The sequence below is a fragment of the Citrobacter tructae genome, from assembly GCF_004684345.1.
GTDB lineage: Bacteria > Pseudomonadota > Gammaproteobacteria > Enterobacterales > Enterobacteriaceae > Citrobacter > Citrobacter tructae.
Genome location: NZ_CP038469.1, coordinates 4,312,015 through 4,369,685 on the forward strand (window position 1 = coordinate 4,312,015; position 57,671 = coordinate 4,369,685).

General features: G+C 53.2%; 46 protein-coding genes and 3 tRNA genes (1 of these 49 running past the window's edge). 33 read left to right on the forward strand and 16 right to left on the reverse strand.

Going from position 1 to position 57,671, the window contains the following annotated elements; translation table 11 throughout:
- The 11 genes from ptsP to recD form a co-directional block, all read left to right on the forward strand.
- Positions 1–471 carry the end of a phosphoenolpyruvate--protein phosphotransferase gene (gene ptsP, locus E4Z61_RS21320; RefSeq protein WP_135324455.1) on the forward strand. 1,776 nt of this gene lie to the left of the window's left edge, so the window shows 471 of its 2,247 coding nt (coding positions 1,777–2,247); the start codon falls outside the window, past its left edge; it ends in the stop codon at positions 469–471.
- Positions 472–674: 203 nt separating this feature from the next.
- Positions 675–1,550 carry a prolipoprotein diacylglyceryl transferase gene (lgt, locus tag E4Z61_RS21325; RefSeq protein ID WP_115257571.1) on the forward strand — a complete coding sequence of 292 codons (876 nt, stop codon included), beginning with the start codon at positions 675–677 and terminating at the stop codon, positions 1,548–1,550.
- Between the two features lie 6 nt (positions 1,551–1,556).
- Entirely contained in the window at positions 1,557–2,351 is a 795-nt protein-coding gene (gene thyA / locus E4Z61_RS21330) for a thymidylate synthase (RefSeq protein WP_135324456.1), read from the forward strand.
- A gap of 184 nt (positions 2,352–2,535) precedes the next feature.
- Positions 2,536–3,006, forward strand: a complete 471-nt coding sequence (locus tag E4Z61_RS21335; RefSeq protein ID WP_135324457.1) for a prepilin peptidase-dependent protein — start codon at positions 2,536–2,538, stop codon at positions 3,004–3,006.
- Positions 2,997–3,560: a prepilin peptidase-dependent protein gene (locus E4Z61_RS21340; RefSeq protein ID WP_135324458.1), complete on the forward strand. Its 564-nt coding sequence runs from the start codon at positions 2,997–2,999 to the stop codon at positions 3,558–3,560. Before E4Z61_RS21335 ends, E4Z61_RS21340 begins: the two co-directional genes overlap by 10 nt.
- On the forward strand, positions 3,557–3,964 hold the full coding sequence (locus tag E4Z61_RS21345; protein ID WP_135324459.1) for a DUF2509 family protein: 408 nt from the start codon (positions 3,557–3,559) through the stop codon (positions 3,962–3,964). Before E4Z61_RS21340 ends, E4Z61_RS21345 begins: the two co-directional genes overlap by 4 nt.
- A complete protein-coding gene (locus E4Z61_RS21350) occupies positions 3,949–4,272 on the forward strand; it encodes a prepilin-type N-terminal cleavage/methylation domain-containing protein (RefSeq protein ID WP_135324460.1) in 324 nt (107 codons plus the stop codon). The genes E4Z61_RS21345 and E4Z61_RS21350 overlap by 16 nt, the downstream gene beginning before the upstream one ends.
- A 12-nt stretch (positions 4,273–4,284) precedes the next feature.
- Positions 4,285–7,653 (forward strand): exodeoxyribonuclease V subunit gamma, encoded by a 3,369-nt coding sequence (gene recC / locus E4Z61_RS21355; protein WP_135324461.1) that lies wholly within the window; start codon positions 4,285–4,287, stop codon positions 7,651–7,653.
- A gap of 177 nt (positions 7,654–7,830) precedes the next feature.
- Positions 7,831–10,719 carry a pitrilysin gene (gene ptrA / locus E4Z61_RS21360; protein ID WP_135324462.1) on the forward strand — a complete coding sequence of 963 codons (2,889 nt, stop codon included), beginning with the start codon at positions 7,831–7,833 and terminating at the stop codon, positions 10,717–10,719.
- The gene (recB, locus tag E4Z61_RS21365; protein WP_135324463.1) at positions 10,712–14,254 is read left to right on the forward strand and encodes an exodeoxyribonuclease V subunit beta; all 3,543 of its coding nucleotides are present in this window, start codon (positions 10,712–10,714) and stop codon (positions 14,252–14,254) included. Before ptrA ends, recB begins: the two co-directional genes overlap by 8 nt.
- On the forward strand, positions 14,254–16,083 hold the full coding sequence (recD, locus tag E4Z61_RS21370; protein ID WP_135324464.1) for an exodeoxyribonuclease V subunit alpha: 1,830 nt from the start codon (positions 14,254–14,256) through the stop codon (positions 16,081–16,083). The genes recB and recD overlap by 1 nt, the downstream gene beginning before the upstream one ends.
- A 47-nt stretch (positions 16,084–16,130) precedes the next feature.
- On the opposite strand, the gene argA is transcribed toward recD, so the two are convergent.
- Positions 16,131–17,462 (reverse strand): amino-acid N-acetyltransferase, encoded by a 1,332-nt coding sequence (gene argA, locus E4Z61_RS21375; RefSeq protein ID WP_135324465.1) that lies wholly within the window; start codon positions 17,460–17,462, stop codon positions 16,131–16,133.
- A gap of 234 nt (positions 17,463–17,696) precedes the next feature.
- Here argA and amiC point away from each other — a divergent pair, with 234 nt between their 5' ends.
- A complete protein-coding gene (amiC, locus tag E4Z61_RS21380) occupies positions 17,697–18,950 on the forward strand; it encodes an N-acetylmuramoyl-L-alanine amidase AmiC (RefSeq protein WP_135324466.1) in 1,254 nt (417 codons plus the stop codon).
- 74 nt (positions 18,951–19,024) lie between these two features.
- On the opposite strand, the gene E4Z61_RS21385 is transcribed toward amiC, so the two are convergent.
- From E4Z61_RS21385 to E4Z61_RS21395, 3 genes are all read right to left on the reverse strand, one after another.
- Positions 19,025–19,101 (reverse strand) — tRNA-Met (locus tag E4Z61_RS21385).
- A gap of 43 nt (positions 19,102–19,144) precedes the next feature.
- Positions 19,145–19,221: transfer RNA gene (locus E4Z61_RS21390), tRNA-Met, on the reverse strand.
- A gap of 155 nt (positions 19,222–19,376) precedes the next feature.
- Positions 19,377–19,453 (reverse strand) — tRNA-Met (locus tag E4Z61_RS21395).
- 204 nt (positions 19,454–19,657) lie between these two features.
- Here E4Z61_RS21395 and mltA point away from each other — a divergent pair.
- Both mltA and tcdA read left to right on the forward strand, forming a co-directional pair.
- Positions 19,658–20,755, forward strand: a complete 1,098-nt coding sequence (gene mltA, locus E4Z61_RS21400) for a murein transglycosylase A (protein ID WP_135324467.1) — start codon at positions 19,658–19,660, stop codon at positions 20,753–20,755.
- Positions 20,756–20,848: 93 nt separating this feature from the next.
- Entirely contained in the window at positions 20,849–21,655 is an 807-nt protein-coding gene (tcdA, locus tag E4Z61_RS21405) for a tRNA cyclic N6-threonylcarbamoyladenosine(37) synthase TcdA (protein ID WP_135324468.1), read from the forward strand.
- Between the two features lie 36 nt (positions 21,656–21,691).
- Here the strand turns inward: tcdA and csdE are convergent, their stop codons facing one another.
- Both csdE and csdA read right to left on the reverse strand, forming a co-directional pair.
- A complete protein-coding gene (gene csdE / locus E4Z61_RS21410) occupies positions 21,692–22,138 on the reverse strand; it encodes a cysteine desulfurase sulfur acceptor subunit CsdE (protein ID WP_135324469.1) in 447 nt (148 codons plus the stop codon).
- Positions 22,138–23,343 (reverse strand): cysteine desulfurase CsdA, encoded by a 1,206-nt coding sequence (gene csdA, locus E4Z61_RS21415; RefSeq protein ID WP_135324470.1) that lies wholly within the window; start codon positions 23,341–23,343, stop codon positions 22,138–22,140. The genes csdE and csdA overlap by 1 nt, the downstream gene beginning before the upstream one ends.
- Before the next feature lie 191 nt (positions 23,344–23,534).
- On the opposite strand from csdA, the gene E4Z61_RS21420 reads away from it, so the two are divergent.
- The 4 genes from E4Z61_RS21420 (at position 23,535) to rlmM (ending at position 26,549) form a co-directional block, all read left to right on the forward strand.
- On the forward strand, positions 23,535–23,762 hold the full coding sequence (locus tag E4Z61_RS21420) for a YgdI/YgdR family lipoprotein (RefSeq protein ID WP_045446955.1): 228 nt from the start codon (positions 23,535–23,537) through the stop codon (positions 23,760–23,762).
- Between the two features lie 362 nt (positions 23,763–24,124).
- Positions 24,125–25,042, forward strand: a complete 918-nt coding sequence (gcvA, locus tag E4Z61_RS21425; RefSeq protein ID WP_005130970.1) for a glycine cleavage system transcriptional regulator GcvA — start codon at positions 24,125–24,127, stop codon at positions 25,040–25,042.
- Between the two features lie 18 nt (positions 25,043–25,060).
- Positions 25,061–25,456 (forward strand): DUF423 domain-containing protein, encoded by a 396-nt coding sequence (locus E4Z61_RS21430; protein ID WP_005130969.1) that lies wholly within the window; start codon positions 25,061–25,063, stop codon positions 25,454–25,456.
- Complete coding sequence (gene rlmM, locus E4Z61_RS21435; RefSeq protein ID WP_135324471.1) at positions 25,449–26,549, forward strand: 23S rRNA (cytidine(2498)-2'-O)-methyltransferase RlmM; 1,101 nt, start codon at positions 25,449–25,451, stop codon at positions 26,547–26,549. The genes E4Z61_RS21430 and rlmM overlap by 8 nt, the downstream gene beginning before the upstream one ends.
- Before the next feature lie 36 nt (positions 26,550–26,585).
- On the opposite strand, the gene fucR is transcribed toward rlmM, so the two are convergent.
- The 4 genes from fucR to fucI all read right to left on the reverse strand — a co-directional run bounded on the left by fucR (position 26,586) and on the right by fucI (position 31,087).
- Entirely contained in the window at positions 26,586–27,311 is a 726-nt protein-coding gene (gene fucR / locus E4Z61_RS21440) for an L-fucose operon activator (RefSeq protein ID WP_135324472.1), read from the reverse strand.
- A 57-nt stretch (positions 27,312–27,368) separates the two neighbouring features.
- The gene (fucU, locus tag E4Z61_RS21445) at positions 27,369–27,791 is read right to left on the reverse strand and encodes an L-fucose mutarotase (protein ID WP_135324473.1); all 423 of its coding nucleotides are present in this window, start codon (positions 27,789–27,791) and stop codon (positions 27,369–27,371) included.
- Between the two features lies 1 nt (position 27,792).
- Positions 27,793–29,211 carry an L-fuculokinase gene (fucK, locus tag E4Z61_RS21450; RefSeq protein WP_135324474.1) on the reverse strand — a complete coding sequence of 473 codons (1,419 nt, stop codon included), beginning with the start codon at positions 29,209–29,211 and terminating at the stop codon, positions 27,793–27,795.
- A gap of 100 nt (positions 29,212–29,311) precedes the next feature.
- Positions 29,312–31,087, reverse strand: coding sequence for an L-fucose isomerase (gene fucI / locus E4Z61_RS21455; RefSeq protein ID WP_135324475.1), 1,776 nt, complete (start codon positions 31,085–31,087; stop codon positions 29,312–29,314).
- Positions 31,088–31,551: 464 nt separating this feature from the next.
- Here fucI and E4Z61_RS21460 point away from each other — a divergent pair, with 464 nt between their 5' ends.
- The 7 genes from E4Z61_RS21460 to fucO all read left to right on the forward strand — a co-directional run bounded on the left by E4Z61_RS21460 (position 31,552) and on the right by fucO (position 39,722).
- Complete coding sequence (locus E4Z61_RS21460; protein ID WP_135324476.1) at positions 31,552–33,051, forward strand: sugar ABC transporter ATP-binding protein; 1,500 nt, start codon at positions 31,552–31,554, stop codon at positions 33,049–33,051.
- Positions 33,052–33,054: 3 nt separating this feature from the next.
- Positions 33,055–34,038 carry an ABC transporter permease gene (locus E4Z61_RS21465; protein ID WP_096755882.1) on the forward strand — a complete coding sequence of 328 codons (984 nt, stop codon included), beginning with the start codon at positions 33,055–33,057 and terminating at the stop codon, positions 34,036–34,038.
- A 73-nt stretch (positions 34,039–34,111) separates the two neighbouring features.
- Entirely contained in the window at positions 34,112–35,062 is a 951-nt protein-coding gene (locus E4Z61_RS21470) for an ABC transporter substrate-binding protein (protein WP_135324477.1), read from the forward strand.
- A gap of 54 nt (positions 35,063–35,116) precedes the next feature.
- Positions 35,117–36,697 carry an FGGY-family carbohydrate kinase gene (locus E4Z61_RS21475; RefSeq protein ID WP_135324478.1) on the forward strand — a complete coding sequence of 527 codons (1,581 nt, stop codon included), beginning with the start codon at positions 35,117–35,119 and terminating at the stop codon, positions 36,695–36,697.
- 64 nt (positions 36,698–36,761) lie between these two features.
- Positions 36,762–37,760 carry a LacI family DNA-binding transcriptional regulator gene (locus E4Z61_RS21480; protein ID WP_135324479.1) on the forward strand — a complete coding sequence of 333 codons (999 nt, stop codon included), beginning with the start codon at positions 36,762–36,764 and terminating at the stop codon, positions 37,758–37,760.
- A gap of 138 nt (positions 37,761–37,898) precedes the next feature.
- A complete protein-coding gene (fucA, locus tag E4Z61_RS21485; protein WP_135324480.1) occupies positions 37,899–38,546 on the forward strand; it encodes an L-fuculose-phosphate aldolase in 648 nt (215 codons plus the stop codon).
- Between the two features lie 27 nt (positions 38,547–38,573).
- Positions 38,574–39,722 carry a lactaldehyde reductase gene (fucO, locus tag E4Z61_RS21490; RefSeq protein ID WP_135324481.1) on the forward strand — a complete coding sequence of 383 codons (1,149 nt, stop codon included), beginning with the start codon at positions 38,574–38,576 and terminating at the stop codon, positions 39,720–39,722.
- A gap of 58 nt (positions 39,723–39,780) precedes the next feature.
- On the opposite strand, the gene xni is transcribed toward fucO, so the two are convergent.
- The 5 genes from xni to queF all read right to left on the reverse strand — a co-directional run bounded on the left by xni (position 39,781) and on the right by queF (position 46,246).
- Positions 39,781–40,536, reverse strand: coding sequence for a flap endonuclease Xni (xni, locus tag E4Z61_RS21495; RefSeq protein WP_135324482.1), 756 nt, complete (start codon positions 40,534–40,536; stop codon positions 39,781–39,783).
- A gap of 111 nt (positions 40,537–40,647) precedes the next feature.
- Positions 40,648–42,015, reverse strand: a complete 1,368-nt coding sequence (locus tag E4Z61_RS21500; protein WP_135324483.1) for an L-serine ammonia-lyase — start codon at positions 42,013–42,015, stop codon at positions 40,648–40,650.
- Positions 42,016–42,067: 52 nt separating this feature from the next.
- Positions 42,068–43,357, reverse strand: a complete 1,290-nt coding sequence (locus tag E4Z61_RS21505) for an HAAAP family serine/threonine permease (protein WP_135324484.1) — start codon at positions 43,355–43,357, stop codon at positions 42,068–42,070.
- A 562-nt stretch (positions 43,358–43,919) separates the two neighbouring features.
- On the reverse strand, positions 43,920–45,284 hold the full coding sequence (ppnN, locus tag E4Z61_RS21510) for a nucleotide 5'-monophosphate nucleosidase PpnN (RefSeq protein WP_135324485.1): 1,365 nt from the start codon (positions 45,282–45,284) through the stop codon (positions 43,920–43,922).
- Positions 45,285–45,397: 113 nt separating this feature from the next.
- Entirely contained in the window at positions 45,398–46,246 is an 849-nt protein-coding gene (gene queF / locus E4Z61_RS21515) for an NADPH-dependent 7-cyano-7-deazaguanine reductase QueF (protein WP_135324486.1), read from the reverse strand.
- 68 nt (positions 46,247–46,314) lie between these two features.
- On the opposite strand from queF, the gene syd reads away from it, so the two are divergent.
- The 8 genes from syd (at position 46,315) to E4Z61_RS21565 (ending at position 54,836) form a co-directional block, all read left to right on the forward strand.
- The gene (syd, locus tag E4Z61_RS21520; protein ID WP_135324487.1) at positions 46,315–46,860 is read left to right on the forward strand and encodes a SecY-interacting protein; all 546 of its coding nucleotides are present in this window, start codon (positions 46,315–46,317) and stop codon (positions 46,858–46,860) included.
- A gap of 632 nt (positions 46,861–47,492) precedes the next feature.
- Positions 47,493–47,822 (forward strand): YqcC family protein, encoded by a 330-nt coding sequence (locus tag E4Z61_RS21530; protein ID WP_135324488.1) that lies wholly within the window; start codon positions 47,493–47,495, stop codon positions 47,820–47,822.
- A complete protein-coding gene (gene truC, locus E4Z61_RS21535) occupies positions 47,822–48,604 on the forward strand; it encodes a tRNA pseudouridine(65) synthase TruC (protein ID WP_135324489.1) in 783 nt (260 codons plus the stop codon). The genes E4Z61_RS21530 and truC overlap by 1 nt, the downstream gene beginning before the upstream one ends.
- 19 nt (positions 48,605–48,623) lie before the next feature.
- Positions 48,624–49,073, forward strand: a complete 450-nt coding sequence (locus E4Z61_RS21540; RefSeq protein ID WP_135324490.1) for a flavodoxin — start codon at positions 48,624–48,626, stop codon at positions 49,071–49,073.
- A 480-nt stretch (positions 49,074–49,553) separates the two neighbouring features.
- Complete coding sequence (gudP, locus tag E4Z61_RS21550; protein WP_135324491.1) at positions 49,554–50,906, forward strand: galactarate/glucarate/glycerate transporter GudP; 1,353 nt, start codon at positions 49,554–49,556, stop codon at positions 50,904–50,906.
- A 2-nt stretch (positions 50,907–50,908) separates the two neighbouring features.
- Positions 50,909–52,249, forward strand: coding sequence for an enolase C-terminal domain-like protein (locus E4Z61_RS21555; RefSeq protein ID WP_135324492.1), 1,341 nt, complete (start codon positions 50,909–50,911; stop codon positions 52,247–52,249).
- A 20-nt stretch (positions 52,250–52,269) separates the two neighbouring features.
- Positions 52,270–53,610 carry a glucarate dehydratase gene (gudD, locus tag E4Z61_RS21560; RefSeq protein WP_135324493.1) on the forward strand — a complete coding sequence of 447 codons (1,341 nt, stop codon included), beginning with the start codon at positions 52,270–52,272 and terminating at the stop codon, positions 53,608–53,610.
- Between the two features lie 83 nt (positions 53,611–53,693).
- Complete coding sequence (locus tag E4Z61_RS21565; protein ID WP_135324494.1) at positions 53,694–54,836, forward strand: glycerate kinase; 1,143 nt, start codon at positions 53,694–53,696, stop codon at positions 54,834–54,836.
- 59 nt (positions 54,837–54,895) lie between these two features.
- Here E4Z61_RS21565 and barA read toward each other — a convergent pair whose 3' ends face one another.
- On the reverse strand, positions 54,896–57,652 hold the full coding sequence (gene barA / locus E4Z61_RS21570) for a two-component sensor histidine kinase BarA (RefSeq protein WP_135324495.1): 2,757 nt from the start codon (positions 57,650–57,652) through the stop codon (positions 54,896–54,898).
- Positions 57,653–57,671 lie beyond the last annotated feature (19 nt).

Consider the following 57,671-nt stretch of genomic DNA (forward strand, 5'->3'; position numbering starts at 1 on the left):
GGCATCATGCTGGAAGTCCCATCGATGGTCTTTATGCTGCCGCATCTGGCGAACAGAGTCGATTTTATCTCGGTCGGGACCAACGACCTGACCCAGTATATTCTGGCGGTCGATCGTAACAACACGCGGGTAGCCAGCATCTATGACAGCTTGCATCCGGGGATGTTACGTGCGCTGGCGATGATTGCACAGGAAGCCGAGAGAAGCGGCATTGATTTGCGCTTGTGCGGTGAAATGGCGGGCGATCCAATGTGTGTGGCTATTTTAATTGGCTTGGGTTTTCGCCACTTGTCGATGAATGGTCGTTCCGTTGCGCGTGTGAAATATCTGCTGCGCCACATCGATTTTGACGAAGCGCAAACGCTGGCACAGCGCAGCCTGGAAGCGCAACTGGCGACAGAAGTGCGCCATCAGGTAGCGGCGTTCATGGAACGACGCGGTATGGGCGGTTTGATTCGCGGGGGATTGTAGGCCTGTATCGGCCTGATGAGCATAGCGTCATCAGGCATGCCTGGTGGTGTCATGGCTTACCTATACAGATCTTTTACATCTTCCCGGCATCCGCTGTGATCCCCTTGTGCTATCATTCGCACCTTCGGAGCGCCTGTATCATACAGGCGCGCTTATCAATTGCTGTCTGACTTCAGCGAAATAACAAGAACTTGTGGTGACAGATGACCAGTAGCTATCTGCATTTTCCGGAATTCGATCCGGTCATTTTCTCAATTGGACCCGTCGCACTTCACTGGTACGGCATGATGTATTTGGTGGGGTTTATTTTCGCGATGTGGTTGGCGACGCGCCGCGCTAATCGGCCAGGAAGTGGCTGGACCAAAAACGAAGTTGAAAACTTACTTTATGCAGGATTCCTCGGGGTGTTCCTTGGGGGACGTATTGGTTACGTACTGTTCTACAACTTCCCACTGTTCCTTGATAATCCGCTGTATCTGTTCCGCGTCTGGGACGGTGGAATGTCCTTCCACGGTGGTCTTATCGGCGTGATTCTGGTGATGATTATCTTCGCCAAACGCACCAAGCGTTCGTTCTTCCAGGTGTCGGACTTTATTGCCCCGCTGATTCCGTTTGGTCTGGGCGCAGGGCGTCTGGGCAACTTTATCAACGGTGAGCTGTGGGGGCGCGTTGACCCAAACTTCTCGTATTCCATGCTGTTTCCGGGCTCCCGTACCGAAGATATCTTACTGCTGCAAACTAACCCGCAATGGCAGTCTATTTTTGATACCTACGGCTCGCTGCCGCGCCACGCCTCACAGCTTTATGAGATGGCGCTGGAAGGTGTTGTGCTGTTTATCATTCTTAACCTTTTCATTCGTAAACCGCGCCCGATGGGATCGGTATCCGGGCTGTTCCTGATAGGCTACGGTGCGTTTCGTATCATCGTTGAATTCTTCCGTCAGCCGGATCAGCAGTTTACCGGCGAATGGGTACAGTACATCAGTATGGGGCAGATCCTGTCTATCCCGATGATTGTCGCCGGTATCATTATGATGGTTTGGGCGTACCGCCGCAGCCCACAGCAACACGCTTCCTGAGGAACCATGAAACAGTATTTAGAACTGATGCAAAAAGTGCTCGATGAAGGCACACAGAAAAACGACCGCACCGGAACCGGAACGCTTTCCATTTTTGGACATCAGATGCGTTTTAATCTGCAGGAAGGGTTCCCGCTGGTTACGACTAAACGCTGTCATTTGCGCTCTATTATTCACGAGCTGCTGTGGTTTTTGCAGGGCGACACTAACGTGGCCTACCTGCACGAAAACAACGTCTCTATCTGGGATGAATGGGCAGATGAAAATGGCAACCTTGGCCCGGTCTACGGTAAACAGTGGCGTGCATGGCCAACGCCAGATGGCCGCCATATTGATCAGATCACCACGGTGCTCAATCAGCTGAAGAATGACCCGGACTCTCGCCGCATCATCGTTTCCGCGTGGAACGTAGGTGAACTGGATAAGATGGCGCTGGCACCGTGCCACGCGTTCTTCCAGTTCTATGTGGCAGACGGCAAGCTCTCTTGTCAGCTGTACCAGCGTTCATGCGATGTGTTCCTCGGCCTGCCGTTCAACATTGCCAGCTACGCCTTGCTGGTGCACATGATGGCGCAGCAGTGCAATCTTGAAGTCGGTGACTTTGTCTGGACCGGCGGCGACACGCACTTGTACAGCAATCATATGGATCAAACGCATCTGCAGCTCAGCCGCGAACCGCGCGCGTTGCCGAAGCTGGTCATCAAGCGTAAACCTGACTCAATCTTCGACTATCGTTTCGACGATTTCGAAATTGAAGGTTACGATCCGCACCCAGGCATTAAAGCGCCGGTTGCTATCTAACCGTACGATACCTTGCCACGACCGACGCCATCGCGCGTCGGTTTTTTTTACCCAAAATTCAGTTCCTCGACGCTGATTCCTGAAATTTTGTAATGCGCTGCAACGGCGGAAATATTCCCCAAAGCTTGCCGAACAACTTGAATTTCCCACTCGTTATTCTTTTCCTCCCCGCCATACTGGTGGCATGAAAAAACAACAAGGCTATACGCTCATTGAAACACTGGTGGCAATGCTCATTGTTGTCGCTCTCAGCGCATCCGGGCTTTACGGCTGGCAACGTTGGCAGCAACAGCAACGGTTGTGGCAAACCGCCATTCAGGTGCGGGACTATTTGCTGCAACTGCGTGAAGATGCCAACTGGCATAATCGCGACCATGTCATCAGCGTCATCAGAGAGGGAACCTCATGGTGTCTGGTTAGCTCTGCCGCTGCTCAGAATACGTGCAAACCCGTTTCGCCGTTGGTGTTAACTCCGCGCTGGGGCGATGTCGAGATGGCAGACATGACGCCATCGTTAGCCTTTTTTGGCCTGCGCAACACCGCATGGGCCGGGCATATTGGCCTGAAAAATGCTGCGGGCGAATGGTGGGTGGTGGTATCAGGCTGGGGGCGAATCCGTCTTTGCGGGCGTGATGAGGCAAATATATGTCGGTAAATGAACGTGGTTTTTCACTGCTGGAGGTGCTGATAGCGATGGCTATAAGCAGCATTTTACTGCTGGGGGCAGCACGCTTTTTACCGGCGCTTCAGCGCGATATTTTGCTTAACACGCGCCAGTTAGCCCTTGAGGATGAACTCTGGCAGCGGGTTTATACGGTGGCGAAACATCTCCAGCGGGCCGGATACTGTCGCGGAAACTGTGGTGGTGAGGGTCTGGTGATATCGGGTCACGGTGATTGCGTGATTGCGCGTTGGGACGCCAACGGTAACGGCGTTTGGGAGACCACCCCGGCAAAAGACGCGGACCAGGTAGGCTTTCGTTTACAAGACAAGGTATTGGAAACCTTACGTGGTGCGACATCCTGCGACGGAAAGGGCTGGGATAAAATGACCGATCCTAACGCCTTACTGATTGAGACATTTCAGGTTGAACGCCAGAACATTAGCGGATTTGCACCCGTCCTGACTCTGCGTTTGCGCGGAGCCAGCAAAATTGAGCCACAAAAAACCATTGATGCGCACTATAGCGTTACGGGATTTAATCTGTGAACCGGGAACGCGGCGTATCTTCCCTGGCGATGGTACTTTTACTTCTGTTGCTCGGCGGTCTGTTGCTCCAGGGACTGAGCCAACAGGACGCCAGTTTTGCTTCCCGTGTTGCCACGGAAAGTCAGTCTTTGCAACGCCAGGCCGTGGTGCAATCCGTCATGGAATGGGGACGTATGCAGCCCTGGTTGTTGCAGCCCACCGTGCAATGTCGGCGTGATTCAACAGTCAATGCTGCCGTTTGCCTGCGATTGCATGACGATAATAACGTGTTGCTTATTGCACACTATGAAGGGATGTCACTATGGCGGCAGGGCGAAGTTATCGATGGCAATATCGTGTTTTCCGCACATGGCTGGAGCGATTTCTGTCCTCTAAGGGAGGCTGCGCTATGTCAGCTACCCTGAACCGGCAACGCGGTTTTAGCCTGCCAGAAGTGATGCTGGCATTGGTACTCATGGTAATGATTGTTACTGCGTTGTCGGGGTATCAACGGGTGTTGATGAACAGTTTTCTTATCAGAAGTCAGTATCAGCAGCTTTGGCGTCATGCGTGGATGCAAACCCAGATGACTGCATTTTCGCCGCCGTTAAACTGGCAGGTAAACCGAATGCAGACAACACGGGCGGGATGTGTCAGCATCAACGTCAAACTTTCTTCACCCCTGGGCAGGCAAGGTCAAATGACGCGTCTGCACTGCCCGAACAGTCAGTAGTCAGGAGTCGCTATGTTAAGGGTCTACCACTCCAATCGCCTGGATGTGCTGGAAGCGTTAATGGAATATATCGTTGAGCGCGAGCGGCTGGACGATCCCTTTGAACCTGAAATGATCCTGGTTCAAAGCACCGGCATGGCGCAGTGGCTACAAATGACCCTGGCACAGAAGTTTGGCATTGCAGCCAATATTGAATTCCCGTTACCCGCGAGTTTTATCTGGGATATGTTCGTCCGCGTACTGCCAGACATCCCGAAAGAGAGTGCGTTCAGCAAGCAAAGTATGAGCTGGAAGCTGATGACGCTATTGCCGCAGTTGCTGGGTAACGAAGAGTTCACGCTGCTGCGCCACTATCTGACCGACGATACCGATAAGCGCAAGCTGTTTCAGCTCTCCTCACGCGCGGCTGACCTGTTTGACCAGTACTTAGTCTACCGCCCTGACTGGTTGACGCAGTGGGAAGCGGGGAAGCAGGTTGAAGGATTGGGTGAGTCTCAGATCTGGCAGGCACCGTTGTGGAAAGCGCTGGTGGAATATACCGCTGAGCTGGGGCAAGAACGCTGGCACCGCGCCAATTTATACCAGCGATTTATTCAAACTCTGGAAAATGCTTCCGAGTGCCCGCAAGGACTGCCTGCACGCGTTTTTATTTGCGGAATTTCCGCGTTGCCGCCCGTGTATCTTCAGGCATTGCAGGCGCTGGGTAAACATATTGAAATTCATCTGTTGTTTACCAATCCATGTCGTTACTACTGGGGTGATATTAAAGACCCCGCGTATCTGGCGAAACTGTTGGCACGCCAGCGTCGGCACAGCTTTGAGGAGCGTCATCTGCCGCTGTTTCGTGATAGCCAGAATGCCGAGAGCTTGTTTAACAGCGATGGCGAGCAGGATGTCAGTAATCCCTTGCTGGCCTCGTGGGGAAAACTGGGGCGTGACTATATTTACCTGCTCTCTGAGCTGGAAAATAGCCAGGAGTTGGATGCGTTTGTGGATATTACGGCAGACAATCTCTTGCATAATATTCAGTCGGATATCCTTGAACTGGAAAGCCGGGCCGTCGCGGGCGTGACGCTGGAAGAGTATTCGCGCAGCGATAATAAACGCTTACTTGAGCCCAATGACGCCAGCGTGACGTTTCATGTCTGCCATAGCCCGCAGCGCGAGGTGGAAATTCTCCATGACCGACTGCTGGCGATGCTTGCGGCGGACCCAACGCTGACGCCGCGCGACATCATCGTCATGGTGGCGGATATCGACAGCTACAGCCCCTTTATTCAAGCTGTTTTTGGCAGTGCGCCGGCCGAACGCTACTTACCGTATGCCATTTCTGACCGTCGTGCACGTCAGTCCCATCCCGTTTTGCAGGCGTTTATTAGTCTGCTATCGCTGCCGGACAGTCGCTTTGTCTCGGAGGATGTGCTGGCATTGCTGGATGTTCCCGTGCTGGCGGCGCGCTTCAACATCAACGAAGAAGGGCTGCGCTATCTCCGCTTGTGGGTGAATGAGTCAGGAATTCGCTGGGGCATCGACGACGACAACGTACGTGAACTGGAACTGCCGCCAACTGGCCAGCACACCTGGCAATTTGGTTTAACGCGCATGCTGTTGGGCTATGCGATGGAAAGCGCGCAGGGGGAGTGGCAATCCGTACTGCCGTATGATGAATCCAGCGGTTTAATCGCCGAACTGGTGGGACATCTGGCTTCGCTGTTGATGAAACTGAATCTCTGGCGTCGGGGTCTGGCGCAAGAACGTCCGCTGGAAGAATGGTTGCCTGTTTGCAGTGACATGCTCAATGATTTCTTCCTGCCGGATGTGGATACCGAAGCGGCAATGACGTTGATTAAAGATCAGTGGCAGGCCATTATCGCTGAAGGGCTGGGGGCAAAATACGGTGAGGCCGTGCCGCTTTCGCTGTTACGCGATGAGCTGGCGCAGCGGCTCGATCAGGAACGCATCAGTCAGCGCTTCCTCGCGGGCCCGGTAAATATCTGTACCCTGATGCCGATGCGTTCTATCCCATTCAAGGTGGTGTGTCTGCTGGGCATGAACGATGGCGTTTATCCGCGCCAGCTTGCACCGTTGGGTTTTGATCTGATGAGCCAAAAACCGATGCGTGGTGACCGAAGCCGCCGCGATGATGACCGCTATCTGTTTCTGGAAGCCTTGATTTCGGCGCAGCAAACGCTCTACATCAGCTACATTGGCCGTTCAATCCAGGATAACAGCGAGCGCTTCCCGTCAGTGCTCGTGCAGGAGTTACTGGACTACATCGGTCAAAGCCACTATTTGCCGGGTGATGAAGCGCTCACCTGTGATGAAAGCGAAGCCAGGGTTATAGCGCATATTACCCGTTTGCATACCCGCATGCCTTTTGACGCACAAAACTATCTGCCGGGTGAACAGCAAAGTTATGCCCGCGAATGGCTGCCTGCGGCGAGCCAGGCAGGAAAAGCGCATGCTGATTTTGTGCAACCACTGCCGTATATCATGCCTGAAACCCTGACGCTGGAAACGCTGCAGCGATTTTGGGCGCACCCGGTGAGGGCTTTTTTCCAGATGCGGCTACAGGTGAACTTCCGCTCTGAAGACAGTGAGATCCCAGAAACGGAACCCTTTATCCTCGAAGGGCTAACCCGCTATCAGCTTAATCAGCAGCTGCTTAACACGCTGGTTGAAGAGAATGACGCAGAGCGTTTGTTCCGCCACTTCCGTGCGGCAGGCTCGCTACCTTATGGGGCATTTGGCGAAATCCTGTGGGATGCCCAGCGCCAGGAGATGCAGTCGCTGGCTGAGCGCATTATCGCCTGCCGTCAGCCGGGTCAGAGCATGGAAATCGATCTAAACTGCAACGGCGTGCAAATCACAGGGTGGTTACCGCAAGTTCAACAGGACGGTTTGTTGCGCTGGCGCCCATCTCTGATAAGCGTTTCGCAGGGCGTGCAACTTTGGCTGGAACATCTTGTCTATTGTGCCAGTGGCGGAACGGGAGAGAGCCGACTGTTTCTGCGTAAAGACGCAGAGTGGCGTTTTCCTCCGCTGGATACTGAGCAGGCAATGTTCTACCTGGCGCAGCTTATTGACGGGTACCGCGAGGGCATGTCATCGCCTTTGCTGGTGCTACCTGAAAGCGGCGGTGCGTGGATAAAAACCTGTTATGACGCCGCAAATGATGCCATGTTAGAGGATGACGATACGCGGCAAAAAGCGCGTAGCAAGTTTTTGCAGGTGTATGAAGGCAACATGATGGTACGCGGTGAGGGCGATGATATCTGGTATCAGCGCCTGTGGCGTCAGCTGGAGCCTGATACACTGGAAACCATTGTTTCGCAGTCTCAGCGCTACCTGTTACCGCTATTTCGCTTTAATCAGTCATGATGATTGTATAAAAATTGCGCAATCTGATAGCTTCCTCTATGATGCGCTTTCTGTCACGGACTGATTCTTACACATAAGATGCTGACACGTTCAGCACAAAGTCTTGCCCTGTTCAGACCGCGCGTTTATGCGTCGTTTGCTGTGAACAGGTGAATACGTTAATGATGAGGTTTGTGAATGCCCCGCAGCACCTGGTTCAGCGCAATACTGTTGTTCGTCGCCCTTTGGGCGCCCGTAAGTCAGGCAGATACCGGTTGGCAGCCCTTAGCTGAAACCATCCGTAAAAGCGATAAAGATACCCGCCAGTATCAGGCCGTGCGTTTGGATAATGGCATGGTCGTCTTGCTGGTATCCGATCCTCAGGCCGTGAAATCTCTTTCCGCACTGGTGGTGCCCGTTGGGTCTCTGGAAGATCCCGACGATCACCAGGGGCTGGCGCATTACCTCGAACACATGTGCCTGATGGGCTCGAAAAAATACCCGCAGCCGGACAGTCTGTCTGAGTTCCTGAAAATGCACGGCGGTAGCCATAATGCCAGCACGGCGCCTTATCGCACGGCTTTCTATCTCGAAGTTGAAAACGACGCGCTTGTTGGTGCGGTGGATCGTCTGGCGGATGCCATTGCCGATCCGTTGCTGGATAAAAAATATGCCGATCGTGAGCGCAACGCCGTTAACTCGGAGCTGACGCTTGCGCGTACTCGTGACGGTATGCGCATGGCGCAGGTGAGCGCAGAAACCATCAACCCGGCGCACCCGGGTTCGCGCTTCTCCGGCGGAAATCTGCAAACACTGAGCGACAAGCCGGGTAATCCGGTGTTGCAGGCTTTACAGACGTTTCATGAAAAGTACTACTCCGCAAATTTGATGAAGGCGGTGATTTACAGCAATAAGCCGCTGCCAGAACTGGCACGGATAGCCGCTGACACCTTTGGGCGGGTGCCGAATAAAAATATCGAAAAACCGGAAATTACCGTCCCGGTCGTCACCGACGCTCAAAAGGGCATCATTATCCATTATGTCCCGGCGATGCCGCGTAAAGTGCTGCGCGTCGAGTTTCGTATTGATAACAACAGCGCACAGTTTCGTAGTAAAACCGATGAACTGGTGACTTACCTGATTGGCAATCGCAGTCCTGGAACCTTGTCTGACTGGCTGCAAAAGCAGGGGCTGGTGGAAGGCATCCGTGCGGACTCTGACCCGGTGGTCAACGGTAACAGCGGCGTATTAGCCATTTCCGCGACCTTGACCGATAAAGGCCTCGCGAATCGCGATGAAGTGGTCGCTGCCATCTTTAGCTATCTCAACCTGTTACGCGAAAAAGGCGTCGATAAACGTTATTTCGACGAACTGGCGCACGTGCTGGATCTCGACTTCCGCTATCCTTCAATTACCCGTGATATGGACTATGTGGAATGGCTGGCTGACACCATGATCCGCGTTCCCGTGGAACATACGCTGGATGCGGTGAATATCGCCGACCAGTACGATGCGAAAGCCGTGCAACAGCGCCTGGCGATGATGACGCCGCAAAATGCGCGTATCTGGTACATCAGCCCGAAAGAGCCGCACAACAAAACAGCTTACTTTGTCGATGCGCCTTACCAGGTCGATAAAATCAGCGAAAAAACCTTCGCCGACTGGCAGCAAAAAGCGCAGGGTATTGCTTTGTCCTTACCTGAACTGAACCCCTATATTCCGGACGATTTCACGCTTATCAAGGCGGATAAAAAATATGCGCGCCCGGATCTGATCATTGATGAGCCGGATTTACGCGTGGTGTATGCACCGAGCCAGTATTTTGCCAGTGAGCCGAAGGCTGACGTCAGCGTGATACTGCGTAACCCGAAGGCGATGGACAGCGCCAAAAACCAGGTGCTATTCGCGCTTAACGATTACCTGGCCGGCATTGCGCTCGACCAGTTAAGCAATCAGGCTGCGGTGGGGGGCATTGGCTTCTCAACCAACGCCAATAACGGCTTGATGCTCAATGCTAACGGCTATACCCAACGTTTACCGCAGCTTTTTCAGGCGCTGTTGAGCGGTTATTTCAGCTATACCTCTACGGAAGAACAGCTGGAACAGGCGAAATCCTGGTACGCGCAGATGATGGACTCCGCGGAGAAAGGCAAAGCCTACGACCAGGCGATTATGCCGGTACAAATGCTTTCTCAGGTGCCGTACTTCTCACGCGATGAACGGCGTAAGCTGCTGCCGGCCATTACCTTAAACGAGGTGATGACCTACCGCGACACGTTAAAAGCCGGGGCGCGCCCTGAATTCCTCGTGATTGGCAATATGAGCGAGACGCAGGCGAAGGCCATGGCGCGGGATATCCAGAAGCAACTGGGTGCCAACGGCTCAGAGTGGTGTCGCAATAAAGATGTTGTCGTAGACAAAAAGCAGTCCGTTATCTTTAAAAAAGCGGGCAGCAGCACGGACTCTGCGCTGGCGGCGGTATTTGTGCCAACCGGTTACGACGAATACACCAGCTCAGCCTACAGCGCCATGTTAGGGCAGATTGTGCAGCCGTGGTTCTACAATCAACTGCGTACTGAAGAGCAGTTGGGCTACGCCGTATTTGCCTTCCCGATCAGCGTAGGCCGCCAGTGGGGGATGGGCTTCCTGCTGCAAAGCAGTGACAAGCAGCCGTCTTATCTGTGGGAACGCTACAAGGCATTCTTCCCCACGGCGGAAGCGAAGCTGCGGGCGATGAAAGCCGATGAGTTTGCGCAAATTCAACAGGCCATCATTGCGCAAATGCTGCAGGCACCGCAAACGCTGGGGGCAGAGGCCTCACAATTAAGCAAAGATTTCGATCGGGGTAATATGCGCTTCGATTCACGTGATAAAATCGTGGCTCAGATTAAACTGCTGACGCCGCAAAAGCTTGCCGATTTCTTCCATCAGGCGGTGGTTGAGCCGCAAGGCATGGCGATACTGTCACAGGTTTCCGGCAGTCAGAACGGGAAAGCAGAATATGTGCGCCCGGAAGGCTGGAAAGTGTGGCAGACCGTCAGCGCGTTGCAGCAAACCTTACCCCTGATGAGTGAAAAGAATGAATGATGCCGCTGAGTCCCTTGATCCTCTCCGCTTGCCCCTGACGGGCGAGCGCCTGATTGAAGCCTCCGCAGGCACCGGTAAAACCTTTACCATCGCCGCCCTGTATTTACGTTTACTGCTTGGACTGGGCGGCTCTGCCGCCTTTCCCCGTCCGCTGACCGTCGAAGAACTGTTAGTAGTCACCTTTACGGAGGCGGCTACTGAAGAGCTGCGCGGTCGTATTCGTAGCAACATCCATGAACTGCGCATTGCCTGCCTGCGCGAAACCACCGATAACCCGCTTTACGCCCGTCTGTTAGATGAAATTGCCGATAAAAAGCAGGCCGCGCAGTGGCTGTTGCTGGCTGAAAGACAGATGGATGAAGCGGCGGTTTTTACCATCCACGGTTTTTGTCAGCGTATGCTCAGTCTCAACGCTTTTGAGTCCGGCATGCTGTTCGAACAACAGCTGATTGAAGATGAATCACTGCTGCGTTATCAGGCCTGCGCAGACTTCTGGCGTCGGCATTGCTACCCGCTGCCCCGTGACATTGCGCAGGTGATTTTTGAAACGTGGAAAGGGCCGCAGGCGCTGCTAAGGGATATCGATCGCTATCTGCAGGGAGAAGCGCCGGTCATTAAATCACCACCGTCGGCAGACGAAACGCTGGCATCCCGGCACGAAAAAATCCTCGCGCGTATCAACCAGATCAAGCAGCAATGGCGTGATTCCGTTGAAGAGCTGGATGGTCTGCTTGAAGTCTCCGGAATCGACCGACGCAAATTTAACCGGGGTAATCAGGGCAAGTGGATCGAAAAGATCAACGCCTGGGCGCAGGAAGAAACACAAAGCTATCAGCTGCCTGATGCGCTGGAGAAATTCTCTCAGCGTTTTTTAGAAGAGCGCACCAAAACAGGCGGCATAACACCGCAGCACCCGCTTTTCGTCGCTATTGATGAACTGCTTGGCGAGCCGTTGACCCTCCGCGATCTGGTGATTACCCGGGCGTTGGCGGAGATCCGCGAGACGGTAGCCGAAGAAAAACGCCGACGCGGTGAACTGGGTTTTGACGATATGCTCAGCCGTCTGGATGCGGCGCTGCGTAGCGAAAGCGGTGACGCGCTGGCGACAGCCATCCGCACCCGTTTTCCGGTGGCAATGATCGATGAGTTCCAGGATACCGACCCGCAACAATATCGCATTTTCCGCCGCATCTGGCAGCATCAGCCGGATACCGCACTGCTGCTGATTGGTGACCCCAAACAGGCGATTTACGCGTTTCGCGGCGCGGATATTTTTACCTATATGAAGGCGCGCAGCGAAGTTAGCGCGCATTATACGCTCGACACTAACTGGCGTTCGGCTCCTGGCATGGTTAATGGTGTGAATACACTGTTCCGTCAGATGAACGACGCCTTTATGTTCCGCGAAATCCCCTTTAGCCCGGTGAAGTCAGCTGAGAAAAACCAGTCGCTGCGCTTTGTCCTGCATGGTGAAACGCAGCCGGCAATCAACATGTGGCTGATGGAAGGGGAAAGTTGCGGTGTAGGTGACTACCAGAGCTACATGGCCCGGGTTTGCGCGACGCAAATTCGTGACTGGCTAAAAGCCGGGCATACAGGTGATGCGCTCCTGATGAGCGCTAACACATCGCGCCCGGTACGCGCTTCGGATATCAGCGTGCTGGTGCGCAGCCGCCAGGAGGCGGCGTTAATCCGCGATGCGCTGACGCAACTGGCGATTCCATCCGTCTATCTTTCCAACCGTGACAGCGTCTTTGATACCCTCGAAGCGCAGGAGCTGCTGTGGGTATTACAGGCGGTGATGACGCCGGAGCGTGAAAACACGCTGCGTAGCGCACTGGCAACCTCCATGATGGGGCTGAATGCGCAGGATATTGAAACGCTCAATAATGATGAGCAAGCATGGGATGCGGTGGTCGAAGAGTTCGACGGTTATCGGCAACTCTGGCACAAGCGCGGCGTAATGCCGATGCTGCGATCGCTAATGTCGGCGCGTCAGATTGCGGAGAACCTGTTGGCAACGGCGGGAGGCGAGCGTCGCCTGACCGATATTTTGCATATCAGCGAGCTGTTACAGGAAGCGGGCTCGCAGCTGGAAAGCGAACATGCGCTGGTTCGCTGGCTATCTCAGCATATCCTGGAGCCAGACAGCAATGCGTCCAGCCAGCAGCTCAGGCTGGAAAGCGATAAGCACCTGGTTAAAATCGTTACCATCCACAAATCGAAAGGGCTGGAATATCCGCTGGTCTGGTTACCTTTCATCACGCATTTTCGTGTTCAAGATCAGGCGTTTTATCACGATCGGCGCTCGTTTGAAGCGGTACTGGATCTCAGCCAGGCCGATGAGAGCGTCGAGCTGGCCGAGGTTGAGCGTCTGGCGGAAGACCTGCGCTTGCTTTACGTCGCATTGACCCGTTCGGTATGGCACTGCAGCCTTGGCGTAGCGCCGCTGGTGCGTCGCCGGGGAGATAAAAAAGGCGACACCGATGTGCATCAAAGCGCGTTGGGCCGTCTGTTGCAAAAAGGCGAGCCGATGGACGCTGCCGGACTGCGCGCCGCAATTGACGCGCTTTGTAGTGACGATATTGCCTGTCGGGTCCCAGAAGAACCGGATACAGAACGCTGGCTTTCTGCCGAAGAGCGCCAGGAAACGTTGAGCGCGCGGACGTTGTCTCGTCTGCCAGGCGACAACTGGCGCGTCACCAGTTATTCCGGTCTGCAACAGCGCGGTCACGGTATTGCGCAGGATCTGATCCCGCGACTGGACATCGATGCAGCAGGCGTCGGTGAAGCCATCGTGGAGTCCGGGCTCACGCCGCACCAGTTCCCGCGCGGGGCGTCGCCGGGAACATTTTTGCATAGCTTGTTTGAAGATCTTGATTTTACCCAGCCGGTAGACCCGCTTTGGGTGCAGGAAAAACTCACACTCGGCGGCTATGACGCGCACTGGGAGCCGATTCTGACCCAGTGGCTGGACGCCATTCTACAGGCACCGCTCAACGAAACCGGCGTCAGCCTGAGCGCACTTTCAGCGCATGAAAAACAGGTGGAGATGGAGTTTTATCTGCCGATTTCGCAGCCGCTGATGGCCAGTCAACTGGATGCGTTGATCCGCCAATATGATCCGCTCTCAGCGGGCTGCCCTCCGCTGGATTTTATGCAGGTGCGCGGCATGCTGAAAGGGTTTATCGACCTGGTGTTCCGTCATCAGGGGCGCTATTACCTGCTCGACTACAAGTCTAACTGGCTGGGCGAAGATAGCGCCGCTTACACCCAGCAGGCGATGGCCGCTGCTATGCAGGCGCATCGCTATGACCTGCAATATCAGCTTTATACCTTGGCGCTGCACCGCTATTTACGTCACCGCATTGCAGACTATGACTATGAACGCCATTTTGGCGGCGTGATTTATCTCTTCCTGCGCGGCGTTGACAGCGAAAATCCGCAGCAGGGAATTTACGTGACCCGTCCGGATGGCGAGCTGGTTGCGCTGATGGACGAGATGTTTGCCGGTGCGGCACTGGAGGAGAAGTAATGACAATCCATACGCGATTACTGGAGGCTGTAGAACAAAAGCAGCTCCGGGCGCTGGATGCCCAGTTTGCGCTGGCGGTGGCTGGCAACGACAACCCCGCCGTCACGCTGGCGGCGGCGCTACTCAGCCGTGAAGCGGGTGAGGGGCATGTCTGTCTACCGCTTTCCCGTTTATCCTTACGCGAAGACGCCCACCCATTGCTGAGCACCTGGCTGAGCGAAGCGGGTGAGCCTGAAGACTGGACCGAATGCTTGCTGGCTTCTGTGGCCGTGAGCCGTGGCGAGCGCCCCACACCGCTGGTACTTTTCGGCGATCGCCTGTACCTGAACCGGATGTGGAATAACGAACGCACGGTAGCCCGCTTTTTCAGCGAAGTGAACCAGGCCATCGACGTTGACGAATCGCGGTTAACCCAGACGCTGGGGGTGCTTTTTCCGCGAACTGAAGAGGGCGTCAACTGGCAAAAAGTGGCGGCGGCGGTGGCGCTGACCCGCCGTATATCGGTCATCTCTGGCGGTCCGGGAACCGGGAAGACCACCACGGTAGCCAGGCTGCTGGCGGCATTGATTCAGATGACTGACGGCGAGCGTTGTCGTATTCGTCTGGCTGCACCGACGGGAAAAGCCGCGGCGCGTCTGACCGCATCGCTGGGTACGGCACTGCGTGAACTGCCGTTGACCGATGAGCAAAAGAAACGCATTCCGGATGATGCCAGTACGTTGCACCGGTTATTGGGCGCTCAGCCCGGCAGCCAGCGTCTGCGGCATCATGCTGGCAACCCCCTGCATCTGGATGTGCTGGTGGTGGATGAAGCTTCGATGATTGATTTACCCATGATGTCACGCCTGATTGATGCGCTACCGCCGCACGGGCGGGTGATTTTTCTTGGCGATCGCGATCAGCTTGCTTCCGTTGAGGCGGGCGCGGTGCTGGGGGATATCTGTGCCTTTGTGAATGCCGGGTTTACACCTGAACGTGCAAAACAGCTGAGCCGACTGACCGGCAGCGTCATTCCGGCGGGCGCGGGAACCCAGGCTGCCTCTTTGCGTGACAGCCTCTGTCTGCTGCAAAAGAGCTACCGTTTTGGCAGTGATTCCGGTATCGGCCAGCTGGCGTCGGCGATTAATCGCGGTGATAAGGCCGCGCTAAAAGCCGTCTTCCAGCAGGGGTTTAACGATATCGAAAAACGCACATTGCACAGCGGTGACGACTATGCCGCCATGCTTGATGAGGCGCTAGGCGGATATGGTCGCTACCTGGATATGCTGCGCGAAGGCGCAGAGCCGGATGCCGTCATTCAGGCATTCAATGAATACCAGCTGCTGTGCGCACTGCGCGAGGGGCCATTCGGCGTAAGCGGACTGAATGAACGTATTGAACAGCTGATGGTACAAAAACGTAAAATTCACCGTTCTGCGCATACCCGCTGGTACGAGGGGCGGCCGGTGATGATTGCGCGTAATGACAGTTCGCTGGGGTTGTTTAACGGTGATATCGGGATTGCGCTCGATCGCGGTCAGGGTCTGCGAGTATGGTTCGCACTGCCGGATGGCTCCATCAAGTCGGTGCAGCCCAGCCGTTTGCCGGAACATGAAACCACTTGGGCGATGACGGTGCACAAATCGCAAGGGTCTGAGTTCGATCATGCAGCGTTGATTTTACCCAACCAGCACTCGCCCGTTGTCACCCGTGAGCTGGTTTACACCGCTATTACCCGCGCGCGCCGCCGTCTGTCGCTGTACGCCGATGAGCGGATATTAAATGCGGCAGTCGCCATCCGCACCGAACGCCGTAGCGGGCTGTCGGCGTTGTTTAATGACGGTCTGTAGGACAATGTGCCGGATAAAGCATTTATGCCGCCATCCGGCAACAGAGATTATCCCAGATCCGCCATCAGCACTTTTGAACGCCGCTGGTAGTTGTACATCTCTTTTTTGCTTTCCGGCAGCAGGTCGATATCGACCGGGGTGAAGCCGCGCTCCTGGAACCAGTGAATACTGCGCGTGGTCAGCACGAACAGCTTGCTAAGCCCCATTTGCCGGGCCTGCACGGCGATCCGCTCCAGCAAAACTTCGCCACGCGATGAGCTACGATAGTCAGGATGTACCGCCACGCAGGCCATTTCGCCAATTCTTTCTTCCGGGAAAGGGTACAGGGCTGCACAGGCGATGGTCAGGTTATCGCGCTGAATTATGGTGAACTTGTCGATTTCCATTTCCAACTGCTCGCGGGAACGGCGAACCAGAATACCTTGCTGCTCCAGCGGGCGGATTAGTTCCAGAATTCCACCGATATCATTGATGGTCGCGCGTCGGATCTGCTCGGCACTCTCCATCACAATTTGTGTCCCGATCCCATCGCGTGAGAACAGTTCCTGCAACAGCGCACCGTCTTCCTGATAGCTAATCAGATGGCAGCGGCGCACTCCACTGCGACAGGCTTTGACCGCACCACGCAGGAAGCGCACGGTGCCGGAGCTGTAATCGCCGATCTCTTCCTGTGCTTCAACGCGCGCCTGGGCCTCGTTGGGGAACAGTTCGGAAATAATATCGCCATCATCGTTGGTGACCCCCTGGGAGGAGCAAAAGCCGATCATCTTTTCCGCTTTCAGTTTGATCGCCAGTTGGGTGGCGACCTCTTCTGAAGTCAGATTAAAGCTCTCGCCGGTCACGGAAACGGCGACCGGTCCCATCAGAACAATAGCACCGCTGTCCAGTTGGCGGTGAATCGCCTCTTCATCAATACGACGAATGCGCCCGCTGTGGCAGTAATCAACGCCGTCATCCACGCCCAACGGTTGGGAAATAATAAAATTACCGCTGACTACGTTGATGTGCGCGCCCTGCAGTGGCGTATTGTTCAGGCTCATGGACAGGCGGGCGGTAATATCGAGCTGGAGCAAACCTGCCGCCTGCTTGACCAGTTCCAGCGTTTTGGCATCGGTAACGCGTGTATTTTTGTGGTACACCGGTTCATGATGATGCGCAGCAAGGTTGGCATCAATCTGTGGCCGTGCGCCATAGACCACGACAAGGCGAATGCCGAGGCTATGAAGGAGCCCAATATCATTGACGATACTGGAAAAGTTTTCATGCTCGATGGCTTCGCCGCCCAGCATAATGACAAACGTTTTTCCCCGATGGGTATTGATATAGGGAACAGAATGGCGGAATCCCTGTACCAGCTCGGTTCTACGCTCCTTCACCACGGCACACCTCTATTGCATGATTATTCGTAATTTGTGTATTTTTATTCTGTTTTTGCGCTTTGCGCAAGCGTAATTTTTATCCCTGTGAAAGATTTTTCTCAGTAATGCCGTGAATATAAAAAGAATGTTTACCCTTTTGTTGATGACAGATTATGCGTCATTCGTTAAAGTTTCCGGTCAATTCGGACGTTTTATGTATTACCTCAATATAGATTTCTTTTGCTCGGGAGAAGCATGTCGGGATCCAATTCAGCAATCAGTCGCCGCCGTTTACTGAAAGGTGCGGGTGCTATGTGGCTTTTGAGCGTTAGCCAGGTCGGTCTGGCCGCCGTCAGTCAGGTCGTTGCGGTGCGTATATGGCCTGCGTCCAGCTATACCCGCGTCACGGTAGAATCCAACCGTCTGCTGAAATACAAACAGTTTGCCCTGAGTAATCCTGAGCGTGTAGTTGTGGATATTGAAGGCGTTAATCTGAACTCGGTGCTCAAGGGTATTGGGACGCAGATTCGCCCTGACGATCCGTACATTAAGTCGGCACGAGTCGGACAGTTTGACCCGCAGACTGTGCGGATGGTGTTTGAGCTGAAGCAAAATGTGAAGCCGCAGCTTTTTGCGCTGGCGCCGGTGGCGGGCTTTAAAGAACGTCTGGTGATGGATCTCTATCCGGCCAATGCCCAGGATGTACAGGATCCTCTGCTGGCGTTGCTTGAAGATTACAACAAGGGCGATTTGGATAAACAGGTGCCGCCTGCGCAAAGTGGTCCGCAACCGGGTAAAGCGGGGCGCGATCGTCCGATTGTCATTATGCTTGACCCTGGGCACGGAGGAGAAGACTCCGGTGCCGTGGGGAAATACAAGACGCGTGAAAAAGATGTGGTGCTACAGATTGCCCGTCGCCTGCGCGCGCTGATTGAGAAAGAAGGCAATATGAAGGTCTTTATGACGCGTAATGAGGATATCTTTATTCCGCTGAAGGTGCGTGTGGCTAAAGCCCAGAAACAGCGCGCCGATCTGTTTGTCTCTATTCACGCCGATGCGTTTACCAGTCGACAGCCCAGCGGTTCGTCGGTATTTGCACTTTCCACCAAAGGCGCGACCAGTACGGCTGCAAAATTTCTGGCACAAACCCAGAACGCCTCAGATTTAATTGGCGGCGTCAGCAAGAGTGGTGACCGCTATGTCGACCACACCATGTTCGATATGGTGCAGTCATTGACTATCGCCGACAGCCTGAAGTTTGGTAAAGCGGTACTGAATAAGCTCGGTAAGGTTAATAATCTGCATAAGAATCAGGTTGAACAGGCTGGGTTTGCGGTGCTGAAAGCACCGGATATTCCGTCTATCCTCGTGGAAACGGCGTTTATCAGTAACGTTGAAGAAGAGCGGAAACTGAAAACGGCGACGTTCCAGCAGGAAGTGGCTGAGTCGATTTTGGCTGGGATCAAAGCGTATTTTGCCGATGGGGCAACGCTGGCAAGAAGGGGATAACAAAAAAGCGCTGAAAAGCGCTTTTTTTACGGACCGTAGAAACAAAAAAACACCCGTCAGGGTGTTCAATGTGTTGGTTGCGGGGGCCGGATTTGAACCGACGACCTTCGGGTTATGAGCCCGACGAGCTACCAGGCTGCTCCACCCCGCGTCCGTCTTTACTCTTCATCGAGTAAACTTGCATCAGATTGTATTGGTTGCGGGGGCCGGATTTGAACCGACGACCTTCGGGTTATGAGCCCGACGAGCTACCAGGCTGCTCCACCCCGCGTCCGTCTTTCTGCTGCGCATTTCAAATCACATGTACGTTGGCTTTCCTCGTTCATCCCAGTCACTTACCGATGTAAGTTCCAAAGAATTCACTGCGTCGCCGCCTTCCTGTGTTTCGAACTGCTTTGCAGAAACGTTACTGCTTCTGATTTTAATTGGTTGCGGGGGCCAGATTTGAACTGACGACCTTCGGGTTATGAGCCCGACGAGCTACCAGGCTGCTCCACCCCGCGTCCGTGGATGCGCACTATACTCCGCTAACGTTTTCATGCAACCTTTTTTTACGTGGATCACTGTTTTAGGATGAAAATGAACAAAAACAACGCATTTCGGTCTATTTTTTGCTCAAAATTTGCCTTGAGGTATGTATTCGCATTTCATTAGGTTCAGGGGTTTGTTATCTTCATCTCGCATTCAGGCAACTTAAGACGAGAATAATGAAAGGACGTTGGGCAAAATATCTTCTGACGGGGGCGGTAGTCGTGATGCTCGCCGCGTGTTCCTCTAAACCCACCGATCGTGGGCAGCAGTATAAAGACGGGAAATTGACCCAGCCTTTCTCACTGGTGAACCAGCCCGATGCGGTTGGCGCACCCATCAATGCCGGTGATTTTGCCGAGCAGATAAACCAGATCCGCAGTTCCTCACCGCGTTTATATGGCAATCAGAGCAACGTCTACAACGCTATCCAGGAGTGGTTACGTGCGGGCGGTGATACGCGCAGTATGCGTCAGTTTGGTATTGATGCCTGGCAAATGGAAGGGGCGGATAACTATGGCAACGTCCAGTTTACCGGCTACTACACGCCAGTCATCCAGGCGCGCCATACGCGCCAGGGGGAATTTCAGTACCCTATCTATCGTATGCCACCAAAACGCGGACGTTTACCTTCCCGCGCGGAAATCTACGCGGGTGCGCTGAGTGACAGCTATATTCTGGCGTACAGCAACTCCCTGATGGATAACTTCATTATGGATGTCCAGGGCAGCGGCTATATCGACTTTGGCGATGGCAGCCCACTTAACTTCTTTAGCTATGCCGGGAAAAACGGTCATGCCTACCGCAGTATAGGTAAAGTATTGATCGATCGTGGCGAAGTGAAGAAAGAAGATATGTCGATGCAGGCGATCCGCCACTGGGGCGAAACGCACAGCGAGGCTGAAGTGCGTGAGTTGCTGGAGCAAAACCCGTCGTTCGTCTTCTTTAAGCCACAATCTTATGCCCCGGTCAAAGGTGCCAGCGCAGTGCCGCTGATTGGCCGCGCATCGGTTGCCTCTGACCGCAGTATTATTCCTGCTGGTACGACGTTACTGGCAGAGGTCCCGCTGCTGGATAATAACGGGAAATTTACCGGTCAGTATGAACTGCGCCTGATGGTGGCATTGGATGTCGGTGGGGCCATCAAAGGACAGCACTTTGATATCTATCAGGGCATTGGTGCCGACGCCGGACATCGCGCTGGCTGGTATAATCACTATGGTCGCGTTTGGGTGCTGAAAAGCGGCTCCAGCGCGGGGAACGTGTTTAGCGGTTAATTGCCTGATGGCGGCTATAAATTATCGAGTAGGCCGGAACAGCCCAGCGGCTTCCGGCACTTACTGCTCTTATTGTTTCTATTCTGAGGTCGTATGTCTGTTGTGATAAGTGATGCCTGGCGTCAGCGTTTTGGCGGTACCGCGCGTCTGTACGGCGAAAATGCGCTGCAGCTGTTTGCGCAATCGCACGTTTGTGTAGTCGGAATTGGCGGCGTGGGGTCGTGGGCGGCGGAAGCGCTGGCGCGTACCGGTATTGGCGCCATTACGCTCATCGATATGGATGATGTGTGCGTCACCAATACCAACCGTCAAATCCATGCTCTGCGAGATACCGTCGGGCAGGCAAAGGCTGACGTGATGGCTGAGCGTATTCGCCAGATTAACCCGGAGTGTCGGGTTAATGTTGTCGACGACTTTATCACGCCGGATAACGTTGCAGAGTATATGAACGCGGGCTTTTCGTATGTCATTGATGCTATCGACAGCGTGCGCCCGAAGGCCGCGCTGATTGCTTACTGTCGGCGCAATAAAATTCCTCTGGTCACCACCGGTGGCGCGGGGGGACAGATTGATCCGACGCAGATTCAGGTGGTTGATTTGGCAAAAACTATCCAGGATCCGCTGGCGGCAAAGCTGCGTGAGAGGCTGAAAAGCGATTTTGGCGTGGTGAAGAACAGCAAAGGCAAGCTGGGCGTGGACTGCGTGTTTTCGACCGAGGCGCTGGTTTACCCGCAGGCAGATGGCTCGGTATGTGCGATGAAAGCGACAGCGGAAGGGCCTAAACGTATGGATTGCGCGTCTGGGTTTGGCGCAGCCACCATGGTGACCGCGACCTTTGGCTTTGTTGCCGTGTCCCACGCGTTGAAGAAGATGATGGCGAAGGCGGCGCGTCAGGGGTAGTTATTTTTTGCCGGATGGCGCTAATCCGGCAAAAAATCATCCATTCTTTCGGGCGGCTTCAAGAATTGCTTCGTTAAGCGCATTCAACCCCTGGCTGCGAGAGGCGCTAAGCTGTGCGCGTAAACCCAATTCATCAAAAAACGCCATTGGTGAACGCGTCTGTAACTCGGCGGCGGTTTTGCCTTCAACGGCGGTGAGTAAAACCGCCAGCAGGCCGCGCACGATACGTCCTTCGCTGTCGCCGAAGAAATGCAGGGTGCCATTTTCATGTCGCGTATACCCCAGCCAGACGCGGTTCTCGCATCCGGCTATTTCTGTTGCCTGCGCCTTCAGCGCATCCGGCAGGGCCGGAAGCTGCTTACCCAGCAATATCAGCTGGCGATATTTATCTTCCCACTGCCTGAGCGGGATAAAGGTATTGCGTAACGTCTCTTCGGTTACGGTTGTGCCAAACGGGTGTTCGGCGAGCAGAGGAGTTGTCATTAATCCACCAATATTTCCAGCGCGCGGTCAACGGCCGTGACCAACGCATCCACATCACTCCGGCTATTATAAGGTGCAAATGAGGCGCGCAGCGTGCCTGATACGCCAAGTTCTGCCAACAGCGGCTGTGCGCAGTGCTGCCCTGCGCGCAAAGCGATGCCATATTCTGCCAGTAGCGTGACCATATCGCTGTGGTGTACCCCGGCGAAGTCAAAGGCTAACAGGCTGGAGTCCTGGCAGCGGAAGGAACGGAATCCCGGGCGCTTCGCCAGCGCATCTTCAGCCAGTGTTGCCAGGCCACGGCTCCAGTTTTCGGCCTGTACGATGTCGATATCCGCCAGCCATTCCAGCGCCGCGCTCAGGCCGATGACTCCAGCCACGTTAGGCGTTCCTGCCTCCAGCTTCCACGGTGCCGCCTGCGTGGTGAATCCTTCAAAACTGACTTCGCTAATCATCTTGCCGCCGCCGAGCCACGGCGACATGGCTTCCAACAGTTCTGGCTTGCCGTATAGCACGCCGATACCGGTTGGGCCGTACAGCTTGTGGCCCGAGAAGGCATAGAAATCAATATCCAACTGCTGCACGTCTGCGGGAAAATGCACCACGCCCTGGGCGCCATCCACCATCACTACCATACCTGCCGTGTGGGCAAGCGCAACGGCGCGCGCTAAATCCGGGCAGCCGCCAGTGACGTTAGACATTTGTCCCAGCGCCAGTATGCGACTGCGTGGGGTGATGAGTTCGGGTAAACGCTTAACGTCAGGAAGTAACTGGGCATTAAGTGGGAGCCTGACGATCTTCGCCCCGGTTTGCTGGGCGACCATCAACCAGGGAACCAGGTTGGCGTGATGTTCTGCCACGCTAACGATAATTTCATCGCCGGGCTGTAAACGCGGGCGCGCGTAGCTTTGGGCCACCATGTTGATCGCCTCTGTTGTGCCGCGGGTCCAGACGATGGTTTTGTCATCCGGCGCGTTGATCAGGCGTGCGGCTTTCTCCCGCGCAGCTTCATAGCGGGCGGTCAGGCGTTGGGCTTGTGCAAACTGGCTGCGATGGACGTTACCGGCGCTCAGGCTATAAAACTGGTGAGTGGCATCAATCACAGCCTGTGGTTTCAACGCTGTTGCGGCGCTATCGAGATAGACGCCAGCATCGCTGAGCGCGGGAAACTGTGCGCGAAACTGCGCGGGGTTAAAAGCGTTCATGGTATTCCTCAGTTCAATAAACCGATCGTGGCGCAAAAAGAGCGCAGACACAAGGGGAGGCTAACTATCAGAATCCTCTGGATATCCTGGTAAAGTCAGAACAGTGGCTTATGCTAAATAGTGTTAGGTGAGTATTTTTGCCTGTTATGAAATTCGTTTTATTTAGCATAAATCGCTTTAAGGAGAAAAATATGAAAAAGACTGCCGCAATTATCTCTGCATGTATGCTGACTTTTGCCCTGAGCGCCTGTTCTGGTTCGAATTACGTGATGCACACCAATGATGGTCGGTCGATCGTGTCTGACGGTAAGCCAAAGACCGATAATGAGACGGGAATGATTTCGTACAAGGACGCTAACGGCAACAAACAGCAGATTAACCGTACCGATGTGAAAGAGATGGTAGAACTGGAGAAATAGCCGGTCGGCCATTGATAAAATGCAGACAAAAAAAAGCACCGCAAGTTGGCGGTGCTACATTAATCACTATGGACAGACAGGGTAAATGTACAGGAAGTGAAAAAGGGTAGCTTTGCTACCATGGTCTGAATCGCAGACCAATTGCAAACACAACAACACAACATCACAACCGTAAGCCAAAAGCTCACCAGAACACGCATTCCGATAAAACTTTTCGTTCCGGCTTCAGGAAGTGCCGCCACTATAGGTATTTGCTGGTAGAACCTCAACGGACAATTTATAATGGCTCAGATTAAAAAAACTAATAGGTTACAGCCTGTTAGATAACTGTTAAATTCATTTAACATCAAAGCCTAAAAGTCATGTCAAAACGATTACCACCCTTAAATGCGTTACGTGTTTTTGATGCCGCAGCGCGTCATTTGAGCTTTACTCGCGCAGCAGAAGAGCTTTTTGTGACGCAGGCCGCAGTAAGTCACCAAATCAAGTCACTCGAGGATTTCCTTGGGCTGAAGCTGTTCCGTCGACGCAATCGATCTCTTCTGTTGACGGAAGAAGGCCAAAGTTACTTCCTCGACATCAAAGAGATTTTTTCGCAATTAACCGATGCGACGCGTAAACTTCAGGCACGCAGTGCAAAAGGTGCGCTTACCGTCAGTTTATTGCCCAGTTTTGCCATTCAATGGCTGGTGCCCAGACTCTCTAGCTTTAACTCAGCTTATCCGGGAATAGATGTCAGGATCCAGGCGGTAGACCGTCAGGAAGATAAACTCGCTGACGATGTTGACGTGGCTATTTTTTATGGTCGTGGCAACTGGCCTGGCCTGCGCGTAGAAAAATTGTACGCAGAATATCTGTTGCCGGTCTGTTCTCCTCTATTACTTACCGGTGATAAACCGCTGAAGACGCCTGAGGATCTGGCAAAACACACGTTATTGCATGATGCTTCACGCCGTGACTGGCAGGCCTATACGCGCCAGCTTGGTCTGAATCATATTAACGTTCAGCAGGGACCTATCTTCAGCCATAGCGCCATGGTGCTACAGGCTGCCATCCATGGACAGGGTGTTGCGCTGGCCAATAACGTTATGGCGCAATCGGAAATTGAAGCGGGCCGTCTGGTCTGCCCTTTTAATGATGTGCTGGTCAGTAAGAACGCGTTTTATCTGGTTTGTCATGACAGTCAGGCAGAACTGGGTAAAATAGCCGCCTTCCGTCAGTGGATTCTGGCGAAAGCGGCCACTGAACAAGAAAAATTCCGCTTTCGTTATGAACAATAATTTACGTAGGGTATTAACATGACCAGCCGTTTTATGCTGATTTTTGCCGCTATAAGTGGCTTTATCTTTGTCGCTCTGGGCGCGTTTGGTGCTCATGTTCTGAGCAAAACTCTTGGCGTTGTTGAAATGGGGTGGATCCAGACCGGTCTTGAGTATCAGGCGTTTCATACGCTGGCTATTTTTGGCCTGGCCGTCGCCATGCAGAGACGCATCAGCATTTGGTTTTACTGGAGTAGCGTGTTCCTGGCATTAGGTACCGTGCTGTTTAGCGGCAGCCTGTATTGCCTCGCGCTGTCTCATTTACGCCTGTGGGCGTTTGTTACCCCTGTCGGCGGTTTCAGCTTCCTGGTAGGTTGGGCGCTGATGTTAGTGGGTGCTATTCGATTGAAACGTAAGGGCGTTAGCCATGAATAAGGTTGTATTGTTGTGTCGCCCGGGATTTGAAAAAGAGTGCGCCGCAGAAATTACGGATAAAGCAACGCGTCGGGAAATTTTTGGTTTTGCCCGCGTGAAAGACAATGCGGGATACGTGACGTATGAGTGCTATCAACAAGGTGATGCTGAAAAGCTGGTAAAAGAGCTGCCGTTCAGTTCACTGATTTTTGCCCGCCAGATGTTTGTTGTCGGCGAGTTGCTGCAATATTTACCGCCGGAAGACCGCATTACGCCGATTGTCGGCATGTTGCAGGGCGTGGTGGAGAAGGGCGGCGATCTGCGCGTAGAAGTGGCCGACACCAATGAAAGCAAAGAGCTGGTGAAGTTTTGCCGCAAATTTACTGTGCCGCTGCGCGCGGCGCTGCGTGAAGCGGGCGTGCTGGCAAAATACGAGACGCCAAAGCGCCCGGTAGTCCATGTCTTCTTTATTGCACCTGGCTGCTGTTACACCGGCTATTCCTGGCCTGATAACAACTCGCCATTTTACATGGGCATTCCGCGTCTGAAGTTCCCGGCTGATGCGCCGAGCCGCTCAACGCTGAAGCTGGAAGAAGCGCTGCATGTATTTATCCCTGCCGATGAATGGGATGAGCGCCTGGCAAACGGCATGTATGCGGTGGATTTAGGCGCATGTCCTGGTGGCTGGACCTATCAGCTGGTCAAACGCAACATGTGGGTTTATTCCGTGGACAATGGTCCGATGGCGCAAAGCCTGATGGATACCGGGCAGGTCACCTGGCTGCGTGAAGATGGATTTAAGTACCGACCGAATCGCAACAACATTTCTTGGATGGTCTGCGATATGGTGGAGAAACCTGCGAAGGTTGCCGCGCTGATGGCGCAGTGGCTGGTCAATGGCTGGTGTCGTGAGACGATTTTCAATCTCAAACTGCCCATGAAGAAGCGCTACGAAGAAGTGTCGCAAAACCTGGCCTATATTCAGGCACAGCTGGACGAACATAACATCAATGCGCAGATTCAGGCGCGTCAGTTGTATCATGATCGCGAAGAAGTCACCGTGCACGTGCGCCGTCTGTGGGCTGCTGTCGGTGGTCGTCGCGACGAGCGATAAGGCATCCAGGCCGGATGGCGTATACGCTTCTCCGGCCTACATTACCGCACCATCAGTCTGTTGTTCACCCGAAATAACATACGTCACTTCCTCCAGATGCCCAATCTGCGCCTCTCCTGAACGATTAATTTTACTCTTATCAATCAACAATAAAGACTGTGATGAACGCTTGAGCAGGATTGATTTGAACTCAGCATTGATGGCACTGGAATCCCAAAGTGTGCCGCTGCTGTCGATCCCGGCACAGGAAAAAATAAACAGGTCGATGTCGAGTGGTTTCAACTGAGAAATGAGCGACGGATTAACGTAGCAACCGTCTTTACGCTCCAGCCTGCCGCCAGAGCAAATGAGTTGAATATGTGCGCGTTTGCCAAGCTCCTGGCAAATGGGCTGACTGTTGGTAAACACCTGAATGTTGATATCCGGTAGCTGTCGGGCCAGGTACCAGCAGGTTGAGCTGGCGTCTAAGGCGATCACCATGCCTTCTTCTATCCATGTCAGCGCTTCCCGGGCGACATCGGCTTTATGCGCATGATGGCTATTCCGTCGAATGTGAAACGGGTCGCCGCTGTTCTGGATTTCCCGCTGAATCACCCTGGCACATCCGTGGTGGCGCAGCACTTTTCCTTGCGTTTGTAGCTCACTGAGATCGCGGCGTATTGTCTCTTTGCTGACGTTAAGCTGCAAAGACAAGGCTTCGGTAGTCAGGCTTTGATGGTGAATGAGCAAGTCTACTATTGCCTGCTGGCGTGCCGCTTTCATAGTCCGATCCTCATCATTGGATGAATGCCCGCACCGGACGGGCATCCCGATCAGAGATTACGGCGTTACGCCTTTTTTCAAAAGAATATTTCCGTACTTTGCTCGCTCTCCGGTGATAACGACAGCGAATGCTTTTTGCGCCCGCTCGTAAAACGCATAGCGATCGATGCGTGTGATATCAGGGCCGCCAGCTTGCAAAGAGAGTGCATCGCGATAACGCGCTTCGACGGTTGGGTCGAGCGAATCCCCTTCAACGGGGGCCATCATCACCAGCGGTGGGGCGTAGCTGTCCAGTTCAAACAACGGAATAATCGCCTGTAGCAGGTCGCTGACCTGCAGACCGTCGGCGCGGATCACCTGTGGCCCCATGCTGTGCGCGGGAAAATGGGCATCAGAAAAGATTATTTCATCACCGTGGCCCATTTCAGCCAGCACTTTCAGCAGGTCGGGAGAAATTAAAGGGGAAATCGTTTTTAGCATGTCACTCGACTCCTGTGAGTTCGGATTCGGTTTGCGGATAGAAGTGGCGGTACTGGTAATGTACCTGCGCGCGCGCCTGCTCCGGTGAGGTAAATTCGCCAATACCTGACCAGGCAAACATCGCTGCACCGGCGACGGTGGTTTCGGCGTCATCCAGCACTTTAATGGGAATACCCAGAACGTTCGATTTAATCTGATTCCACAGCGCGTTGCGACTTCCTCCGCCAACCAGCAGCAGCTCTGTCGCCTGGAAGTGACCGATGGTTTCCAGCGTGTGTAGATTTTGCCGCAGCTGTTGAGTGAGGCCTTCCAGCGCCGCACGATAAAAGTGCCCTCGGGTGCTATTGAGCGTAACGCCTTGCCAGCCCGCGCTTGCACCGCCGAGCAGATCGCACTGCATTTTTACCCCATCAGCCCCTGCCGGAATGGCCTGTGCCTCATCGATAAGCGTTTGCCATGGCGTATCGGCAGTCCACAGTAGCTTGCGTACCCATTCGAGGACGCCGGAAGCCAGCCATTGCATTCCGGGGTTGTACAGCCCGGCCTGACCGTCCAGTTCGCAGGTGGAACCGGAATACTGACTCAGCAGTGGGGTATTCACCTGCGCGCTGCGTACCATTAAAATTTCCCATGTGCCGGAAGAGAGCACCGGTTCGTCCGGCTGCGCACCTGCGCCAAAGAGGGCGAACTGCGTATCGTGCCCGGCGGAAATCACTGGAATGCCCGTCGGCAGTCCGAGTTGTTTTGCTGCGGTGTTTTGCAACGTCCCAACCTGCTCGCCTGCTTCGACGATACGTGGAAACAGGCGGCGTGGTATGCCGGCAGCCTGCAAAATATCGGCGCTGAACTCCCGCTGATGGATATCCAGCAATTGGCTGGTGCCCGCCATGGTGATATCCGTCGTGAATTCGCCGGTTAAGCGGTGGTTGAGAAGTGACGAGATAAACAGCCAGGCGTGCGCCCGTTCCAGTAATTGCGGATGGTTCTCTTTGAGCCATACCAGTTTGTACAGGGTATTGAAGCTGAAAGCGCCGACGCCGGAGATGTCCTGTAACTGCTGTGGCGTCATCAGGCGGCTGATATTGGCCATCACGGCGGCGGTGCGCGGGCATTTCCAGCTGATCACCGGATAAAGCAGCGTGCCGTGTTCATCAACCAGCGCGCCGTCCACGCCAAATGTGGTGACGGTAATTCCACGAATATGGCAGGTGGTCAGTTCAGATGAGAGGCGTTGGCAGCAGTCGGCAAAGCGTTGCAAAATGGCATCCAGCGACCACTGATGCCAGGTACTATTTTCTGCGGCGATATCACTGGCATTGGGCGTTGAGGCGCGGGCAACGATTTTTCCCTGACGATCAACGGCAATCGCCCGTACGTTAGTTGCCCCGCAGTCGAGGACCAGGATTACCTCTTGTTTCATAATCTCTTCCCAAAACGTCGCCTGATGGCGCGGTGCTTATCCGGCCTACAAACTGCACAGTTGCAGGCCAGGTAAGTTTGCGCCACCGGGCAGAGCCGTATTAACGCTTATACAGTGGGCCATAGTTCTGGCAGGCACGGTAATCCTGACCTTCGCTGTCCATACCGTGCGCCGCCCAGGCAGAAGGACGATAGATTTTCTCTTCTTCCACGTTGTGCATACACACCGGAATACGCAGCATGGCGGCGAGGGTAATAAAGTCTGCGCCAACGTGACCAATCGTCAGCACACCGTGGTTCGCACCCCAGTTAGCCATCACCGAATAGACATCGCTGAACGGGCCTTTACCGGTTAAGCGTGGGGCGAACCAGGTGGTCGGCCAGGTCGAGTTGGTGCGTGCATCGAGCTGATCGTGCATATTTTTCGGTAATTCCACGCTCCAGCCTTCGGCTATTTGCAGCACCGGTCCCAGACCTTTGATGATATTGATGCGGGTCATGGTGAATGGCACGCCGCCTTCGGTCAGGAAGCGGGAGGAGTAGCCGCCGCCGCGGAAGTATTCATGAATAGCCGGGCACCATTCGGTTGCTGCCAGGCAATCATCCGCTTCTTGTTGCGAGATTTCCCAATGCGGTTTCATGGTGGGTTTGCCATCGCTGTCGCGTTGCTTACAGGAGCCGTCCAGCGCCGCAGATCCGGAGTTGATCAAGTGGATAATACCGTGCTCAGCAAGGCCGGTCAGCGGTTGTCCCGTGACACGTTGAACCGCTTCTGGCGACCAGTAGGTGCGCACATCGGCAAAGACTTGCGCCGTACCGGTAAGCTGGCGGCCAAACAGCATTGCCACGCCGTTCAGGCTGTCATTTTCGGTGGCGACTACATACGGCGCGCGCACGCCATTCCAGTCAAATGAGCTATTCAACAGGGCTTCGGCGGTGTCACCGTTCGGGTATTGATCGGTCCAGTGACGCTGGCCCTGGAAGCCTGCGGCAATCGCATTGTAGCCCAGCGACTCTTCGACCAGACCTTTTTCAGCCAGCGTCTTGTTACCCTGCATCATGTCGCGGATGCACATCGCCATCAGCAGGCTTTCTTTCAGCACGGCGCGGCTTTGCTCTTCGTTGCGCTTGTACTGCTGCGCATTCTGATCTTCGCCGTAGCGGAAGTTTTTGTCCGCCCACGCCAGCGCAATCTCCAGCTCAGCTTCATCATAGATTTTTTGATCAATACGACGACGCAGTTCGGTCATATCAACCGGCTGAACTTTCATCCCCAGCCAGGATTCAAAGAAGTTATGATCGACGATGGATCCTGCAATACCCATAGAAACACCGCCCACGGACAGATAGCTTTTGCCTTTCATGCTGGCAACGGCTAAGCCCGCACGGCTAAAGCGCAGCAGTTTTTCTTCAACATCGGCAGGGATGGTGGTGTCACCCGCATCCTGCACGTCATGGCCGTAAATCGAGAAGGCAGGAAGCCCTTTTTGGTTATGCGCAGCCAGCGCGGCGGCGAGATAAACGGCGCCAGGACGTTCCGTGCCGTTGAAGCCCCAGATGGCTTTCGGGCGCATGGGGTCCATGTCGATGGTTTCACTGCCGTAGCACCAGCACGGGGTCACGGTGATCGTCACGCCCACGTTCTGGCTACTGAATTTTTCTTCGCAGGCTGCGGATTCAGCCATCCCGGCAATGCAGGTGTCTGCAATCACGCATTCAATCTGCGCGCCGCAGGCATGACGAAGTTTCTCGGTGATAAGTGCGGCAGTGGCTTTCGCCATATTCATGGTTTGTTCTTCAAGCGACTCGCGTACACCCATGCGACGCCCATCAATCACCGGACGAATACCGATTTTCGGTAAACTGATTTTTTTCATTCGAGGTTCCTCATCTCACTTTATGCCGTGCTGCTGAAGCGGATGTAGGACACCACTGCCGCAGTTGGCTGAATTTTTTATTTTTGCTAACTCGAGTTAGCTTAGGTATTAGAGAGTTTTTTGCACAACTTTTTTGTTGTGAAACTGTGAGAGGCCTCACGAGAAGTGGTTAAAATTCGATCTACATCAAATAAATAAATGCGGGGATTTAAGGTAATTTCCTTTTTAATTAATGATATACAATAAATTGTCTGTTCATCGTCACAGTTTTAAACCAAATGATTTGGTTATTTTTTGCAGCTAAAATAGCTTTAAAAGGCAATTGCTAACTCGAGTTAGCGAAAACGATAAAACGTATCTACGATTTTAGGCAGTATTTGCATTAACGGTGACGATGGCTCCCTGGCAACGCTGTTTTCGCCTGATTTACCGACTGTAGTTTCTGTATATTGAGGAAATCAGCAATGTCCGAAACATTTTTACAGATGAGCCATATTACGAAACGTTTTCCCGGCGTATTAGCGTTGAGTAATGTGGATTTTGCTTTACGTAAAGGGGAAGTTCACGCACTGCTTGGCGAAAATGGCGCGGGAAAGTCCACCTTGATGAAAATTTTGTCCGGGGTCTATCAACCGGATGAAGGAAATATTATTTTTGAAGATCAATCAGTTTCATTCGCAAACCCGCTAAGTGCGCAAAAAGCCGGGATTACAATTATTCACCAGGAATTTAATCTGTTTCCTGAGTTAACGGTTGAAGACAATATCTTTATTGGCAGGGAATTTTGCAAAAATAACCGTTGGCGCCTCGACGAGAAACAACAGCGCCAGGCTGCTATCGATATTTTGCAAAAATTGAACCTGAATATTGCGCCAGACACGCTGGTTGCCGATCTTACCGTCGCTCAACAACAAATGGTTGAGATTGCTAAAGCCATATCGGTGAATGCCAAAATTCTTATTATGGATGAACCGACGGCAGCGCTGACGGAAACGGAGATCGACAGTTTATTTCAGGTTACCCGTTTGCTCAAAGAGCAGGGTACCGGCATTGTCTATATCTCGCACCGTCTGGAAGAGTTGGCGTTGATTGCCGATCGCGCTACCGTTATGCGAGATGGCCAGTTTATTGCTACCGTCGATTATGATGCGGTGAAAATTAGTGATCTGATAGCCATGATGGTTGGGCGTGACCTCGGTAATATCTATCCGCGTCGTGAACCCTTGTCTCAGCATAAACCGGTGCTGGAGGTGAGCGGCCTGACGCGTAAAGGGGTACTGAACAACATCGACTTCACCCTGCATCAAGGGGAGATTTTAGGTTTTGCCGGTCTGATGGGGGCAGGACGTACTGAACTGGCGCGTGCTATTTTCGGCGCAGACCCTATCGATAGTGGCACCATTAAGCTTAACGGCAACGTCACGGTGATTAAAGATATCCCTGATGCAATCAAACAAGGGATCAGCTATTTAACTGAGGACAGAAAAAAAGAAGGTCTGGCATTAGGACTGTCCGTCGAGCGCAATATTATGCTGGGGAATTACCCGGAGTATTCCGATCGCTACGGCAATGTTGACAGTAAACGCTGTCAACAAACTAGCCAGGATCAGGTGAAAGCCCTGCGAATTAAAACGCCACACCTTGAGCAGGCCGCGTTGAATTTAAGTGGCGGTAATCAACAGAAAATTATTATTGCCAGATGGGTGTGCAAAGACACCGATATTCTCATCTTTGATGAGCCTACGCGCGGCATTGACGTGGGGGCCAAACTTGAAATTTATGAATTGATGAATCGACTGGTGGCAAAAGGGAAATCAATCATCATGATTTCCTCTGAATTACCGGAAGTGCTGGGTATGTGCGATCGCATTTTAGTTATGCGTAGTGGCCGTATTACCGGTGAGTTAGCTTCTGATGACGCCACACAAGAAAAAATCATGCAATACGCGACGTTAGAGGATTAATTTATGACTATCTCTGTAACCTCTTCAGACAGCAATAATAAGAAAATTAAAATTAACAAAGAACTTTTAATGCGCCTTGCGCCGCTTTTCAGTTTGATTATTCTGGTGATATTTTTTAGCTTTGGATCGCCATTTTTCTTTAATACTGAAAATATTATGACCATTGCCCTGCAAACCTCGGTCATTGGCATCATGGCGATTGGCGTTACCTTCGTCATTATCACCTCAGGGATCGACCTTTCTCTTGGCTCCGTGGTGGCGTTTTCCGGTGTTGCGGTGGGTATCTGCGCCACGCTGGGACTGCCACTGCCGATTTGTATCCTGGCTGGCGTGTTGGCGGGTGGGCTGTGTGGTTATATCAACGGACTGTTGGTCACCAAAATGACCATCCCGCCCTTTATTGCCACGCTGGGCCTGATGATGTCCGTCAGGGGCATCAACATGGTGATGACCGACGGCCGTGCGATTTACTTTGCTGATTATCCTGGTTTCAAAATGCTGGCTCAGGGCCGCTTGTTCGACGTGCTGCCTTATCCGGTCTTTTACCTGGTGGTGGTGGCGCTGATCGCTGCGTACATCCTGAAGAAAACGGTGATTGGTCGCTATGTTTATGCCGTGGGTAGCAATGAAGTTGCGGCACACCTGTCCGGGATTAAAGTCCAGCGCGTTAAAATTTTCGTCTACGCCTTCTGCGGACTGCTGACTGGGATCGCCGGGGTTATTCTGGCTTCACGTCTGAACTCAGGTCAGCCAACGGTCGGTGTGGGATATGAACTGGAAGCGATTGCCGCAGTGGTGATTGGTGGTACGAGCCTGATGGGCGGGATTGGGACCATTGGCGGTACGATTATCGGCGCATTCATTATGAGTGTGTTGAAAAATGGCCTCAACCTGATGGGCGTCTCTCAGTTCTGGCAGATGGTGGCAATGGGTGTGGTGGTCATCGCGGCGGTTTATCTCGACACATTACGCAAAAAAATTCGTTGATTTACGCTCCCGGAAGTCACGGGGCATCATAACCCTGACGTTTAGGGTGACTCACTCAGAACGGAGTACAACAATGAAAACCAGGCATTTTGTCTATGCGTTATCCCTGCTGGCCTGTATGACATCCAGCGCATTGGCTAAAGATATGAACCTTCCCGTTGTCAGTAAAGGTTTCCAGCATGAATTCTGGCAAACCGTAAAAATGGGGACGGAAGCGGCGGCGAAAGAGCTGGGTGATAAAACCAGCTATGTGGGGCCGGCGGATGAAACACAAATTGCTGAGCAGATTCAGTTGGTTGAAAACGCAATGGCGCAAAAACCAAACGGACTGCTGCTGGCGGCGTTAGACGCCAATGCCCTTGCACCGCTGGTGGAAACGGCCAATTCACGGGGTATTAAGGTCGTAACCTTTGACTCTGGCGTAAATTCCGAAATCCCGGTCAGCTTTGTAGCAACCAATAACCGTAAAGCCGGTGCAGAGGCCGCCGATGCGCTCGCCGCTGAAGTGGGCAGCAAAGGGAAAGTCGGCATTATTGCGCACGTGGCCGGTACCTCTTCCGCGATTGAACGTTCAGAAGGGTTTATTGCCCGCATGAAGGAAAAATATCCGGATATTAAGGTGCTGCCTGTTCAGTACAGCGACGGGGATCCACAAAAAGCGATGGATAAAACCATCGATATGATTCAGGCGAACCCTGACATTGCCGGGATCTATGGCACCAACGAAGGCTCAACGCTGGGCGTGGCGAACGCCATTGATAGTCAAAACCTGAAGGGCAAAGTAAAGGTGATTGGTTTTGACAGCACCGAGGCGATTATTGCCTTCCTGAAGTCCGGCGTTATCCAGGGCTTTGTGGTACAGGATGCCTACCAGATTGGTTATCAGGGTATCAAAACGTTGAACGCCGCCGTGTCGGGTCAGGCCGTTCCGAAAGAGATTGATATCCCGGTTAAATTCGTTAACGCGAAGAATATTGATACACCGGAAATCGACAAGTTATTACATCCATTCGGTAAAAAATAAGACCGTGGGGGCGACATCGCTCGCCCCATTTTTAGCCAGCGTCAGGGAGTGGTTATGAGCAGTGGATATTTCCTCGGTGTGGATGTCGGTTCCGCCAGCGTCAGGGCTGGTGTATTTGATGCCAGCGGCACGCGACTGGCCTTTGCGACATTTCCCATCTCGCAGTTTCGGCCCGGCCCGGAGCGGGTTGAACAGTCATCCGCCGAAATCTGGCAGCAGGTTTGTCATGCGGTGAGAGGGGCTGTGTCGTCAGCGGGGGTTCCCGTCGAGGAGATTCGCTCACTGGGATTCGATGCTACCTGTTCTCTGGTTGCCCTCGATGAACAGGGGCAGGGTCTGGCGGTTTCACCTGGCGAATCGCCAGACCATAACATCATCATGTGGATGGATCATCGCGCAGGAGAAGAGACTAAACGCATTAACGCCACGCAAGATCCAGCCCTGCGCTATGTTGGCGGCGAAGTCAGCGTTGAAATGGAACTGCCCAAGGTGCTGTGGCTGAAGAATCATTTTTCCGCAACGTGGCAGCGCGCGCATCGATTCTACGATCTGGCGGACTTTCTGGTCTGGAAGGCGACCGATTGCGATGTGGCGGGCCTGTGTACCCTGACCTGTAAATGGAACTATCTGGCGCATGAGCAACGTTTTAGTCACTCCCTGCTCGATGCCGTTGAATTAACGGATTTACTCATTAAAATCCCGTCGCGCATTCTGCCGCCGGGGGCCGCTGTTGGCACGCTCAGCCCTGGCGCGGCGCAGGCGTTGGGACTGACCACTCGTGTTGTGGTCGCCAGCGGGATGATTGATGCGCACGCGGGTGGTGTGGCTCTTGCTGGTGCTCAGCCCGCAGGAACGCTGGCCTTGATCAGCGGCACGTCAAACTGCCATATGCTGTGCAGCGAACAGGAAATTCATACACCTGGGGTATGGGGGCCGTACTGGTCTGCGATGTTGCCCGGATACTGGCTGACCGAAGGTGGGCAAAGTGCTGCCGGGGCGTTAGTTGACTGGACGCTTCAGGAGTCAGGTGCCAGCGCGGATTTGTTCGGTAAAGCAGAAGCGCGGGACTGTCATCCGATTGTGCTGGTCAATGAATGGGTGGCTGCGCTGGAAGAGCATGAATCCGAGCCGGGGCGCGAGCTGCATGTGTTGGCCGATCATCACGGAAACCGCTCACCACGTGCCCGACCGGATGCTCGTGGCAGCGTATGTGGCTTGACTCTTGAGCGCGGCGAGCGGCAGGTTGCCCGCTTGTATCTGGCAACATTGCAGGCGATTGCCTGCGGAACGCGGCACATTATGGAAGTGATGCGCGAAAATGGACACACCATTTCTCGACTGACGCTGTGCGGAGGGGCTACGCACAATCCGCTGTGGCTACGTGAGTATGCTGATGCGACCGGATGCGATATTCATCTGATGCAGGAAGAAGATGCCGTGACGCTGGGCGCGGCAATTACCGGCGCGGTTGCCAGCGGGGCGTGGGCGAATTTTCCAGCTGCCTGTCAGGCGATGGTGCGGCCTGGGGATGTGATCAAAGCAAACCTTAAGCGTCAGGACTATTATGCCCGTAAATATCAGGTTCATCTGACCATGTGGGGTCAGCAGCAGGTACTCAACCAACTGATGCAGTAAGACAAATGTTTAAAATACTTTTATTATTGTGACTGGACGTTTTGGATGTGAACTGGGGCATAGAATGGCTAAAACAGTAGAACAGATAGCCAGCGATCTGAATTTATCGGTGACGACAGTGCGATTAGTGCTGAATGGGAAAGCTGAGCAATATCGTATCAGTGTTAAAACCCAAACACGCATTAAAGGATACGTTGAGCGTTATGGTTATGTCATAAACCATTCAGCGCGTAGCCTTAAACTGAATAAAACGGATACGCTGGGGCTGATTGTGCCCAATATTTCCAACGTCTTTTTTGCTACGCTCGCTGAAAAACTTGAGCAACGCTGCCGTCGTTCTGGATATCAGTTAACGATTAGCTGTACTTATGATGATGTTGATTACGAGAATAAATTAACCAAAGCGTTAATTGCGCGTAATGTTGATGGACTTTTTATTGTTCCTTCAACACTCGAAAATCAACAACATCATTTACGCCAGGTCAGAAAACCGATGGTATTACTTGACCGTGATTTTAAGTACACCGATAACGCACTGGTAGAAAGTCATAATATTTTAGGCGGTGAAAAGCTCACACAAAGTTTGTTTGATGCCGGAAAATCGCCGATCTGGTTTTTAGTCGGCGATACCGGACTGCCCAGTATTGGCGATCGTTTACAGGGTTATCTTAATACATTGAGTAATAATGGTATTTTTCATCGAGACTGGGTGCGTGAAGGTCCGGATAACACGCCAGACGGCGGCTACCGGTTGATGGAGAAATTGATCGGCGAGCAGGGGTGTCCTCAGGCGTTTATCGCCTCGTCATTACCTGTGCTGGAAGGTGCCGTTGTCGCTATCCGTAATCGTTTTGGCGTTATTCCTCCTGATATTAATATCGGAACATTCGATGAACATCCGATGCTGGGATTCCTCGCCAATAATGTCTGGTCAATGCAGCAGGATGAAAACGTCTGGGCGGATAAAGCATTCGATATGATGATGAGTGCTATTGAAGACCAGCCGATTAAAGAAACGGTAAAAGTTCCGATGAAGTTAATTAAGCGTGTAAGACAACAATAATATCGCTTTAAAAATAAATCAGCCTACTGAACCTGAATAAAAATTCAGTGGCTGCTCATATCTGAAACCTGACCCGTCTTACTCTGCGGCTGCATTTTCGCAATCAAGACGAGGGGAAACTGTACCCGGAGAATCATTATGGAAAGAATGCGTTTATCGCGAGAAATCATTGAAACCTGTCTCGAAATGACCAGCCTGGGGCTGAATCAGGGAACGGCGGGAAATGTGAGTGCACGTTATGAAAATGGAATGCTGATCACACCCAGCGGAATTCCTTACGAAAGACTTACTGAAAATATGATCGTGTATGTAGATAACGACGGTAATTATGATAAAGAACAATTACCTTCCAGCGAATGGCGCTTTCACCTCGCGGCTTACCAGACGCGACCAGAGGCTAATGCGGTGGTCCATAATCATGCAATCCATTGTACCGCGGTATCGATTCTCAACCGTCCTATCCCGGCGATCCACTACATGATTGCGGCGGCGGGCGGAAATTCCATTCCGTGTGCGCCGTATGCGACGTTTGGTACGCGTGAACTGTCAGAGCACGTGATTGTGGCGCTGAAAGACCGTAAAGCAACACTGTTGCAGCATCACGGGCTGATTGCCTGTGAGGCGAACTTGGAAAAAGCACTGTGGCTGGCGCATGAAGTGGAAGTTCTGGCCCGCCTTTATCTGAGCACGCTGGCGATTGTCGATCCTGTTCCGGTGCTGGATGATGAAGAGATCGCCATAGTGCTGGAGAAATTCAAATCCTATGGATTACGTATTGAAGAGTAATTTCGCATAGCGAAAAGGAGAAATACGATGGCGAACAGAATGATTCTGAATGAAACGGCATGGTTTGGCCGGGGAGCTGTTGAGGCGTTAACCGATGAAGTGATTCGTCGGGGGTATCGCAAGGCGCTGATTGTGACCGATGCAAACCTGGTGAAGTGCGGTGTTGTTGATAAGGTGACATCGCGGATGGACGCGGCGGGTCTGGCGTGGGAGATTTTTTCCGGCGTTATCCCCAATCCTACCATTGCGGTAGTACAGGAAGGGCTGAGTGTCTTTGAGCAAAGTGGCGCAGATTATCTGATTGCCATTGGCGGTGGCTCCCCACAGGATACCTGTAAAGCGATTGGCATTATCCACAATAACCCTGAGTTTTCCGATGTGCGCAGCCTTGAGGGTTTATCGCCAACGCGCAGCGCAAGCGTGCCGGTGATGGCTATTCCGACGACCGCAGGGACGGCGGCGGAAGTGACCATTAACTACGTGATCACCGATGAAGAAAATCGACGCAAGTTTGTCTGTGTTGATCCGCATGATATCCCGCAGGTGGCGTTTATTGATGCCGATATGATGGACGGCATGCCAGCGGCGTTAAAGGCGGCTACCGGTGTTGATGCACTGACTCATGCCATCGAAGGCTACATTACCCGCGCGGCGTGGGCGCTGACGGATGCGCTGCACATTAAAGCCATTGAGATCATTGCCGGGTCGTTACGCGGATCTGTCGCAGGTGATAGCCAGGCCGGTGAAGCTATGGCGCTGGGCCAGTATGTTGCCGGAATGGGCTTTTCCAACGTCGGACTGGGGTTGGTGCATGGTATGGCGCATCCGTTGGGAGCGTTTTATAACACACCACACGGCGTCGCCAACGCCATTTTGCTTCCACATGTGATGCAGTACAACGCCGACTATACCGGGGATAAATTCCGCGATATCGCCCGCGCAATGGGCGTTAAGGTGGAAGCGTTGACGCTGGATGAGGCGCGTAAAGCTGCTGTAGATGCAGTGTTTGCGCTTAACCGTGATGTGGGGATCCCGCTGCACTTACGTGATGTTGGCGTGCGTAAAGAGGATATCCCGGCGCTGGCGCAGGCGGCATTCGACGACGTGTGCACTGGTGGTAATCCGCGTGAAGCGAGCCTGGGCGATATCGTTGAGCTGTACCATACCGCCTGGTAAGTTTTAGAGAGATACATTGCCGGATAAGGGTTTTCACCGTTATCCGGCGAAATAGCAATTACCGCGCCAGACGAAGCTGCTGTAAGTTGCCGTCGATGTGCAAGTCCGTTTGCAGCCGGGCAATATCGCGACACAAAAACGCCATCTCTTTGTGTGCCTCGAGTTTCTTGCGCCACTTTTCCGGTACTTCATCGAGCCGGGCGTAAATCCCTTCCAGATGCTGAAACTGAACGAGTAGTTGGGTCGCACTTTTAGGGCCAATGCCCGCGACGCCGGGCACTTTTGAACTGCTTATTCCCGCCAGCCCCCAATAATCTGGCAACTGCTGAGGCTGTACGCCAAATTCTTTCTCGATAAACGGCGCATCCAGCCAGCGCTTCTGGAAATAGTCGCGAATACGCAGGGTAGGAGAGAGCAGCTGGCAGTAGCCTTTATCGGTCGAGACAATGGTGGCCTGATGCCCGGCTTGGGTGACTTTAACCGCCAGCGTGGCGGCTAAATCGTCGGCTTCATTCCCACTGGAAACCCAGCAGCAGACACCGCGCTGTTCGAAGGCCGCGCGTAAGGTTGGCATTTCGTGATGGAGTTCGTCAGGCATCGGCGGGCGACCTGCTTTGTAGTCAGGCAGTCGCTGGTGACGCCATCCGCTGTTACGCGCTTCGTCATCAAATACCGCCACGGCGTGCGTGGGCTGGCTGTGGACAATCAATAAATCGAGCGCATGCTGGCATGTCTCCACGCAGGGCGATCCCTGAACGGCGTGAATACGGCGAATAAGGTTCAGTGCATCGACAATGAGCAGATGGACGGCCACGGTGTTCTCCCTTACAAATCAGACTGTAGGGTAACATTCAAGGTGGGGGGAGGCGAATAGTTGGACGCAAAATGGGAAGAGGCCTCGTAAAATAGGCCCCTTCAGGGATGGTTAATCGCAGGTGACAATCTTCATTGCCAAGCCGCCGCGAGAGGTTTCACGGTACTTGGCATTCATGTCTTTACCGGTCTCGTACATGGTTTCGATAACTTTATCGAGACACACGCGCGGCTCGCTGGTACGGCGCAATGCCATACGTGCCGCGTTAACCGCTTTTACCGAGGCAATGGCGTTACGCTCGATGCACGGGACCTGAACCTGACCCGCAACCGGATCGCATGTCAGACCCAGGTTGTGTTCCATACCGATTTCCGCCGCGATGCACACTTGCATTGGGCTACCACCCAGCAGTTCAGCCAGACCAGCAGCTGCCATTGAGCAGGCCACACCAACTTCACCCTGGCAGCCTACTTCGGCACCCGAGATCGAGGCGTTCATCTTGTACAGTGAACCAATAGCACTCGCGACCAGCATGTAGCGAGCCAGCGAGTTAGCATTCACTTCGCGGATAAATTTGTCATAGTATGCCAGCACCGCAGGAACGATCCCGCACGCGCCGTTGGTCGGGGCGGTAACCACACGTCCACCGGCCGCATTCTCTTCGTTAACTGCCAGCGCGAACATGTTGATCCAGTCCACGACCGCCATCGGATCGGTGGTGGTTTTGTCCTGGCTCACCAGCATACGGCGTAGCGCTGCCGCACGACGTGGTACGCGCAGTTTACCCGGCAATACGCCTTCGGTAGTGATACCGCGTTCAATTCCGCTACGCATCACTTCCCAGACGTTGGCAAAGTGCTGTTCCAGCTCTTCCTTGCTGTGCAGGGCCAGTTCGTTTTGCATCATCAGACCGGAAAGCGACAGACCACTTTCCTGGCAATGTCGTTGCAGATCGGCTGCGGATTTATACGGATATGGCACGTTTACCGGCGAACTGTTCGTCAGGCCGAAATGTTCTTCATCAACGATGAAACCACCGCCAATGGAATAGTAAGTCTGGCTATAAATCGCTTTTTCGCCGGCCAGTGCGGTAATGCGCATGCCGTTTTCATGCAGGGACAGATTGTCCGCATGGAAATTCATGCACTTATCGACCGGAAACTCAACTTCATGCTGACCGTCTGCCAGCAACAAACGTCCGTGAGTATTCACATCCTGGATAAAGGCCGGGATGGCATCGATGTCTACGGTATCCGGTAGGTTACCCGCCAGTCCCATAATAATCGCGATGTCAGTGTGGTGGCCTTTTCCCGTCAGAGACAGAGAGCCGTAAACATCAACCACTACGCGGGTTACGTCAGTGAGTATTCCGCGTGCAATCAGGTCGTCCGTGAATTGTTTGCCTGCTTTCATTGGGCCGACAGTGTGGGAACTGGAGGGGCCAATGCCGATTTTGAAGATATCGAATACGCTAATCATGAGGCGTCCATTGTGTATCTGAGGTGCGCCGCCCGAGGGCGGCGCAGGGGAATTAACTGAACAGAGAGTAGAAAATAGCGGAGATAGCGATCAGGCCCATAATCACAACGAAGACGTTGCTGATATGGCCACTGTACTTACGCATTGCCGGTACTTTCTGAATTGCATACATCGGCATCAGGAACAGAATCATCGCGATGATTGGGCCACCCAGGGTCTCAATCATACCGAGGATGCTCGGGTTCAGCGTTGCCACAATCCAGGTGGTGACCAGCATGAACAGCGCAGTGATTTTGTTCAGTTTGTTGATTTCGATGGATTTGCCTTTGCCACGCAGAGACTTAATTACCATACCGTTGAAACCTTCACGCGCGCCCAGGTAGTGGCCGAGGAAGGATTTGGTGATAGCGATAATCGCGATGATCGGTGCCATCCAGGCAATGATCGGCGCGTTAAAGTGGTTCGCCAGGTAAGACAGGATGGAGATGTTCTGCTCTTTTGCCGCCGCCAGATCCGCCGGGGACAGGCTAAACACGCAGCTGAAGACGAAGAACATAACGGTCAGCACCATCATGATGTGAGCAAATGCCAGAATCTTAGAGCATTTCTTCTCAGCTTCATCACCGTACTCTTCACGCTTCGCCACGGCGAAGGAGGAGATGATTGGTGAGTGGTTGAAGGAAAACACCATTACCGGGATTGCCAGCCACAGGGTCAATAACAGGCCATTGCCGGTGGTTGCGGCAGAGTCAAAGGACAGGGTTTCCAGAATCGCACCGCTCCACTGAGGGATGAGGTACAGCGCCAGCAGCATCAGAGCCGCAACGAACGGGAATACCAGGATGCTCATCGCCTTCACAATCATCTGCTCACCGAAGCGCACGATGGTCATCATGCCGACAATCAGGATCAGAGACAGAATTGCACGCGGTGGTGGCGTAATCGCCAACTGGTGGGTCAGGAAGCTCTCAACGGTATTGGTGATAGCTACGCTGTAAACCAACAGAATCGGGTAGATAGCGAAGAAGTAGAGCAGTGTAATCAGTTTACCTGCGCCAACGCCAAAGTGTTCTTCTACAACTTCGGTAATGTCTTCACCCGGATTTTTACCGGACAACACGAAGCGAGTCAGACCACGGTGTGCAAAGAAGGTCATTGGGAAGGCAAGAATAGCCATGATGATCAGCGGGATCAGACCGCCAACGCCTGCGTTAATTGGCAGGAACAATACGCCCGCGCCAATCGCCGTGCCGTAAAGGCCCAACATCCACATGGTGTCAGTCTTGCGCCATGCGCTGCGGGTCTGGCCCGTGACGATAGTGCTGGTTTGCGTGTTTTCCATCTATTTCTCCTGGAGGAAGCTTAAAAAGTCAGGTTTGGGTTCAATCCAATGAAAAAAGACCTGACTGTAAAACGAATTCCGATTAGCGATTTTTTATATAATTTTTCGCCGTAATAATTTTCGGGCGGAAAGATACATTTTAGTTATGAATGTATCAGTGATCGCGATCCCAAATGCAATAATCCACTTTTTATGTGGATAAATTTGGACCATTAATCTATTAAAAAATAACCAAAGCGGATTTACGGGCGCGAAGGCTAGCATTAACGACATATGGCGTGAAAGACAAAGCGAGAAGATACGAGTGTTGCGCTGCAAAAACTGTCGTTTTCAGTGGATTCTGGCGACAAATGATAATATGTGGAGATAAATCACGGTCGGGTTCGAAAGGTAAACGTTTGCGTATTGGGGCGGTTTTTGGTGAAACATCATTGATGTTTATGTTATTGAATGAGCTATGTGACTGGTATCACTAAAAAAGCCGGCTGGCAGCAGGGCCAAATCCGGCTTGTATATGGACAAATCTGTCACCGTGGTAGCAGCAGCCACCGGGCGTAAAACATCAGGCGCAGATTTCGTAGCAAGGGATGTAGGCAGAACCCGGCAACTTCATGCGGTGCTGTGCGACAAAGCCTTGCAGTAGGTCGTCCATGCGGCGCATCATTTCGCGATCACCGTGGATCTTGTACGGGCCAAACTCTTCAATGGCGCGAATACCGACTTCTTTGACGTTACCCGCGACAATGCCGGAGAACGCGCGACGCAGGTCTGCCGCCAGCACTTCAACCGGTTGGTCGGGATACAGCTTCAGGTTAGCCATGTTTTCATGGGACGGCTCAAATGGCATCTGCAAATCAGGTGCAATACGAATCGACCAGTTAAAACTGTATGCGTCACCGGTGTCGCGGCGGTTCTCTTTCACCAGCGGCATCGCTTTTTTCATCAGGCGGGCAACTTCTGAAGCATCGTCAATGATAATGCGGTAGTGGCGACGCGCCTCTTCTCCCAGCGTGTGTACGATAAACTCATCCAGCACGCGGAAGTAGTCCGCACTCTCTTTGGGCCCGGTCAGAATCAGTGGCAGAACCTGATCTTTGTTCGCCGGATTCATCAGGATCCCCAACAGATACAGTAGCTCTTCTGCCGTCCCCACGCCGCCCGGGAAAATAATAATGCCGTGGGCGATACGCACAAACGCTTCCAGACGTTTTTCAATGTCCGGCATGATGATCAGTTCGTTGACCAGCGGGTTAGGCGGTTCTGCGGCAATGATTGACGGTTCAGTCATGCCAATAAAGCGGCTGTCGCGGTAACGCTGCTGGGCGTGACCCACTGCTGCACCTTTCATTGGCGCTTCCATCGCACCCGGACCGCAGCCGGTACAAATGTTCAGTTCACGCAGACCCAACTGGGTACCGACGCGACGCGCATACAGGTATTCATTTTCGTTAATGGAGTGGCCGCCCCAGCAGACCACCATATTCGGCGCTTCACCGACGTGCAGTGCCCGGGCGTTGCGCAGGATGGAGAAAACGAGGTTGGTAATGTGAACCGAACTTTCGAGATCCAGATGTTGAAAACGACCAGCGTTATGGATCTGGCCGTTGACGAAAAGAATGTCGCGCAGTACGGCAAACAGGTTGGCCTGCAGCGCACGAATAATGCGTCCATCAACAAACGCGTCTTCAGGCGGGTTAATCAGTTCCAGCTTTACGCCACGCTCGCGGCGCAGCACGTTAATGTCGAAACTTTCAAAACGAGACAGCAGCTCTTTGCTGTTGTCGGTCAAACTGCCGGAGTTCAGGACGGCAAGCGAACAGTTACGAAACAGTTGATACAGGTCGCTGCTGGCCGTGCGTTTAAGCATATCGACTTCCAGCTGCGACAACATGTCCATTGAGCCAAGTGGGCTAATATGTGTAATCAAGTAAACTCCTTATGGGACGCAACACGTCATTCCCTGTTGATTACAATAGCCCTGGCTTATGACCTTTCACAACCTTGCGCGCGGAATCCGGCACGCAAAATTGAGAAAAAAAGTTACTGACGTACCAGTCTGCCGATGGCAGGGACAAAATCGGTGTTAGTTCGCCACGGATTAATATCCAGACCGCCGCGTCGCGTGTAGCGCGCGTAGACACTCAGTTTTTCCGGCTGGCAGAAGCGCAGAATGTCATTGAAAATGCGCTCCACGCACTGTTCGTGAAATTCATTATGGTGGCGAAAGGAGACCAGATAACGCAGCAGCTTTTCCCTGTCGATTTTGCGTCCACGATACTGAATTTGTATGGAACCCCAGTCGGGCTGGTGCGTGATCAAGCAGTTGGATTTCAGCAGATGGCTGACCAGCGTCTCTTCCACCGCTTTCTCGCCACTTACCGCATTTTCCAGATAATCCGTGCTGAACTGGTAGTTGTCGATAATGATATCCTGGTCGTCGATGCAGGTACCATTGAAATGGGCAATCGGCTGTCCTTCCAGTTCGTCGATACGATATAGCGCAACGCGGACATCACCCCTGGCGCAGTCGCGCAAATCGTTTTCCAGCGTTTGGCGAACGGCATCCCATGAATCAAAGCGGGTCTGGTTAAAACTGTTCAGATAGAGCTTAAAGCTTTTCGATTCAATCAGATTCACGCTGGTGTAATCTAATTCCACGTGCCCGACGGCAACCTGCGGCAAGCCGTTGGCATTCAGCCATGACAGTTCATACAGCGTCCAGATATCGGCACCGTGAAAAGGCAGATTATCGACCTTTAAATCCAGCGGGTCGCGGTTAAGGCTGCGCGGAACGCCCTGCAACAAACTGGCGTCGTAATTATCCCGGTAATCCGTTGATTTACCGAGCGTCAGGCCGTCAAGCGCCTGATGGTTTTCATAAGAGGACATGTTTCACCGTTATAAACCAGATACACTATGCGTCAAGTGTATCCTGGCTTTTGTGAAGAGAGAAATCAGTGGACGAATTGACTGCGCAGGCGCTAACGGCCTTTACGACGCGTTATTGCGATGCATGGCATGAAAAAAACAACAGTTGGCCGCTCAGTGAAGAATTGTATGGCGTTCCTTCCCCATGCATTATTTCCACTACCAGCGATGCCGTGTACTGGCAGCCTCAGCCGTTTGTAGGCGAAACGAATGTAAACGCGGTTGAACGCGCCTTTGATATTGTGATACAACCCGCCGTTCACGCTTTTTATACCACCCAGTTTGCCGGGGATATGCACGCGCAGTTTGCGGATGAAAAGCTCACTCTGCTGCAAACCTGGAGCGAAGATGACTTCAGGCGCGTCCAGGAAAACCTGATAGGTCATCTGGTCACGCAAAAGCGGCTCAAGCTCTCGCCGACGCTTTTTATTGCGACGCAGGAAAATGAACTGGATGTCATTTCGGTGTGCAATCTGTCCGGAGAAGTGTGCAAAGAAACGCTGGGAACCCGTAAACGAACGGTGCTGGCGGCCTCTCTTGCGGAATTCCTGACTCAACTTAAGCCAGTTCTGTAATCTATTTTGCCCTGAATCGTGTGAGAGATCTCTTACAAACCCTGTAGGAGATCGCCAGGTAATAAGTAAAGACTTAATGAATTGATAAAATAATAATTATAGATAATTCAATTGATTAACGTTTTATTGCTGACTTTCATACGAAAATATACTTAAGGGTATGCCTGTAAGCATCTTGTAAGACAAAGCAAAACAGGCGATTCTATCTCCGTCGACAAGGAGTCGCACAACGAAGTGAACATCAGGATGATGACACTTCAGCAGGACACACCAGGACGGTGTAGCAAGGACAGGCTTCAGGATGAAGCAAAGAGGAAAACGCCGGATGCGTTAAGGGACACCTCCAGGAAGGAGAATGAGAGCCGGTCAGGATGGTCGGTGGGTCAGGATGGCCATGGATACTTCAGGATGAAGTTTTCACATCGGGGTGATGTGAGCAGGATGCAAAAGTTCAGGATGAACGGGTCGCAAGACCACAGGAAAAGTTGTCATGGATGAGCAGGGAGCACTAAAAGTAGCTGGAATGCTGCGAAACGAACCGGGAGCACTGTTTTTACAGTGCTCCCTTTTTTTATTTCCTTCCCACAAATGCTATTCTTCGCGCCAGATTTTTCATCAATGAGGTTAATTTCATGGCTACTCATGACCGTGTGCGCCAGCAGCTCCATGCGCTTGAAGCGCTGCTGCGTGAACATAATCACTGGCGGATGGATGAGCCAGAGGCGCATCTGTTTACCAGCACGCAGCCTTTTTGTATGGATACTATGGAGCCGGTTGAATGGCTGCAATGGGTGTTGATTCCCCGCATGCATGCCTTGCTGGATAACGCTCAGCCGCTTCCGGACGCGTTCGCCATTGCGCCGTATTATGAAATGGCGCTGACTGCCGATCATCCACAGCGTGAAGCGATCCTGGTTGCATTGCAGGCGCTGGATGCGCTATTCACCAGTGATAAATCCTGATGCTGGAGATTCTCTATCAGGACGAATGGCTGGTGGCGGTTAATAAACCCTCTGGTTGGCTGGTTCACCGCAGTTGGCTCGACCGCGATGAGAAAGTGGTGGTGATGCAAACGGTGCGTGACCAGATTGGTCAGCATGTTTATACCGTGCATCGCCTCGACCGGCCGACATCCGGTGTGCTGCTGATGGGGCTGTCCAGCGAAGCTGGGCGTCTGCTGTCGCAGCAGTTTGAACAGCATAAAATCCACAAGCGCTATCATGCGATTGTGCGCGGCTGGCTGATGGATGACGCGGTTCTGGATTACCCGCTGGTGGAAGAGTTGGATAAAATTGCCGATAAATTTGCCCGCGAGGATAAAGATCCGCAGCCTGCGGTAACCCATTATCGCGGACTGGCAACGGTAGAGATGCCGGTAGCCACCGGGCGTTATCCGACCACCCGTTACGGGCTTGTGGAGCTTGATCCTAAAACCGGTCGAAAACATCAGCTTAGACGCCATCTGTCCCATTTGCGCCATCCTATTATCGGTGACAGCAAGCACGGCGATTTGCGGCAAAACCGCAGTGCTGCGGAACATTTCGGCTGCCAGCGTTTAATGCTGCATGCCAGCCAGCTTACGCTTACTCATCCGTTCACCGGCGAGCCATTAGTGATTCGCGCCGGGCTGGATGATGTCTGGATGCAGGCACTGTCACAATTTGGCTGGCGTGGACTTCTCCCTGAGAATGAAAGGGTTGAGTTCGTCGAGCGGTCAGGTCAGGATGAGCAGATAGATTCTTAAGTCCTTGGAGATAAAGGTTATGGCGGAAATTGGTATTTTTGTCGGCACGATGTATGGAAACGCGCTGCTGGTAGCCGAAGAGGCTGAAGCTATCCTTACCGCACAGGGCCATAAGGCCACGGTATTTGAAGATCCAGAACTGACAGACTGGCAGGCGTATCAGGATAAATATGTCCTGGTGGTGACCTCGACGACCGGACAGGGCGATCTCCCGGACAGCATTGTACCGCTGTTTCAGGGGATCAAAGATAATCTTGGTTTCCAGCCAAATCTACGTTACGGCGTTATTGCGCTGGGCGACAGCAGCTACGTTAACTTTTGCAATGGCGGAAAACAGTTCGACGCGTTGTTACAGGAACAAAGCGCGCAACGGGTGGGGGAGATGTTGCTGATTGATGCCAGCGAGCATCCTGAACCGGAAAGCGAATCTAATCCCTGGGTAGAAAACTGGGGAACTCTTCTGTCTTAAGGCTCACCCTCCCCCTACCGGGAGGGCGTCCTGCCTGTGCCAGCAAGCAAAAGAACGACCTGACGATATCCTAATAAAACGGAATCGTGTTAGCTTCGGGCAAATGTCTGTAAAAACCTTTATTTTAAAAGGGTTTTACAGGCGTTTCCATAGGGTCAAGCGACCTGTTTCACACTCCTTTCTTTTCAATCCTGACATTCCCCTTTTCAACCCACTGGTTTTCATTTCCGTGAGGTTGCTTCCAATCGCCTGGGCTTTTGCCATAAACATACGTTATATGCCGTCAAAATGTTGTGTTGTTGCACGGTGAGCGTGCGCGGGACGCTTTTTATACTTTATTGGCCAGCAATAAGAAAATACAGCATGCAAGGCGAACGACCTCAAAAAAGCTGCCTATACACGAAACGTTACCTCTGACCCCCTACCGGTTTTGCAATTCAGAGTGAGCGAATAAAAACGCGAAAATTCAGGAGTGCAACAATGAGTTCATTAAGTCAGGCAGCGAGCAGTGCGGAAAAGCGCACTAACGCTCGCTACTGGATAGTGGTGATGCTGTTTATCGTCACATCCTTCAACTATGGCGACCGCGCCACCTTGTCCATTGCCGGTTCGGAGATGGCCAAAGATATTGGCCTTGATGCTGTCGGTATGGGGTACGTCTTCTCCGCATTCTCATGGGCCTATGTTATCGGTCAGATCCCAGGTGGCTGGTTGCTCGACCGCTTTGGTTCAAAACGTGTCTACTTCTGGTCGATCTTTATCTGGTCCATGTTTACCTTGCTGCAGGGCTTCGTCGATATTTTTAGCGGCTTCGGCATTATCATCGCGCTGTTTACGCTGCGCTTTCTTGTCGGCTTGGCTGAAGCGCCTTCTTTCCCCGGAAACAGTCGTATTGTGGCGGCGTGGTTCCCGGCTCAGGAGAGGGGCACGGCGGTGTCGATTTTTAACTCCGCTCAGTACTTTGCCACTGTTATCTTCGCGCCAATCATGGGTTGGCTGACTCACGAAGTGGGTTGGTCACACGTGTTCTTCTTTATGGGCGGCCTCGGGATCATTATCAGTTTTGTCTGGCTGAAGGTGATTCATGAACCTAACCAGCATCCTGGTGTGAACCAAAAAGAGCTGGATTACATCGCCGCAGGCGGTGCGTTGATCAACATGGATCAGGCGGCAACCAAAGCCAAAGTACCGTTTAGCGTTAAGTGGGGGCAAATTAAGCAGTTGATTGGCTCACGCATGATGGTGGGGATTTACATCGGTCAGTACTGTATTAACGCCCTGACTTACTTCTTTATTACCTGGTTCCCGGTTTATCTGGTGCAGGCGCGCGGCATGTCGATTTTGAAAGCCGGGTTTGTTGCGTCGGTTCCGGCTATCTGCGGCTTCGTGGGCGGCGTGCTCGGCGGGATTATTTCTGACTGGTTGATGCGTCGTACCGGCTCGCTGAATATTGCGCGTAAAACACCCATCGTCATGGGTATGCTGTTGTCGATGGTGATGGTGTTCTGTAACTACGTCAACGTTGAGTGGATGATCATCGGTTTTATGGCGTTGGCCTTCTTCGGTAAAGGCATCGGGGCGCTGGGCTGGGCGGTGATGGCAGATACCGCGCCGAAAGAGATCAGCGGCCTCAGCGGCGGTCTGTTCAATATGTTCGGCAACATCTCCGGTATCGTGACGCCGATTGCTATCGGCTACATCGTTGGCACCACCGGCTCGTTCAACGGCGCGCTGATTTACGTTGGGGTGCATGCGTTGATTGCGGTGCTGAGCTATCTGGTGCTGGTGGGCGATATTAAACGTATCGAATTGAAACCTGTCGCAGGACAATGATGATGACAACACAATCAAGTCCCGTTATTACCGACATGAAGGTCATTCCGGTGGCCGGGCATGACAGTATGCTACTCAACATCGGTGGTGCGCATAACGCGTATTTTACCCGCAATATCGTGGTGCTTACCGACAACGCCGGGAATACCGGCGTCGGTGAAGCACCGGGCGGCGAAGTGATTTATCAGACGCTGGTTGACGCTATTCCGATGGTGTTGGGTCAGGAAGTCGCCCGTCTGAATAAAGTGGTGCAGCAGGTGCATAAAGGCAATCAGGCCGCTGACTTTGACACCTTCGGTAAAGGCGCCTGGACCTTTGAACTGCGGGTTAACGCGGTGGCCGCGTTGGAAGCGGCGCTGTTGGACCTGTTGGGCAAGGCGCTCAACGTGCCGGTCTGCGAACTGCTAGGCCCAGGCAAACAGCGTGATGCAGTAACTGTGCTGGGCTATCTGTTCTATGTAGGCGATCGCACGAAAACCGATCTGCCGTATCTGGAGACGACGCCGGGCAACCATGATTGGTATCACCTGCGGCATCAGCAAGCGATGAACAGCGAGGCTGTAGTGCGCCTGGCGGAAGCCTCGCAGGATCGCTATGGTTTTAAAGATTTCAAACTCAAGGGCGGCGTGCTGCCGGGCGAGCAGGAAATTGAAACCGTCCGAGCACTGAAAAAACGCTTCCCGGACGCGCGTATTACGGTCGATCCTAACGGTGCCTGGCTGCTGGATGAAGCTATCTCCTTGTGTAAAGGGCTGAACGATGTTCTGACCTACGCCGAAGATCCGTGCGGTGCCGAACAGGGCTTTTCCGGGCGCGAAGTGATGGCAGAGTTTCGCCGCGCAACCGGACTGCCGGTGGCAACCAACATGATAGCCACCAACTGGCGCGAAATGGGCCATGCGGTGATGCTGAATTCAGTCGATATTCCGCTGGCCGATCCGCACTTCTGGACGCTTTCCGGTGCGGTGCGCGTGGCACAGTTGTGCGACGACTGGGGCCTGACCTGGGGCTGCCACTCGAACAATCACTTTGATATTTCGCTGGCGATGTTTACCCATGTGGGGGCCGCTGCCCCCGGTAAGCCGACTGCGATTGACACACACTGGATCTGGCAGGAGGGTGATTGCCGCCTGACCAAAAATCCGCTGGAGATTAAGAACGGGAAAATTGCCGTTCCAGACGCGCCTGGTCTGGGCGTGGATCTGGACTGGGAGCAGGTGCTGAAGGCCCATGAAGCCTACAAGAAACTGCCCGGCGGCGCGCGTAATGACGCAGGCCCGATGCAGTACCTGATACCCGGATGGACTTTTGACCGTAAACGCCCTGTTTTCGGCCGTCACTGATTTTGAATAAGGACACTATGATGAGCGCACAATTTACTACTCCAGTTGTTACCGCTATGCAGGTTATTCCGGTTGCGGGCCACGACAGCATGCTGATGAACCTGAGTGGCGCACATGCCCCGTTCTTCACGCGCAATATTGTGATTATCAAAGATAATTCCGGTCATACCGGTGTGGGCGAAATTCCCGGCGGCGAAAAAATCCGTAAAACCCTGGAAGATGCCGTTTCGCTGGTGGTAGGTAAGACGTTGGGTGAATATAAAAACGTGCTGAACGCAGTACGTAACCAGTTTGCCGATCGTGATGCAGGTGGACGCGGTTTGCAGACCTTCGATCTGCGTACCACTATTCATGTGGTCACCGGTATTGAAGCAGCAATGCTCGACTTGCTGGGTCAGCATTTGGGTGTGAACGTGGCTTCTCTGTTAGGCGATGGTCAGCAGCGTAGCGAAGTCGAAATGCTCGGTTATTTGTTCTTCGTCGGTAACCGTAAAGCGACGCCGCTGCCGTATCAGAGCCAGCCGGATGAGAAGTGCGACTGGTATCGCATGCGTCATGAAGAGGCAATGACCCCAGATGCGGTAGTGCGCTTGGCGGAAGCGGCGTATGAGAAGTATGGCTTTAACGACTTTAAACTGAAAGGCGGCGTGCTGGCAGGTGTTGAAGAGGCAGAATCGATTGTCGCACTGGCGAAGCGCTTCCCACAGGCGCGCGTGACGCTGGATCCTAACGGCGCATGGTCACTGGATGAAGCGATTAGCATCGGCAAATATTTGAAAGGTTCTCTGGCTTACGCCGAAGATCCGTGCGGTGCCGAGCAGGGCTTCTCCGGGCGTGAAGTGATGGCCGAATTCCGTCGTGCGACCGGCCTGCCGACGGCGACTAACATGATCGCCACCGACTGGCGTCAGATGGGGCACACGTTGTCGCTACAATCTGTCGACATCCCGCTGGCGGACCCGCACTTCTGGACCATGCAAGGTTCCGTACGCGTGGCACAGATGTGCCATGAGTTTGGCCTGACCTGGGGCTCGCACTCCAACAACCACTTTGATATTTCGCTGGCGATGTTCACTCACGTCGCGGCGGCGGCACCGGGTAAAATTACCGCCATCGATACCCACTGGATCTGGCAGGAAGGCAACCAGCGTCTGACCAAAGAGCCGTTTGAAATTAAAGGCGGCATGGTGCAGGTACCGGCGAAACCGGGTCTGGGCGTAGAGCTCGATATGGATCAGGTGATGAAAGCGCACGAGCTGTATCAGAAACACGGGTTGGGCGCGCGTGATGACGCCATGGGGATGCAGTACCTGATCCCGAACTGGACGTTTGATAATAAGCGCCCGTGCATGGTACGCTAAGCGAGCTGGGACCGCTCCCATGGTATGGGGCGGTTTTTCCCCTGGTGTATGCTTAACACAATCAACATGCGTAAGGATGCTTTATGAAAATAGTGATCGCACCGGATTCCTATAAGGAAAGTTTGAGTGCGCTTGAGGTGGCAACTGCCATAGAACAGGGATTCCGTGAAATATGGCCTGATGCGGACTACGTAAAGATCCCGGTTGCTGATGGCGGTGAAGGAACTGTTGAAGCGATGGTTGCCGCAACGGCGGGCCACTTTGTGCATGTTGATGTTACCGGTCCTCTGGGGACCAATGTTCAGGCATTTTATGGTTTATCGGGCGATGAGCGCTCTGCGTTTATCGAGATGGCGGCAGCTAGCGGGCTGGAACTGGTGCCTCCGTGTTCACGCGATCCGCTGAAAACCACCTCCTGGGGAACCGGAGAGTTGATCCGCCATGCGTTGGATGCGGGCGTTGAGCATATCATCATCGGGATTGGCGGTAGCGCCACCAACGATGGTGGCGCCGGCATGGTGCAGGCGCTGGGGGCAAGATTACTGGATGCGCAGGGTAACGATATTGCGCACGGCGGGATAGGTCTGGAAGCGCTTTCCAGAATTGATATCTCACAGTTAGACACGCGTCTTGCCGCTTGTCTTATCGAAGTGGCTTGCGATGTGACCAACCCGCTAACGGGTAAAGAGGGGGCGTCTGCGGTTTTCGGCCCGCAAAAAGGGGCAACGCCGGAGATGATTCCTCGCCTTGATCGGGCGCTCACGCACTATGCGCAATTGATAGCCCGCGATCTGGATGTTCACGTACTGGAACTGGCTGGCGGCGGTGCCGCCGGAGGCATGGGGGCGGCGCTGTATGCGTTTTGCGGCGCGCAGCTGCGCAGCGGCATTGAGATCGTGACCGATGCGTTACATCTTGATACCTGGGTCGCGGATGCAGATTTAGTGGTGACCGGTGAAGGGCGTATCGACAGCCAGACCATTCATGGCAAAGTCCCCGTTGGCGTGGCGAACGTCGCGAAGCGTTACAACAAGCCGGTTATTGGTATTGCTGGCAGCCTGACTCCGGACGTGGGTATTGTGCACAAATATGGTATTGATGCTGTTTTTAGCGTGATTTATACCATCTGTACGCTGGATGATGCGCTGAATAATGCGAAAGAAAACGTCCGCATGACGGCACGAAACGTGGCTGCAACCCTCAAAGCAGGACAGCAATTACGTTGAATGATGGTGGCGATAGGCCGGATAAGACGCGTGAGCGTCGTCATCCGGCAATCAGACAGTTACCCCAACAGCTTCTTCGCTTCACGTGCTACGTTGTCCATCTCATCAAGCAGCTCTAAAAACTCAGGTTCCAGATCTTCTTCCTGAGTGCCGCTGCGTAGCTGTTGTTCGATGAGCTGGCACAGATTTTTCATACGTGGAACTCCGCTGTAGCCGCAGCTGCCGTGCAGTTTGTGAATCAAATCTACCAGGCCTTCAGGGTTTTCACCGACCAGCTGTTCTTCGATTTTATTGCGTACCTCAGGGAGAAAATCGATCAGCATCTGCAGCATATCGCGCGCCAGATTGTTTTTCCCGGCGGCTTGCCTTAACGCCAACTGCCAGTCGAGCGTTGTATTCGGGTTGACGACCGGCTCAAGGGGCTCGGCGACGATCGCCCGGATGGCAGTGCCAGAGCCGGGTTTATAACGCAGTAGCAGATTATGAAGCTTCTCCTCTTCAATGGGTTTTGCCAGATAGTCGTTCATTCCGGCGCTGAGGAGCTTCTCTTTTTGCCCGGCCATCGCGTGCGCGGTCACTGCAATAACCGGCGTCTGCTGCTGATGGGGCAACTGATGGATGAGCTCGCAAGCGCGAATACCGTCCATATCCGGCATCTGAATATCCATTAAAATTAAATCAAACTGCATCTGTTTAGCGCGATCCACCGCCTGATGCCCGCTGTCGCAAAGCTCAACGTGCCGTACCATATCGTCCAGCAATGCGCCGATCAGTTTGAGATTCGCTGGGTTGTCATCCACCGCCATGACGGTCATTGCAATTTTACTCTCATCCATCAGTAGCGGTTCGGTGCTTTGATTCAGATGGCAATACTCCGTTAAGGCAGGCAGCAAACGGGTTGAGGTCAGCGGTTTTAACAGGCATGCCGCCGCACCGCCTTGTTTTAATTTCTCGGCGTTAATCTGTGCATGGCAAGGCAGCGCCAGCAACAGGAAGTCGGTCATCGCTCGGGCGCTTGCCAGCCGTTCATGCTGCATAGTGAGCTGTTCGCGGAACGTGACCGGTACGCCAAGCAGCAGAATATCGTAGTGTTCCGCCGGCAACGCGGAGAAGGAAGGGCTATAAATCACCTCCAGCGGCGTTTCACTCAATATATCCAGCGTACACTGCGCTGCAGTAGCGTTGGGTTCAACGTAGGCCAGGCGTTTACCGGCCAGACAACGGGTGGGTGAGCGCTCACTGAGTACGTTAGGATTGAGATCGAGGCTGATATGGAACCAGAAGGTTGAGCCGCGATTTGGCTGGCTGTGGAACGAGATATCCCCGCCCATCTCGTTAACCAGTTTTTGCGTAATCACAAGGCCCAGCCCGGTGCCGCCGTGGCGTCGTGAAATACTGGCATCCGCTTGACGGAAGGCCTGGAACAGACGCGATTGATCGCGTTCCGGAATGCCAATGCCGGTATCGCGGATTTGCACTTCGATCTGCACTTTGGTGTTACTGAGGGCGCGTTTCTCTACCAGAATGTCGATATTGCCGCTTTCGGTAAATTTGATGGCATTGCCGACCAGATTGGTTATGACCTGCTGCAAACGCAGCGGATCGCCAATCACATTGTCCGGCACGTCGTTTTTAATATTAAGCGTGAGCTCCAGCCCTTTATCATGGGATGAATGTGCCAGCAGCGTCACGACATCGTCCAGCGTGCTACGTAGCGGGAACGGGATGCTTTCCAGAATCAACTTGCCTGCTTCCAGCTTGGAAAAGTCGAGCACATCATTGATGATGGCCAGCAGGTTGTTGGCGGAACGTTCAATCGTATTCAGGTGATCGCGTTGGGTGGTGTTCAGCTCGGTTTTTAGCGTCAGGCGAGTAAAGCCAATGACGCCATTGAGCGGTGTTCGCAGCTCATGCGACATGTTTGCCAGGAACTCGGATTTGATACGCGCAGCTTCCTGGGCACGTTTCTTCGCCAGATCCAGCTCGACGTTCTGGATCTCCATCTGTTCCAGTGTTTCGCGCAGGTCAGACGTGGCCTGATCGATATTGTGCTGCATCTCTTCATGGTAGGCCGCCAATGACATCGCCATTGAGTTGATGCCATTCTTCAGCATGTCCAGCTCACCCAGCATGAAGCCTTCTACCCGGCTATCGAGCTGCCCTCGTCGTATCCGGTCAACGGTATTCACCATATTGCGGATAGGGCCGGTCACGTCGCGCATTAGACGCCAGCCAAAAATTAATGCAATACCGATGCAAAACAGCATCATCACGCTGGAGATAAAAATCTCTTTGTACTGCTGTAGCCGCACCGATTTAAGGTCTAACTCAAGCGCCACGTACCCCAGCATATTTTTCGTGTTTTTTGCGTCGCTGACGGCAGACTCATCCGGAGAATAACTTTCCGATATAATAGGGGTGCGCAGGATCATGACATCCCCCTGGCGGGTGACGTTCAGCTTACGGGGGAACGGCGAACCAGCAGGCAACTGCATTTCTGACGGATCGAGATGGAAATTGGAGGTTACAAACAACCGGTTATTTTCGTCGTAGACCGAAATGGCCCGCACAATATCGGAATGGCGACGGTGCAGCACGCTGATAAGCTGACCGATGGACTCCCTATTTTGCAGGTTCATGCCATATTCGCTGGAGACCGCGAGTGGCTCAATGATGCTGGCGCCAGCATCTTCCAGTTGACGCTGCAAGTCGTTATAGCGATGCACAACAAAAAAGATACTGAGCAGCAAACCAATCAGGACGGTCGGTGCCAGGATCAGAATCATCATGCGAGCGCGCAGGCTGTAGTTGGTCATGGAGTTCCGTTATGGGACA

Coding starts and splice junctions, on each gene's coding strand:
- lgt (WP_115257571.1), top strand. CDS start 675: ATGACCAGTAGCTATCTGCATTTTCCGGAATTCGATCCGGTCATTTTC.
- thyA (WP_135324456.1), top strand. CDS start 1,557: ATGAAACAGTATTTAGAACTGATGCAAAAAGTGCTCGATGAAGGCACA.
- E4Z61_RS21335 (WP_135324457.1), top strand. CDS start 2,536: ATGAAAAAACAACAAGGCTATACGCTCATTGAAACACTGGTGGCAATG.
- E4Z61_RS21340 (WP_135324458.1), top strand. CDS start 2,997: ATGTCGGTAAATGAACGTGGTTTTTCACTGCTGGAGGTGCTGATAGCG.
- E4Z61_RS21350 (WP_135324460.1), top strand. CDS start 3,949: ATGTCAGCTACCCTGAACCGGCAACGCGGTTTTAGCCTGCCAGAAGTG.
- recC (WP_135324461.1), top strand. CDS start 4,285: ATGTTAAGGGTCTACCACTCCAATCGCCTGGATGTGCTGGAAGCGTTA.
- ptrA (WP_135324462.1), top strand. CDS start 7,831: ATGCCCCGCAGCACCTGGTTCAGCGCAATACTGTTGTTCGTCGCCCTT.
- recB (WP_135324463.1), top strand. CDS start 10,712: ATGAATGATGCCGCTGAGTCCCTTGATCCTCTCCGCTTGCCCCTGACG.
- recD (WP_135324464.1), top strand. CDS start 14,254: ATGACAATCCATACGCGATTACTGGAGGCTGTAGAACAAAAGCAGCTC.
- amiC (WP_135324466.1), top strand. CDS start 17,697: ATGTCGGGATCCAATTCAGCAATCAGTCGCCGCCGTTTACTGAAAGGT.
- mltA (WP_135324467.1), top strand. CDS start 19,658: ATGAAAGGACGTTGGGCAAAATATCTTCTGACGGGGGCGGTAGTCGTG.
- tcdA (WP_135324468.1), top strand. CDS start 20,849: ATGTCTGTTGTGATAAGTGATGCCTGGCGTCAGCGTTTTGGCGGTACC.
- csdE (WP_135324469.1), bottom strand. CDS start 22,138: ATGACAACTCCTCTGCTCGCCGAACACCCGTTTGGCACAACCGTAACC.
- csdA (WP_135324470.1), bottom strand. CDS start 23,343: ATGAACGCTTTTAACCCCGCGCAGTTTCGCGCACAGTTTCCCGCGCTC.
- E4Z61_RS21420 (WP_045446955.1), top strand. CDS start 23,535: ATGAAAAAGACTGCCGCAATTATCTCTGCATGTATGCTGACTTTTGCC.
- gcvA (WP_005130970.1), top strand. CDS start 24,125: ATGTCAAAACGATTACCACCCTTAAATGCGTTACGTGTTTTTGATGCC.
- E4Z61_RS21430 (WP_005130969.1), top strand. CDS start 25,061: ATGACCAGCCGTTTTATGCTGATTTTTGCCGCTATAAGTGGCTTTATC.
- rlmM (WP_135324471.1), top strand. CDS start 25,449: ATGAATAAGGTTGTATTGTTGTGTCGCCCGGGATTTGAAAAAGAGTGC.
- fucR (WP_135324472.1), bottom strand. CDS start 27,311: ATGAAAGCGGCACGCCAGCAGGCAATAGTAGACTTGCTCATTCACCAT.
- fucU (WP_135324473.1), bottom strand. CDS start 27,791: ATGCTAAAAACGATTTCCCCTTTAATTTCTCCCGACCTGCTGAAAGTG.
- fucK (WP_135324474.1), bottom strand. CDS start 29,211: ATGAAACAAGAGGTAATCCTGGTCCTCGACTGCGGGGCAACTAACGTA.
- fucI (WP_135324475.1), bottom strand. CDS start 31,087: ATGAAAAAAATCAGTTTACCGAAAATCGGTATTCGTCCGGTGATTGAT.
- E4Z61_RS21460 (WP_135324476.1), top strand. CDS start 31,552: ATGTCCGAAACATTTTTACAGATGAGCCATATTACGAAACGTTTTCCC.
- E4Z61_RS21465 (WP_096755882.1), top strand. CDS start 33,055: ATGACTATCTCTGTAACCTCTTCAGACAGCAATAATAAGAAAATTAAA.
- E4Z61_RS21470 (WP_135324477.1), top strand. CDS start 34,112: ATGAAAACCAGGCATTTTGTCTATGCGTTATCCCTGCTGGCCTGTATG.
- E4Z61_RS21475 (WP_135324478.1), top strand. CDS start 35,117: ATGAGCAGTGGATATTTCCTCGGTGTGGATGTCGGTTCCGCCAGCGTC.
- E4Z61_RS21480 (WP_135324479.1), top strand. CDS start 36,762: ATGGCTAAAACAGTAGAACAGATAGCCAGCGATCTGAATTTATCGGTG.
- fucA (WP_135324480.1), top strand. CDS start 37,899: ATGGAAAGAATGCGTTTATCGCGAGAAATCATTGAAACCTGTCTCGAA.
- fucO (WP_135324481.1), top strand. CDS start 38,574: ATGGCGAACAGAATGATTCTGAATGAAACGGCATGGTTTGGCCGGGGA.
- E4Z61_RS21500 (WP_135324483.1), bottom strand. CDS start 42,015: ATGATTAGCGTATTCGATATCTTCAAAATCGGCATTGGCCCCTCCAGT.
- E4Z61_RS21505 (WP_135324484.1), bottom strand. CDS start 43,357: ATGGAAAACACGCAAACCAGCACTATCGTCACGGGCCAGACCCGCAGC.
- queF (WP_135324486.1), bottom strand. CDS start 46,246: ATGTCCTCTTATGAAAACCATCAGGCGCTTGACGGCCTGACGCTCGGT.
- E4Z61_RS21530 (WP_135324488.1), top strand. CDS start 47,493: ATGGCTACTCATGACCGTGTGCGCCAGCAGCTCCATGCGCTTGAAGCG.
- truC (WP_135324489.1), top strand. CDS start 47,822: ATGCTGGAGATTCTCTATCAGGACGAATGGCTGGTGGCGGTTAATAAA.
- E4Z61_RS21540 (WP_135324490.1), top strand. CDS start 48,624: ATGGCGGAAATTGGTATTTTTGTCGGCACGATGTATGGAAACGCGCTG.
- gudP (WP_135324491.1), top strand. CDS start 49,554: ATGAGTTCATTAAGTCAGGCAGCGAGCAGTGCGGAAAAGCGCACTAAC.
- E4Z61_RS21555 (WP_135324492.1), top strand. CDS start 50,909: ATGACAACACAATCAAGTCCCGTTATTACCGACATGAAGGTCATTCCG.
- gudD (WP_135324493.1), top strand. CDS start 52,270: ATGAGCGCACAATTTACTACTCCAGTTGTTACCGCTATGCAGGTTATT.
- E4Z61_RS21565 (WP_135324494.1), top strand. CDS start 53,694: ATGAAAATAGTGATCGCACCGGATTCCTATAAGGAAAGTTTGAGTGCG.
- barA (WP_135324495.1), bottom strand. CDS start 57,652: ATGACCAACTACAGCCTGCGCGCTCGCATGATGATTCTGATCCTGGCA.